At 72.6% G+C, this 57,671-nt stretch carries 32 protein-coding genes (1 of these 32 running past the window's edge); 15 read left to right on the forward strand and 17 right to left on the reverse strand.

Annotated elements, in window-relative coordinates; genetic code table 11:
- Positions 1-3,461, reverse strand: a 3,461-nt coding sequence (locus tag ACFU74_RS02825; RefSeq protein WP_380750724.1) for a CARDB domain-containing protein, incomplete at its 3' end; no start/stop codon positions are given.
- 228 nt (positions 3,462-3,689) lie between these two features.
- On the reverse strand, positions 3,690-4,865 hold the full coding sequence (gene wecB, locus ACFU74_RS02830; protein ID WP_380750727.1) for a non-hydrolyzing UDP-N-acetylglucosamine 2-epimerase: 1,176 nt from the start codon (positions 4,863-4,865) through the stop codon (positions 3,690-3,692).
- Between the two features lie 372 nt (positions 4,866-5,237).
- Between wecB and ACFU74_RS02835 the strand changes: the two genes are divergently transcribed.
- The 4 genes from ACFU74_RS02835 (at position 5,238) to ACFU74_RS02850 (ending at position 8,508) form a co-directional block, all read left to right on the forward strand.
- Entirely contained in the window at positions 5,238-5,435 is a 198-nt protein-coding gene (locus ACFU74_RS02835) for a hypothetical protein (RefSeq protein WP_380750730.1), read from the forward strand.
- Positions 5,436-5,519: 84 nt separating this feature from the next.
- Positions 5,520-6,125 (forward strand): archaeosortase/exosortase family protein, encoded by a 606-nt coding sequence (locus ACFU74_RS02840; protein WP_380750733.1) that lies wholly within the window; start codon positions 5,520-5,522, stop codon positions 6,123-6,125.
- Positions 6,122-7,561: a glycosyltransferase family 2 protein gene (locus ACFU74_RS02845; protein WP_380750736.1), complete on the forward strand. Its 1,440-nt coding sequence runs from the start codon at positions 6,122-6,124 to the stop codon at positions 7,559-7,561. Before ACFU74_RS02840 ends, ACFU74_RS02845 begins: the two co-directional genes overlap by 4 nt.
- 188 nt (positions 7,562-7,749) lie before the next feature.
- Positions 7,750-8,508 carry a choice-of-anchor P family protein gene (locus ACFU74_RS02850; RefSeq protein WP_380750739.1) on the forward strand — a complete coding sequence of 253 codons (759 nt, stop codon included), beginning with the start codon at positions 7,750-7,752 and terminating at the stop codon, positions 8,506-8,508.
- A gap of 580 nt (positions 8,509-9,088) precedes the next feature.
- On the opposite strand, the gene ACFU74_RS02855 is transcribed toward ACFU74_RS02850, so the two are convergent.
- The gene (locus ACFU74_RS02855; RefSeq protein WP_380750742.1) at positions 9,089-10,006 is read right to left on the reverse strand and encodes a LysR family transcriptional regulator; all 918 of its coding nucleotides are present in this window, start codon (positions 10,004-10,006) and stop codon (positions 9,089-9,091) included.
- A 112-nt stretch (positions 10,007-10,118) separates the two neighbouring features.
- Here ACFU74_RS02855 and ACFU74_RS02860 point away from each other — a divergent pair, with 112 nt between their 5' ends.
- The gene (locus tag ACFU74_RS02860) at positions 10,119-11,279 is read left to right on the forward strand and encodes an iron-containing alcohol dehydrogenase (RefSeq protein WP_380750745.1); all 1,161 of its coding nucleotides are present in this window, start codon (positions 10,119-10,121) and stop codon (positions 11,277-11,279) included.
- Positions 11,280-11,285: 6 nt separating this feature from the next.
- On the opposite strand, the gene ACFU74_RS02865 is transcribed toward ACFU74_RS02860, so the two are convergent.
- The 3 genes from ACFU74_RS02865 to ACFU74_RS02875 all read right to left on the reverse strand — a co-directional run bounded on the left by ACFU74_RS02865 (position 11,286) and on the right by ACFU74_RS02875 (position 18,555).
- Entirely contained in the window at positions 11,286-11,672 is a 387-nt protein-coding gene (locus ACFU74_RS02865) for a hypothetical protein (protein WP_380750748.1), read from the reverse strand.
- A 70-nt stretch (positions 11,673-11,742) separates the two neighbouring features.
- Complete coding sequence (locus ACFU74_RS02870; protein WP_380750751.1) at positions 11,743-15,606, reverse strand: tetratricopeptide repeat protein; 3,864 nt, start codon at positions 15,604-15,606, stop codon at positions 11,743-11,745.
- A gap of 201 nt (positions 15,607-15,807) precedes the next feature.
- On the reverse strand, positions 15,808-18,555 hold the full coding sequence (locus ACFU74_RS02875) for an ATP-binding protein (protein WP_380750754.1): 2,748 nt from the start codon (positions 18,553-18,555) through the stop codon (positions 15,808-15,810).
- Positions 18,556-18,810: 255 nt separating this feature from the next.
- Between ACFU74_RS02875 and ACFU74_RS02880 the strand changes: the two genes are divergently transcribed.
- On the forward strand, positions 18,811-19,113 hold the full coding sequence (locus tag ACFU74_RS02880; protein ID WP_380750757.1) for a hypothetical protein: 303 nt from the start codon (positions 18,811-18,813) through the stop codon (positions 19,111-19,113).
- A gap of 38 nt (positions 19,114-19,151) precedes the next feature.
- On the opposite strand, the gene ACFU74_RS02885 is transcribed toward ACFU74_RS02880, so the two are convergent.
- The 6 genes from ACFU74_RS02885 to ACFU74_RS02910 are packed head-to-tail and all read right to left on the reverse strand — an operon-like array spanning position 19,152 to position 31,355.
- Positions 19,152-21,746: a hypothetical protein gene (locus tag ACFU74_RS02885; RefSeq protein WP_380750760.1), complete on the reverse strand. Its 2,595-nt coding sequence runs from the start codon at positions 21,744-21,746 to the stop codon at positions 19,152-19,154.
- Entirely contained in the window at positions 21,739-23,232 is a 1,494-nt protein-coding gene (locus ACFU74_RS02890; protein ID WP_380750763.1) for a hypothetical protein, read from the reverse strand. The genes ACFU74_RS02885 and ACFU74_RS02890 overlap by 8 nt, the downstream gene beginning before the upstream one ends.
- Before the next feature lie 51 nt (positions 23,233-23,283).
- Positions 23,284-24,516 carry a TIGR02679 family protein gene (locus ACFU74_RS02895; RefSeq protein WP_380750765.1) on the reverse strand — a complete coding sequence of 411 codons (1,233 nt, stop codon included), beginning with the start codon at positions 24,514-24,516 and terminating at the stop codon, positions 23,284-23,286.
- The gene (locus tag ACFU74_RS02900; protein ID WP_380750768.1) at positions 24,513-28,598 is read right to left on the reverse strand and encodes a TIGR02680 family protein; all 4,086 of its coding nucleotides are present in this window, start codon (positions 28,596-28,598) and stop codon (positions 24,513-24,515) included. The genes ACFU74_RS02895 and ACFU74_RS02900 overlap by 4 nt, the downstream gene beginning before the upstream one ends.
- Before the next feature lie 16 nt (positions 28,599-28,614).
- Positions 28,615-29,829 (reverse strand): TIGR02678 family protein, encoded by a 1,215-nt coding sequence (locus tag ACFU74_RS02905; protein ID WP_380750771.1) that lies wholly within the window; start codon positions 29,827-29,829, stop codon positions 28,615-28,617.
- Positions 29,826-31,355: a TIGR02677 family protein gene (locus tag ACFU74_RS02910; RefSeq protein ID WP_380750859.1), complete on the reverse strand. Its 1,530-nt coding sequence runs from the start codon at positions 31,353-31,355 to the stop codon at positions 29,826-29,828. Before ACFU74_RS02910 ends, ACFU74_RS02905 begins: the two co-directional genes overlap by 4 nt.
- Positions 31,356-31,688: 333 nt before the next feature.
- Between ACFU74_RS02910 and ACFU74_RS02915 the strand changes: the two genes are divergently transcribed.
- From ACFU74_RS02915 to ACFU74_RS02940, 6 genes are all read left to right on the forward strand, one after another.
- Positions 31,689-33,731, forward strand: coding sequence for a hypothetical protein (locus ACFU74_RS02915; protein WP_380750774.1), 2,043 nt, complete (start codon positions 31,689-31,691; stop codon positions 33,729-33,731).
- Positions 33,728-34,705 carry a hypothetical protein gene (locus ACFU74_RS02920; RefSeq protein ID WP_380750777.1) on the forward strand — a complete coding sequence of 326 codons (978 nt, stop codon included), beginning with the start codon at positions 33,728-33,730 and terminating at the stop codon, positions 34,703-34,705. The genes ACFU74_RS02915 and ACFU74_RS02920 overlap by 4 nt, the downstream gene beginning before the upstream one ends.
- Positions 34,702-40,149 (forward strand): DEAD/DEAH box helicase, encoded by a 5,448-nt coding sequence (locus ACFU74_RS02925; protein WP_380750780.1) that lies wholly within the window; start codon positions 34,702-34,704, stop codon positions 40,147-40,149. Before ACFU74_RS02920 ends, ACFU74_RS02925 begins: the two co-directional genes overlap by 4 nt.
- 314 nt (positions 40,150-40,463) lie before the next feature.
- Positions 40,464-41,882, forward strand: a complete 1,419-nt coding sequence (locus ACFU74_RS02930; protein WP_380750783.1) for a hypothetical protein — start codon at positions 40,464-40,466, stop codon at positions 41,880-41,882.
- Entirely contained in the window at positions 41,879-42,808 is a 930-nt protein-coding gene (locus ACFU74_RS02935) for a hypothetical protein (protein ID WP_380750786.1), read from the forward strand. The genes ACFU74_RS02930 and ACFU74_RS02935 overlap by 4 nt, the downstream gene beginning before the upstream one ends.
- A complete protein-coding gene (locus tag ACFU74_RS02940; RefSeq protein WP_380750789.1) occupies positions 42,805-44,547 on the forward strand; it encodes an Hsp70 family protein in 1,743 nt (580 codons plus the stop codon). The genes ACFU74_RS02935 and ACFU74_RS02940 overlap by 4 nt, the downstream gene beginning before the upstream one ends.
- An 11-nt stretch (positions 44,548-44,558) precedes the next feature.
- Here the strand turns inward: ACFU74_RS02940 and ACFU74_RS02945 are convergent, their stop codons facing one another.
- The 4 genes from ACFU74_RS02945 to ACFU74_RS02960 all read right to left on the reverse strand — a co-directional run bounded on the left by ACFU74_RS02945 (position 44,559) and on the right by ACFU74_RS02960 (position 54,306).
- Positions 44,559-46,730: a UvrD-helicase domain-containing protein gene (locus ACFU74_RS02945; RefSeq protein WP_380750792.1), complete on the reverse strand. Its 2,172-nt coding sequence runs from the start codon at positions 46,728-46,730 to the stop codon at positions 44,559-44,561.
- A 454-nt stretch (positions 46,731-47,184) separates the two neighbouring features.
- Positions 47,185-51,660: a DUF5979 domain-containing protein gene (locus ACFU74_RS02950; protein ID WP_380750794.1), complete on the reverse strand. Its 4,476-nt coding sequence runs from the start codon at positions 51,658-51,660 to the stop codon at positions 47,185-47,187.
- A 518-nt stretch (positions 51,661-52,178) separates the two neighbouring features.
- On the reverse strand, positions 52,179-53,603 hold the full coding sequence (locus tag ACFU74_RS02955; RefSeq protein ID WP_380750797.1) for a GH1 family beta-glucosidase: 1,425 nt from the start codon (positions 53,601-53,603) through the stop codon (positions 52,179-52,181).
- 139 nt (positions 53,604-53,742) lie between these two features.
- Positions 53,743-54,306 (reverse strand): hypothetical protein, encoded by a 564-nt coding sequence (locus ACFU74_RS02960; RefSeq protein ID WP_380750800.1) that lies wholly within the window; start codon positions 54,304-54,306, stop codon positions 53,743-53,745.
- Between the two features lie 131 nt (positions 54,307-54,437).
- Between ACFU74_RS02960 and ACFU74_RS02965 the strand changes: the two genes are divergently transcribed.
- The 3 genes from ACFU74_RS02965 (at position 54,438) to ACFU74_RS02975 (ending at position 57,282) form a co-directional block, all read left to right on the forward strand.
- On the forward strand, positions 54,438-55,067 hold the full coding sequence (locus tag ACFU74_RS02965) for a TetR family transcriptional regulator (protein ID WP_380750803.1): 630 nt from the start codon (positions 54,438-54,440) through the stop codon (positions 55,065-55,067).
- Positions 55,068-55,186: 119 nt separating this feature from the next.
- Positions 55,187-55,381: a DUF1918 domain-containing protein gene (locus ACFU74_RS02970; protein ID WP_380750805.1), complete on the forward strand. Its 195-nt coding sequence runs from the start codon at positions 55,187-55,189 to the stop codon at positions 55,379-55,381.
- A 47-nt stretch (positions 55,382-55,428) separates the two neighbouring features.
- Entirely contained in the window at positions 55,429-57,282 is a 1,854-nt protein-coding gene (locus ACFU74_RS02975; protein ID WP_380750808.1) for a SpoIIE family protein phosphatase, read from the forward strand.
- Positions 57,283-57,285: 3 nt separating this feature from the next.
- Here the strand turns inward: ACFU74_RS02975 and ACFU74_RS02980 are convergent, their stop codons facing one another.
- Positions 57,286-57,671, reverse strand: the 3' portion of a protein-coding gene (locus ACFU74_RS02980; RefSeq protein WP_380750811.1) for a PIG-L deacetylase family protein. 358 nt of this gene lie beyond the right edge of the window; only the last 386 of its 744 coding nucleotides appear in the window; the start codon falls outside the window, past its right edge; it ends in the stop codon at positions 57,286-57,288.

Genomic DNA, 57,671 nt, shown 5'->3' on the forward strand with positions numbered 1-57,671 from the left:
AGGGACAGGCTCGCAGCCTGCGCGACCGGAACCGTCTCCTGCGCCGGCGGACTCTGAACCGGCTGACCCTGCGGGTCAAGACCGTTCGCCGTCGCCACGTTCGTGACACTGCCCGCCGCGGCGTCCGCAGCAGTCACCACGTAGCTACCGGTGCACGTCGTGCTCTGCCCGGCAGCAAGGGTCGTCGCCGCGCACGTCACCGGCGAAACCCGGTCATCGGCAACGGTCAGGCTGTTCACAACAGCAGTACCGGTGTTGGTGACCGTGTACGTGTAAGTGACCGTGTCACCCACATTCACCGGGCCCGGAGTGTTCGCCTGCTTCGTCAGGGACAGGCTCGCAGCCTGCGCGACCGGAACCGTCTCCTGCGCCGGCGGACTCTGAACCGGCTGACCCTGCGGGTCAAGACCGTTCGCCGTCGCGACGTTCGTGACACTGCCCGCCACCGCATCTGCGGTCGTCACCACGTAGCTGCCGGTGCACGTCGTGCTCTCACCGACGGCCAAGGTTGTCGCCGCGCAGGTGATCGGCGAGACCCGGTCATCGGCAACGGTCAGGCTGTTCACAACAGCAGTACCGGTGTTGGTGACCGTGTACGTGTAGGTGACCGTGTCACCCACGTTCACCGGACCCGCCGTACTCGCCTGCTTCACCAACGACAGGCTCGCCACCGACGCCACCAGAACCGTCTCCTGCGCCGGCGGACTCGCCACCGGCAGACCCTGCGGGTCAAAGCCGTTCGCCGTCGCCACGTTGAGAACCTGTCCCGCCACCGCGTCCACGGTCGTCACCACATAGCTTCCGGTGCACGTCGTGGACTGCCCGGCGGCCAGCGTCGTCGCCGAACAGGTCACCGGCGACACACGGTCATCGGTCACGATCAGGTTGTTCACGGTGGCCGTGCCGGTGTTGGTGACCGTGTAGGTATAGGTGATCGTGTCACCCACGTCGACCGGACCCGGCGTACTCGCCTTCTTCGTCAGGGACAGGGTGGCAACAGCCGTCACCTCGACCGTCTCCTGCGCGGGCGGGCTCGCCACGGGCTGACCCTGCGGGTCAAGCGCGTTCGCCGTCGCCACGTTGAGAACCTGTCCCACCACGGCGTCGGCGGCCGTCACCACGTAGCTACCGGTGCACGTCGTGCTCTCCCCGGAAGCCAGCGAAGTCACCGAACACGTCACCGGCGACACACGGTCATCGGTCACGGTCAGGCTGTTCACAGCAGCAGTACCCGTGTTCGCCACCGTGTACGTGTACGTGACCGTGTCGCCCACGTTCACCGGTCCCGGCGTGCTCGCCTGCTTCACCAACGACAGGCTCGCGACCTGCGCCACCACAACCGTCACCACAGCCGGCGGAGTCGTGAGCACCTCACCGGACGGATTCACCGCACCCGCCGTCGCGACGTTCGTCACGCTCCCCGCCACCGCGTCCGCCGCCGTCACCACATAGGTGCCGGTGCACATCGTGGACTCCCCGGGGAGGAGGGTCGTCGTCCCGCACATCAGCAGCGCGACGTGGTCATCGGTGAGGATCAGACCGCTCAGCGTCGTCGTACCCGTGTTGGCGATCGTGTACGTGTAGGTGACCGTATCCCCCACGTCCACCGGACCCGACGTGCTCGCCACCTTCGTCAGCGTCAGGCCCGACGTGGACTCCACCGGGACGCTGGCCTCGGCCGGAGGGGAGGTGACCGGGCTTCCGTTGGCGATTCCGGTCGCCACGGCGGTGTTGAAGACCTTGCCGATGTCGGCGTCCTCCTGAGTGACCACGTAGAGGCCGTGGCAGACGGTGCTGTCGCCGGGGCTGCCGGCCGGGGCCAGCGTGGTGGCGTCACAGGCGATGTCGGTGATCTTGTCGTCCATCACGCTGACGGCGTCCACCTGGACACCGCCGGTGTTGGTGACCACGTAGCTGTACGGCACGACGGACCCGACCGTGAACGGCCCCGGGGCGTCGGCCTGCTTGTTCAGGTTGATGCCCGGCGGCGCCACCACCGGCACGTTCTCCGTGGAGGGCGGCGACTCGATGGGCGCCCCGTCGGCGGTTCCGCCGGCCACCGCCGTGTTCACCACCTGGCCGGCCTGGGCGTCGGCGACGGTCACCTGGTAGGTGGCCGTGCAGGTGACGGTCTCACCCGGGTTCAGGGTGACCACCGGGCAGCTGACCGGCCCGACCTTGGGGTCGGTGACGCCCAGGTTGGTGATCGCGACGTTCCCGGAGTTGGTGACCACGAAGTCGTAGTCGAGTGACGTGCCGGCCGTGATGAGCCCGGGCAGCGGCTGGCGCACCTGCTTGACCAGGTTCAGGGCCGGCAGGGGCTGCTCCGTGGTGACCGTGACATTGCGGATCAGGTGCACGTCGGTGAACGCACCGGTCGATCCCGCGAAGCCGAACTTGTAGGTGGACGGCACCGGTTGGGGCGCCGGAGTGGACAGCACCTGGTGCATGCCGGTGCCGTCGTTGAAGTCGACGCTGACCGTCAGGACCGGCGACGGCGCGGGGGTCAGGTGCACGTTCACCTGACGGCGGGACGGCTCCAGCAGGGTCTCCGCCTGCGCCGGGGTCACCAGCGGCGGCAGCACCGTCAGCGGACCCTGCAACTGGCCCGGCAGGGTGGAGGGCCACGGGCCGGTGGTGGTGAAGTTGCTGGTGGTCGCGGTCAGGAAGCAGTAGCCGGTGGTGCCGTCACCGGGGCCGCGGACGGTGACCATGTTGCGGCCGGGCGCGGGGATGCGGAAGCCGGTCCCGGCCGGCGAACGGGTCGGACAGCCGTTGCCGCGGTGCTCCCAGTCGCCGAAGTAGTTGCCGAGGACGTCCAGGCCGACGCCCAGGTAGCCGCTGTCGACGCCGGGCAGGAAGGGGAGGCTCGCATTGTCGTCGGGCAGCTTCTGCGCGTACCCGAGGCTGCCGCCGAAGGCGCCCGGGTGGTCGAGCGAGGTGTCGCCGTTGACCAGGAAGAAGGAGATGCCGTCGGCCGGGGTGGCGGGCGTGGTGCTGCCGTACTGCCACTGGTCGAAGGTGACGTCCAGGCCGTTGCCGGCCGGCAGCGCCTGGTCGAAGAGGACCGCGCCGGCCTCGTCGAAGCCCGCGTCGGTGATCTGGAGGTATCCGTGCGGCGCGCCGTTCACCGGCGGCACCGGCCCGATCTCGATGAGCGGGCAGCCCGTGAGCGGGTGGTTGCCCGGCCCGGGCACGCCGACCGGCGCGCCGGTGAGGCAGGCGGTGCCGACGGCGGTGAAACGGGGGTCCGCGGTGGCCCCGGTGAACGTCTCCTGGAGCAGCGTCGTGCCGGCCAGGACCCGCTGACCGGTGCTGACCGGCGGGGGCGGGGGCGATGGTAAGGCCCGGGCCTGCAGTCCGGCGAGGCCGGCGCTGAGGACTCCCAGCACGGTTGCTGTCGTCACAAGGCGGGCCGCCCGCGCCAGAAGCCGGGACGGACCGCGAAGGTCTCTTGTCATGGAAACAATATGTGCACATAAAATTACTATCCGTCACCTCAGTGGACCTCCACCTGACCCATCAGGGGACACGACCGAGCCGACCTGGCTAACCGCCACCCGGACGCCGCGTCAGCCCCCGGGGCCGCAGAGAAGGCGACGGGGCGACGGCGCGCACCGTGCGGTACGGGACGTCGCCCCGTCAGGTCCTTCCCGCCGCCGCTGACGGAGCGGCAGATCGACCGGTTCTCAGAACCGCTGGGCCGTGGCCGTGAGCGTCTGGTCGGCGGTGTGGCCGGGCGCCGGCAGCTGGGGGCCGGGCGTGCGGCCGGGGACGGGGTAGCGATCGCGGATGGCGGCGACGATGTCGGCACTGGCACTGCCGTCCCCGTACGGGGAGGGGATGTGGGCGAGCCGGCCGGCGATCGCGGTGTCGGCGAGCATCTCGCGTAAGGCACGGGCGAGTTGGTGCCCGGGCTGGGCCAGGCGGGCGAAGCCGGCCCGGATCGCCTCGGGACGTTCGGTGGAGTTGCGGACCACGATCAGGGGGCGCTTGAGGACGGTGCACTCCTCCTGCACGCCGCCGGAGTCGGAGACGAGCAGGCGGCAGTGGCGGGCCAGGGCCAGGAAGGTGGCGTGGTCGAGCGGGGGGATCAGGCGCAGCCGGTTGACCGAGCGGCGCAGCCCGTACCGGTCGATGGCGGCCCGGGTGCGCGGGTGCAGGGGCATCAGGACGGGCGGGTCGACGGCGGCGAGCTGGTCGAGGAGCTGGGCCAGTCGCGCGGGGTCGTCGGTGTTCTCCGGGCGGTGGACGGTGGCGAGCACATAGGCGTCCCGGGTCACCCTGTGGCGGGCGAGGAGCCCCTGGGCGTCGGCGTCCGCGGGGAGGGTCTCCAGCGTCGCCTCGACGACGGTGTTCCCGGTGATGAGGACCCGTTCGGCCGCGATGCCCTCGCGCAGCAGGTGCGCGGCGGCCGTGGGGGTCGGGGCGCAGTGCAGGTCGGCGACGGGGGCGATGATGCGGCGGTTGGCCTCCTCCGGCATGTCGTTGTCGAACGAGCGCAGACCCGCCTCGACATGGACGACGGGGACGCCTGCGCAGTGCGCGGCCAGGGCGCCGGCGGCGGCGGTGTTGGTGTCCCCCTGGACGACGACGGCCGCCGGGGGGCGCTTGGTGAAGTGGTCGCTGAGGGTGGCGACCATGCGGCCGATCTGCTGGCCGCGGGCCTCGCCGCCGACCCCGTTGAGGAGGTGGTGGGGGCGGGGCAGGCCGTACTGCTCGAAGAAGCAGGTGGTGAGGCCGGCGTCCCAGTGCTGGCCGGTCCACACGATCCTCGCCTGCGGCCCCAGATGGCGGGCGACGCCGGCGAGCTTGACGATCTCCGGCCGGGTTCCGAAGACCAGGGCGATCTCGGCGGAAGGCATAGTTCTCCGAATGTGATATGGGCCAAGGGGGGGATTGATGCAGTATTGACACGGCACGGCCCCCGAATGCGGCGATTCCGCCCGGAATTCGGCAACGTCCCCCTGTCGGCCCAATGTTCACTCGGACCGGGCACCGGTCGAACGGTCCGCATTCGCTTCCGGCCGGCGCCGCCCGGAATTCCCCGGTACCGGCGCCGCGGGAATGCCGGCGGGTCGTCGCCGGCGCGTTCGGCGGGATGCGGCGTGCGGGTGGATTCCCCGCCGGGCGGCGCGTGGCGTCACCCTTCCGGTGGCGGCGGGCCAGCACCATCGGGAGTCCCGGCCGGCACCACCGAGCGGCGTCGGCCACCTGGTGGAGATGGAGGAATCCTCGTGTACGGACACATTCACGGCGGGATCCCGCCGGCGGCCGGAGTCGGCGGAGCACTGGCCGCCACCGGAACGCCCGGTCTCGGGCTCGCGGCGGCCGTCGCGGTGGTGATGGTGGTCACCGGCGTCGCGATGATCCGCCGCGGCCGACTGGCCGCGGACGCCCGGGAATCGGACCGCCAGGCGCGCGGCCAAGGGTGAACCGTTCCACGAGTGCGGGCCGCCGTAGAGAATCGTTTCTGCGCGGCGGCCCCGCTTCCTGCCCCTCGTCCCGGGAGTGCCGCTGTGACCACTGAGACCTCTTCGCTGACCGGGTCGTCGGCCTGGACGACGCGCCGACGCAGGCCCGTGGCGGGCCGCACCACGCTGCTGGGCCGGTTCTTCGGACCCGTGCTGCTCGGCACGAGCGGCATGCTCGTCGCCGGCGAGCACTTCTACCGCCACCAGGAGCTGACCTCGGCGGCGTGGCTGGTCGAGCACCTGCTGGGCCTGCGCACGCTGCTGCTGGCCGGGCCGAGCGCCCCCGTCCTCTACGCGGGCACCGAGGCCGGGCTGCACCGCGGGATCGCGCTGACCGCCGGTTGCAGCACCGCCATGCTCACGGCCCCGTTCGCACTGCTGACCGGCCTGCTGCTGCTCTTCAGCACCCGCCGCCCGGTGCGGCTGCTGCTGGCGTTCGCGGTGGCCGCCGCCATGCTGGTGGCCACCAACCTCGGCCGCCTCACCCTGATCGTCGCCATGCAGCACCACCACGGCCAGGCCGGCTTCGACTGGGCGCACGTCCTGCTCGGCTCGGTCCTGATGATGGCCGCCGCGCTCGCCGCGTTCCTGGTCTACCTGCGCATCATCGCCCGCAGGCCCGGCCGTGACGGCGAGGAGCGCGGACAGTGACCCTCCTCGACACCTCGGTCTCACTCTCCTTCGTCCTGGGCGTCAGCTTCCTGGCGTACGTCGCGGTCATCGTGCGCAACTACCTGCGCGCCCGCTCACTGCCGTCCGGCGACCCGACCGCCTTCGAGTGGCACTTCTTCATCCCCTGCCGGGACGAGGAGGCCGTCATCGGCACCACCCTCGACCACCTCGACCGCCACTTCCCGCAGGCCACCGTGTGGGTGGTCGACGACCACTCCACCGACGGCACCGCCGAACTGGTCCGGGCCAGGGCGCGGGCCGGCCGGCCGGTGCACCTGGTCTCCCGGCGGCTGCCCGAGGCGCGGACCGGCAAGGGCGACGCGCTCAACGCCGCCTACCGGGCCATGAACGCCGAGCTGTGGTCCGGGACCGACCCCGACCGGGTGATCGTCTGCGTCCTGGACGCCGACGGCCGCCCCGCCCCGAACACGTTCGAGGTCTGCGCCGGCGACGCCTACTTCGGCGATCCGCTGATCGGCGCCGTCCAGGTCGAGGTCCGGATGTCCAACCGCGACGTCGCCACCCCGCTGCCCGGACGCGGGCGGATCACCAACCGCTGCGCCCGGCTGCTGGCCCGCCTCCAGGACCTGGAGTTCCGCGGACCGATCTCGGCCATGCAGATCACCCGGCGCCGCACCGGCACCGTCAACGTCGGCGGCAACGGCCAGCTCACCCGGCTGGCGGCCCTGGACTCCATCGGGCTCGACAACGGACGGCCGTGGGGCAAGGCCCTGCTGGAGGACTTCGAGCTGGGCCTGCGGCTGATGCTGGCCGGCTGGCGCAACGGCTACACCACCGACGCCTGGGTCGACCAGGAGGCGCTGTGGAACATGCGGCAGCTGCTCACCCAGCGGGTGCGCTGGGCCCAGGGCTCCATGCAGTGCGCCCGCTACATGCGCTCGATCTGGGGCTCCCGCGAGTTCACCACGCTCGGGTTCCTGGAGGTCCTGTACTTCATGGCCCAGCCCTGGCTGCAGCTCGTCGGCCTGGTCGCCTACCTGGTGCCGATCCTCGCGTTCTCCTACAACGCCGCCACCTACCCGGAGTTCACGCTGGCCTTCCTCCAGCACGGCGGCGCACCGCTGCTGCTGATCTACCTGCTGATCGGGGTCGGCGAGTTCGCGCTCTGGGGGCCGCTGTACCGCCGACGGTGCGAGCCGGGCATCAGCCTGCACGCCGCCGTCGGCTACGGCCTCGCGCTCGCCCTCTACGCCGCCGCGACGTACGTCGTGGCGGTCCGCGCGTTCTGGCGCATCCTGCGGCGCAAGGACTCCTGGCACAAGACCGCCCGCACCGCGCTGCCGCCCCACGTCGATCCCATCGACCTCGTCGATCTCGGCGACCTCGGCGATCTCGGCGACCTCGGCGACCTCGGCGAGCCGGTCGGTTCCGGCGGCCGGAGCGCCGCTTTCTGAGGGTGCGTCGGCTCACCGGCGTCCACCGGTACCTGTCGGTGTCCGCCGATGGGCCGCTCGGGGGAAATCCAGGAAACGCCCTCACGAAACGTAAGAAAATAACACATATATGACATCGGGTGCGCACTCTGGTTGTGCCCCTCCGCCAACCCCCCTTCCGCAAGAAAGGCCCCCCTGTGAGAACACGCATGCGCACCCGTTTCCTGGCCGGGTCCGCGCTCGCCGCCGCCCTCCTGACCTCGGTGGCGGGCCCGGCGTACGCCGCGCTCACCTCCCCCGAGGCCTATGCCTACGTCGTCTCCGCCGACGCGTTCGGCAGCCTGGCCTCCGTACCGCCGACCCCCACCTCCACCTATCCGCCCGGCGGCACCACCACCCTGGCCGGCCTCTCCGCCGGCCCCTTCGCCACCAACGACACCCTGACGGCGACCACCGCGGGCGACCCGACCACGGGAACCTCCTCCGCGAGCGCCACCGTCGACAGCCTCGGCATCGACTTCGGCCCGCTCGGCAGCGCGGCCCTGACCGGCATCAACTCCACCTGCACCGCCACCCCCAGCGGCGCCACCGGGTCCGGAACCATCGCCAGCGGCACCGTCACCCTGCCGTTCCCGCTGCCCCCGGTCTCGCTTCAGGCCAACGCCCCCGCGAACACCACGGTCAGCATCCCCGGCATCGGCACGGCCGTCCTCAACGAGCAGACCACCGACGCCGACGGCGTGCTGTCCGTCAACGCCGTGCACTTCACCCTGCTGCCGGCCCTCAACGGCGCGAATCTGATCATCGGTCACGCCGAGTGCGGAGGCGCGTCCCCGGCCGTCCCCATTCCCATGATCAACGCCCAGGTCGCCTCCGCGACCGGTGCCACCGTGCTGGCCGCCGGTCTCGGCATCGTCTACCTGCGCCGCCGCAACAGCGGCAACGCGACCACCCCGGCCGCCGGCTGACCGGTCCCCGAGCGGCCCCCGGCCGGGCCCGGGGGCGGCCCCGACCCGATCCCCACCGGGGGTCGGGCGCCGCCCCCGGGCCGGGCCCTTTCCGGAGGGGAGAAACTGACGGCATTTCTCCACCCGGTCCACTGATCGGAAATCGCAGCGGCTTGGGAGCGAGCGGGTAGGCACTTTCGGCTGCGCTGTTCGCGGATCCCGGCCGGCACCGGATCGAATTCACCGGAGGAGGACGGAGAGGACATCACCGGACTCGCTGGCCGCAGCCGGTCGGTGAATTCGACGATCCGGCCAGGGCCGTCGCCAGGCGCTGGACGCCCTCGGACGGCCCGGCCCCGGCGGTCGGCGCGAGCGTGCTGTCGGTGCACATCGGCCAGTCGGGGCAGCCGAGGCCGGAGCCGGCGACCCGGACGCTGTGCGGCCCGAGCGTGCAGCGTCCCTACGACGGCCTCACGGACCGTTGTCCGAGGCCGTCCTCGGCATCACGACCGGCACCGACCCGGCGGCTCTCCTCCGTCCTGTCCGCCTGTCAGTCCTGCCCGCCTGCCCGCCTGTCCGTCCCGGAGCTCCCGCCCGACCGCTACGGGAGCAGTTCGCCGGCGCGGTCGGCGACCTCCTGGTGCAGGGCGTCGCGCACCGCCCGGACGGCCGGCCGGGTCACCGCCTCCCGCCGTACGGCCAGGGTGATCGGCAGCAGGATGTCGACCTCCTCGGCCAACAGCCTCCGCAGGCCCGCGCGTTCGGCGAGGAAGGCGGGCAGCACCCCGACACCGGCGCCGAGGCGGGTGGCCTCGACCTGGGCGAACACGTTCGTGGAGGAGAACGCGGTGGTGACGCCCGGCAGATGGCGTTCGATGTCGAGGTCGCCGACCTGGAGCATCGACTCGATGTAGAAGACCAGTGGATGCTCCCGCAACTCGCCGACCGTGCCGGGGGCCCCGCGCCGCGCCAGGTACTCCTCCCCCGCGTACAGCCCGAGGGCGTAGTCGGTGAGGTGCTCGGTGACCAGTCGGCTGCGCGGCGGTCTTCCGATCGTCACGGCGAGATCGAAACCGGCCGGGCGCAGCGGCAACTGCCGGGTCGCCGTGATGAGTTCGGCCTGCAAGCGGGGATGGCGCCGACGCACCCGGGTCAGCGCCGGGGTGGCGAAGACGGTGCCGAAGCCGTCCGGCGCGCTGACCCGGACGGTGCCGTGCAGGGAGGGCGCGTCCTGGCCGGAGACCGCGTCGACGGCGCGGGCGAGGGCGTCCTCGATCTCCTGGGCGCTCTCGCAGACGGCCTTCCCCGCGTCGGTGAGGGCCCAGCCCTCCGTGCCGCGTTCGAGAAGCCGTACGCCGAGGCCCTTCTCCAGTGCGGCGATGCGGCGGGAGACGGTGGTGTGGTCCACGCCGAGCGCGTCGGCGGCGCTCACCAGCCGCCCCGTGCGGGCGACCGCGAGCAGGTGGCGGAGGTCGTCCGCGCGGAGCCGGTCGCCGAGCGGGCGGGAACTGGGGGGCACCGGAACAGCGTATCTGCATTCGCGCACACCCCGTCTGCACGATTGGCGCTTGAACGCACACCCGCGCCGGCGCCAGAGTCGAAGCCCCATTCCCACCACCGAGGGGTTCCCCATGGTTGCCGGCCTCTCCCTGCCGCGGATCATGCGCATCGGCCGCGGCGCCGCCGCCGAACTGGGCGACGTCCTCCAGGAGCTGGGGCTGAGCCGCCCCCTCGTCGTCACCGACGCTTTCCTCGTCGCGAGCGGTGCGGCGGAGCGCCTGACGGCGACGCTGACCGGCGCCGGGCTGCACCCGCGGGTGTTCGCCGACACCGTGCCGGACCCGACCACCGACTCCCTCGTCCCGGGCATCGCGGCGCTGCACGAGCACGCGGCGGACTCGGTGATCGGGTTCGGCGGCGGCAGCCCGATGGACAGCGCCAAGGCCCTCGCCCTGCTGGGCGTGCAGGGCGGCCGGATGAGCGACTACAAGGCGCCGCGCGTCAACCACGGGCCCGCGCTGCCGGTGATCGCCGTCCCGACCACGGCCGGCAGCGGCTCGGAGGCGACCCGGTTCACCGTCATCACCGACAGCGCGACGGACGAGAAGATGCTCTGTCCCGGCCCGGCGTTCCTGCCGATCGCCGCCGTGGTCGACGTGGAGCTGACCATGTCGATGCCGCCCCGGCTGACCGCCGACACCGGCATCGACGCGCTCACCCACGCCGTCGAGGCCTACGTCAGCCGCCGGGCGAACCCCTTCTCCGACGGCCTCGCCCTCACCGCGATCGCCACCATCGGCCGCCACCTGCGCCGCGCCTACGCCAACGGCGCGGACGCCGAGGCGCGCGAGGCCATGATGCTCGCCGCGACCCAGGCCGGCATCGCCTTCTCCAACTCCAGCGTCGCCCTGGTGCACGGCATGAGCCGCCCGATCGGCGCCCACTTCCACGTCGCCCACGGCCTGTCGAACGCGATGCTGTTCCCCGCCGTGACCGCCTTCTCCGTCCACGCGGCCCCCGCCCGCTACGCCGACTGCGCCCGCGCCCTGGGCGCCGCGACCGCCGCCGACCCGGACGCCACCGCCGCCGACAAGCTCGTCGACGCCCTGCGCACCCTCTGCCACGACCTCCACGTCCCCACCCCCCGCGGCTACGGCATCCCCCAGGACACCTGGACCCGCCTCACCCCCCTCATGGCCACCCAGGCCCTCGCCTCCGGCTCCCCCGCCAACAACCCCGCCGTCCCCACCGCCGCCCAGATCGAGGACCTCTACGCCGGGATCTACGCCTGAGCCCGGTCAGTCGGTGGGCGTGGCCTCCTGGTTTGAGGCTGCCACGTTGAGGGTCTCCTCCACGACGATGGCGAGGATGCGCTGCCGCTCCCCGGGCGGGAGGGAGGCCAGGGTGGGGTCGGTCGACTCCAGTTGGACGCGGACGGTACGGGTGACCACCTCGGGACTCGGGTCGGGGGTCTGCTTCCGGAGGTCCTTGTAGACGCCCCAGGCCAGGGTGGCGGCGGCGACAACGAGGGATCCGAGCGCGATGGGGTCGAGGTAGCGGCCGGGACGGGTGGTTGCCCCGCGGGCGTGCAGGGCGGCCTCGACGTCGATCGGGAGGGAGGGCGTGCGGGGCGTGGTGAGGCGCTGCGCGGCGGCGCGGGCACCGGCCTCGATCGGGTCGGTCATGGGTGATCGCTCTCCTGTGGTGTCGGTGGGCGCAAGGGTGGGTCGGGTCGGGGTGGGTCGGGTCGGGGGGTCAGCTTCGGAGGTGGGCGCGCACGGCTGCGGGCAGCCGCCGGCCGGTGACCGACCGCCAGGCCCTCTCCAGCGCCGGCACGCCGTGGTCGCGGGTCAACAGCTTCAGGCTGTGGGCGGCCTGCCAGGCCAAGGGGTGCGGGAACTCCTCGAAGCAGGTCACGGCGCGGACCAGCCACTCCAGGGCCTCCCCCGGCTTCCCCTGCTCCTCCGCGAGCTGGCCGTACATCGTGCAGGTGCGCGCCGTCCCCGGGACGTCGCCGAGTTGCTCGCAGAGGGCCAGCTCACGGCGGTACCAGTCCTCGGCCTCGGTCAGCCGGCCACCGGTCTGCGCCGTCAGGCCGAGCTGGTGGTAGGTCACCGTCAGACCCGCGTGGTCGCCGATCTCCTCCCGGACCTCCCTGGAGCGCGTGTACCACTCCACGGCCTCCTCCAGCTCTCCCCGCTGGGTGGCGACGATCCCGAGCTGGTGGTGGCTGTCCGCCGTTCCGTGCGGGTCGCCCAACGCCTCACGGATCTCCAGGGCCTTGAGATGCCAGGCCTTGGCCTCCTCAAGGCGGTTCCTCATCGAGGCGATGACACCGAGTTGGTGGTGGACTCCGGCCGTGTTGGGCGGATGACCGAGCGACTCGGAGAGCAGCAGGGCCTGCCTGCACCACTCCTCGGCCTCCTCCAGCCATCCGAGGTCGGTGTCCATGGTGGCGTACTGGTGGCAGACGGACAGCAGTAGGGGCCAGTGCCCGAGTTCCTCGGCACGGCTCCTCGTCCGCCCGTACCATCCCCGGGCGTCCTCGAATCGCCCCTGCTGCTGGGCCACGGTGCCGAGGCTCAGGCAGCATTGGGCCTCCGCAAGCCGGTCGCCCCGCCCCTCGAATCCCGAAAGCGCCTTCAGGAACCACTCCTCGGCCTCCGTCATCCGGCCTCGCGCACTGGCGATCAAACCGAGTTGGTGGAGGCAGGAAGCGACCTGCGCGGCGTACCCGAGCCGACTGGAGGCTTCGAGGCAGCGGCGGTACCACCGCTCGGAGTCCGTCCACCGCGCCCGGGCCATCGCGAGGCTGCCCAGGTTCTGGTAGCACTGGGCGAGGGCGTGGAGCCGACCCGGGCCGGGCGGCAGTGCCTCGGCGGCGCGGTGGAACGTCCGGACGATCCGTTCGGCGTCGTCCGTCCGGCCCGTCTGTCGCAGGCGGCTCGCCTCCGTCGACACCAGGAAGGCCCACAGCACACCGGCCGGGCTGTCCAGCGGCGGCGGGCTGCCGTCGGCCCGTTCCAGGACGAGTCGCGCGTGGTCCACCCACCCACTCGCTTCCTCATAGAGGCCGCGCGCGTCCCAGTAGTCGTCCAACGGCCGGACGATCGCCAGCGCCTGCCCCCACAGGCCCCGTTCCAGGGCCTGGCCGAACAGGGTCGCCACTGTCCGTCGCTGGGCGCCCACGACGGCCATGGCGAGTGCCGCGTTCGTCCCCTCCGACTTCGCCCGGACGTACTCGCAGTAGCCGGCCTGCGTGTTGATCAGCGTCCGCAGCGCCGTCTCGTGCTGGGCGGCGTAGTCCGGCTCCTCCGCCCGCCATTGGGCGGAGAGGTGGGGCGGCAGCGCCGGGTGGATCAGGAACACGGCCCCGCTCGACGTCTCGGTGAGCAGCCCGATGCCCGCCGCCCGCCGCAGCAGGCGGCGCCAGTCCTCGTAGGAGCGGTCCTGGAAGCGGGCGGGAAGAGCGGGGTCCGCCGAGAAGATGTCGAGCACCTTGAGGTCGACCGAGCCGTGGAACAGGGCGACCGCCGACAGCGCCCGTCGGTCGGCGTCCGGCAGGTGGGCCAGCGAGTAGGCGATGCTGGCCGCGAGCGACGCCGCACGCGCCCCGCCCGCATCGCCGAGCAGCCTGGCCTCGCCCTCGACGAGCGCGGCCAGCACCTGGCCGGGGTCCCGCTCGTCGAGGTGCGGAAGGACCAGGCGCATGCTCAGCGGGTGGCCGCCCAGCCAGTTCATCAGTTCGCCGAACGCGCGCTGCTCCCGCCGTCGCCGCGCACCGGGGTAGGCGGCCAGGATTCGCTCGGCGTACTCGGAGGCCTCCCCGGGATCCAGGCCCGTGACGCCGATGCGGAGCGGCTGCGGGCCCAGCCAGTCCTCCGGGGTGCGGCTGGTGAGGACCACGGCGCTCGGCCCACCGCGCGCCACCCGTTCGAGGAACGCCCGCAGTTCGGCCAGCTCCGCCTCCGCCAGGACCGGAGTCGCTCCGCCGGGGTACGGCATCGAGTACACCGACTCGACGTTGTCCCAGATCAGCAGTGCTCGCCGGGTGGCCAGTTCGCGTTCGACGGCCTCCCGCCGCTCCTCGGGACCGAGGGGGTCGAACCGCTCGGCACCCAGCAGTTGCCGGCCGACGCGGTCGATCACGTTGGCCAGTCGGAAGGAGGACGCCCCGGGTTCGAACGAGTGCCAGACCACGGACCGCGCACCGTCCGCGCCACCGGTCTCGCCGTACCAGCGGCCGAAGGCCTTCGCCAGTTCGGTCTTGCCCGCACCTCCAGGGCCGTGCAGGACCACCACCCCCCGCAGACGGGCGCCCACGTCCAATCGGAACAGCAGGCCGTCCCGGCCGACGAACTCCCCGACGGACGCCAGGTCGTCCCGCGCCGCCGCGTCGGGACCGCCCCTGCCGTCGGGCCCGGAAGGACCCTGGCCGGGGTTCGCCGGGCGCGGGGCCGGATCCGCTCCTCCGGTGCCCCTCAGTCCGGGCAGGGCCACCTCGCTCCTGGTGTACAGCACCGGCACGACCCAGTCGGCCAGCGGCAGCGGTCCCTTCGGCGAAGGCCGGCCGTTGTGCACGGCCAGCCGCCGGCGCCCGGCCGCCACCGCCTCCGCCACCCGGTCACCGGCGAACAGTCGATCGTAGAAGGCCGTCATGAACTCGGCGGCCGCCACCGCGTAGACGCTGTACGCCATCGCGATCACGGCCGCGGCGCCCTCCTGGAGCAACCGGGTCGCCACTGCCGCCTCGACCTGCGAGGCCATCGCGGCCGACTGGCAGGCGTTCAGGACCACCAGGGGAACCCTGGCATCGGCCAGCACCCGGGCGACCCGCTCGGCCGACACCAGGTCCGGGCCGCCGCCCTCCTGCTCGAACACCAGCATGCCCCGGGGGCCCGGTCCGTCGAAGCGCAGCGGATCGAGCCTGACAACGGGCTGCTCGTCGGGGGCCTCCTCGCCGAACACCCCGTGCCCGTCGAAGTGCACGATCTGGAACGGCCTGCCCTCCGCCCGCGCCTCGGCCAGCACCTCGCCGAGCCGCGCCAGGGTCGGCGGGCGCAGCACGACGAGGTCCACCTCGCCCCGGACCGCCTCCAGCCGCCGCAACAGCGGGCGGGCGATCATCCGGAAGCCGACGTCCTCCGTGCCGTCCGGCCGGGCGATCACCATCAGGACCCGGAGCCGTGAGCCGCCGGCCTCGAAGACCTTCCCGAGCGCCGTAGTCGACAGACGACGGCTGACGGCGACGCCCTCCAGGACCAGTGGCGACGGGCGGGCCGGGTCGGCCATCAACTCCCAGGGCAGCCCGAGCAGCTCGGCGGATTCCGAGCGCAGCACGATCTCCAGCCGGTCGCCCCGGGCCCGCGCCCTCAGGTAGGCGTCCCGGCCCGGCCCCGCCCCGAACAGCGTCGCGAACACCGCCGCGCCCCAGGCAGGAAGACGGCGCTCCACCGCCCGGCCCCGGTCGCCGTACACTCCGAACGGCGCCTGCAGGTAGTCCTCCAGGTACCAGCGCAGCTCGTCCAGGTCCTCGCGGTCGAGGGGCCAGCGCAGCTCCGTCCCGTCCGTCGCTGGTCCCGGGAAGGCCTCCCCCGGCGGCCACTCCGTCACGGACATCCGCCCGTCCGCGCCCAGGTCAACCAACAACTGCTCGACCACAACCGCCCCCCAGCGATCCCGGACGGCGCCGGCTGTCCGTCCGCGGTGGACGACAGGCTAGCCGTACCGGGGGCGCGCGGGAGCGGCCTTGACCAAGTCCGGGGACAACGATCCGCCCATGGTGACGGGTGCCGACTCCCGACTGGTCCCGCGTGTGCGTCAGACGGCCGCGACGGCCTCCAGGAGGATCCCGGCGCGGGTGGTGAGGGCGTCGGCGCCGCAGTGGGCGGCCAGTTCCAGGCCGCGGGCCAGGGTGGTCCGGGCGGCCGGGGTGGGGCCCAGGGACTCGCCCAGGTCGACCAGCGCGAGGGCGAGTTCGTAGCGGGCGGGTGAGCGTTCCAGGTGGCGGACGGCCTGGGTGAGCAGGTCGGCCGCGCGCGGTCCCTCGTGCACTGCCGCGCAGAGCCGCAGGGTGCTGCCGATGGCCGAGTCCGTGCCGGTCGCCCGGGCCCGGCGGACGGCCTCCTCGGCGAGGTCGCGGGCGCGGTCCGGCTGGTCGGGGGCGATCGCGCGCGCCAGGTGGCCGAGCCACGGCGCCCACACGGTGTTGCGCCAGCCGCGCGCGTCCAGGGCCTCGCCGGCGGCGGTCAAGGTGGCGGTCGCGCCGGCCGTGTCGCCCCGGGCGAGCAGGAGCCGGCCGTACAGGGTGGGGGCGTCGGGCAGCACCATCACCGTCGGGTACGGCGGGCCGAAGGCGTGCTCGCGCGCCAGTTCCAGGGCCTCCGGCACCCGGCCGCGCGCGGCCAGGGTCTCGGCCAGCGCGCCGACCGCGTCCCAGTGCAACGGGACGCCCGGGCCGATCCGTTCGGCGATCCGCAGGGCCCGGCGCAGGTAGTCCTCCGCGTCCGCCAGGGCGCCGCAGCGGAACCGCAGCATGCCGGTCAGCAGGTAGGCGAAGCCGAGGTGGCCGCCGCTCCACCCGGCGACCTCGTAGGCGCGGACCGCCTCGGTGAACAGTTCCTCCGCCCGGTCGACGCGGTCGGCGTAGAGGTAGCTGATGCCGAGGATCCCGGGCAGTTCGAAGCCCCAGACGGTGTTGGTCCAGCCGAGGCTGGGGGGCAGCCGGCCGCCGGGCAACGCGGAGTCGGCCAGCGCGATCGCCTCCTCGCGGTCCGCGCCGCGCAGCGTGAGGTCCCAGCAGCGCAGCACGGCCACCGCGTGGGCCAGGCCGGTGTGTTCGAAGACGGCCTCCTCCGGCGACGTCCCGCCGCCCGCCACGAGGTCGCTGAACGCCAGGCCGACGGTCGCGAGCATCCGGTCGAACTCCGCCAGCCGGCGCGAGCGGCCCGGGCCGTCCGGGTCCTCCGACTGGAACGCGGCGAACATGAAGTGGGCGACCTCCAGGCGCAGGCGGCCCGGGCCGGGCGGGGTGCGGGCGGCCTCGTCGGCGCAGACCGCGGCGGCGTCGCCGAGCCGGTTGCTGTGGGCGAGGGCCTGGGCGAGCCGGAAGATCGCGTCGATCCGCCGCTCCGGGCCCAGCCCGTACGGGTCGGCGAGCGCCAGGCGGAGCTGGTTGACCGTGGTCGCCGGGTCGGTGAGCAGGGCCGAGCAGCCGAGTTCGTAGAGCACCTCGGCCCGGTCCCGGGCGGCGGGCGGTTCGCTGATGGCGCGGCGCAGGCAGCGCTGGGCCGCCTCGGGCGCGCCGATGGCCAGGTGCTCGCGGGCCGCCTGGCGCAGCTTGGCCACGATGGCGGGGTCCCCCTCGGGCAGGGTCTCCAGCAGGTGGCGGGAGGCCGTCAGCAGCCCGAGGCCGGCGTTCTCGGTCTCGACGGCGGCGACCCCGTGCATCCCGGTGCGGGTGGCGGAGGGCATCGACCGGTAGACGGAGGTGGCGATCAGCGGGTGGACGAACTCCAGCCGTCCGCCCGGGGTGGCGACCAGCACGCCGTGCCGGCACAGCTCGCGGACGGACTCGGCTGCGGTCTCCGGGCCCTGGGCGCAGATGACGGCGGCGAGGTCGGGGCGGATGTCGGTGCCCAGCATGGAGGCGGCCCAGGCGAACCGCACCGCGGTCGGGCCGATCCGGTCCAGCCAGTGCCGCAGCGTCATCCCCCGCGTTCCGGCGGCGAGTTCGCGCAGTTGGGCGGCGCTCTCCTCGATCGGGTCGAGCCGCTGGCCGGCCACCTCGCGCAGCAGCGCGGTGGTCTCGTACGGGTTGCCGGCGGTGACCGCCCAGACGTGGCGGCAGAAGGCGTCCTCCGCTCCCGTGCCCAGCGCGGCGCGGACCAGCCGCGCGACCGACGCCGGTCGCAGCGGGCGCAGTTCGTGCCGCCGGTCGGCCCGGCCGACGAGGCCGCGCTGGAGCGCCAGCGCGTCGTCGGGGAACTCGTCGCGGCACGCGAGCACCAGCAGGACGGGCAACTCCCGCGCGCCCACCGCGAAACTGGCCAGCCAGGCGAGCGACTCCGGGTCGGCCCAGTGCAGGTCGTCGACGATCACGGCCACCGGCGGCCGCCGCTGGACGAGGCCGGTGAGCACGAAGTCCAGTCCGTCCCGCACGCCTTGCGGGTCGAGCTGCCCTCCCGGCGGCTGCAGTCCCACCGCCGGACCGACGATGTCCTCCCAGGGCCCGAACACCCGCGCCCGCTCCGCGCCGGCCAACGCCGTCAGCACCGGCCGCACCAGCTGGCGCACCACCCGGAACGGCTCGTGGCGCTGCCGCTCCCCGCCCCGGGCGAACAGCACGGTGCACCCCGCGCGCTTCGCCTCCCGCCGCACCTCGGTCAGCACCGCGGTCTTGCCCAGCCCGGCCGCGCCGGTGTACACCAGCAGTTCGCCGTGCCCCGTCCCGCCGGGCCCGGTCAGTGCCCGGACCGCCTGCCTGGCCGACCGGATCTCGGCTTCCCGCTCGTGCAGCGGACCGCCGTCCCCACCGGCCACGCCGTCCCCGTCCCCGTCCCGGGCCACGGCCACCTCCAATTCGCCTTCCCAAGACCGTCGTTAACACCGCCGAGGCTACTGCCGAACGGCCGGATCCGGTGCGGGCTTGACAACCCGCCAGCCGCCGTACGCCGAACTCGCCCGGGATAACCCCCGCACGCCACGCTTGACAAGTCGCACCCGAACAGTTCGCCCGTATCGGCGACTTGTGCTCTAAACGCGGATCAATGCGGGCAACTCCCCTGCAAGTCCCGCACGGGACGGCAACGAAAGGCGGAGACCATGAGCATGATCCAGACGGGCACGCTCCAGCTCGACTCCACCAGCCGCTCGGCGCTCAGCGGCGGGGGCACCTCCACCTTCACCCAGGTCACCTTCCCCACCCCCTTCCCGACCGGCTCGGAGGTGCTCGTGGTGCCCTTCGTCCAGACCTTCAACGGCCCCGACACCCCCGGCCTCCGCATCGCCGACGTCACCACCACCGGCTTCAAGATCCGCATGAACGAGCTCGTCGGCCGCGGCTCCGCCCTCTCCGACGGCCCCCACACCCTCGAAACCGTCGCCTGGATCGCCAGCACCGTGTAGCCCGCCCCCGCCCACACCCACCCGCCGGTCGCGGAACCCTAGCGATCCGGGGTCCGGACGCCCGGCGGTGGGAGCGGGGTGAGGAGATCGAGTGCGTCCAGGAGTTCCCGGCCTATGGCGGTGAACTGGGACAGCGGACCCCGGGCGGTCGGCCGGCGGCCGCCGAACTCCGCATCGCTCGCCAGCGTGGCGGGCGAGACAGCGGGCGAGAGCCGGAAGTGCCGCCAAGCGGCCGACCGCCCCCGATACGTCACCTCGAAGAGGTCCGGCTTGCGCCAGGCCACGAAGGACCAACGGCCGTCGTCATGGCAGGCCCAGGCGCCGACCGGGCCGTCCAGGCCGGTGCGGCCGAGGGCGCCCAGGGCAGCCCTGCTGGGACTGGACCAGCTGCCTTGAACGGAGATCAAGTTCACGGCGTGCCGCCGTGCGACGGTGCCCGTCCGGGTGCCGAGCTCCCGGACAGCCGCGGCCACCGGGTCCTCCACGAGCTGGTTGGCGAGTTCCAGTACGCGGTACGGCTCCACCATGGCACCGAACCGTCCGGCCAGCTCCGGTGCGGTATAAGCCGCGATCCGCTCCTCCGTCGCGGCCAGGAGCAAGTTCGCCAGGGCCTCGGCCAGCCGCTTGTACCGGTGGCGCTCAGCCGCGTCGACGGCCTCGAACTCCAGCACGGCCAGCACCAGCGCCGCCAGCGAAGCGGCCGACTCGGCATCCTCCGAGGAGAGTCGGTACGGGTCGAGGCGCTCCAGCGGGGAGGTCGCGTCGGCCAGCAGGGTGTACCAGGACCGATCGCCTCCCGGCCACGCGCCCCCGGCGAGGAATTCGAGCAGCACCCGGACCAGCAGCAGCCGCGGGACGATCGGCAGATCCGGCCGCGCCCGCCGGAGCCGCGCGGCCAGCGCTCGACGGCGGGCCCGGAGTGCTTCCTCGCCGTCCTCGGACGGCCCGTCCGCCGGCTGCTCCTCGTTCTCGGCGGTGTCGGAGTCCAGGCCGGCCTCCTCCTCGGGCGTGAACACCTCGAACCAGGCGCGTTCGCCCTGGTCGTTCGCCGGTCCGTCCGCCGGTCGGTCCGGCTCGGGCGGCCCGTCGAGGGGCTCGGTGGTGGGCTGTCGCCCGAGGGCGAAGAGGGTCAGCGGGAGCCCGAGCTTCGGCTCGCCCGTCCCGGAGACGGAGGAGGCCGACGGCTCCGCACGGGTCGGGGATCCGCCGGAGGAGGGTTCGGGCTGGGTGTCGAGCAGGCTGCGGAGGAGTTCCTCCAGGAGCGCATGGTGACGGAAGAGGTCCACGGCCTGGAGCGGCGCGGCTTCCCTCCGCTCTGCCGCCGGCCGACGGACGGCTTGCGCGGGATCCGTCACGGGAACGAGATCCGGGCTGCCGAGGATGCCCACCCGGCTGCCCGGGTCGGCGTCCACCGGGAAGCGGTACTCCGTGGCCCCGGCCGGCACGGCGCCGAGGCCGGCCCACTCCTCGGGCGGCCGGCTGTAGGGGGAGAGCCGCAGCTCGATGTCCCGCTCGGCGGCCCGGGCCAGCCAGACGCGCAGGCCGCCCTGGTCACGGGCGGCGCCGAGGAGTCGGGGAGGGCTGCCGAGCGGCGCTGCCGAGGCAGCCCGCCGCGGCGGGGCCAGATTCTCGACGGACTCCGGAGCGACCGGCTCCCCCGGCGGTGCGAGCGAGTGCTCGACCGGTGCGATCACGCCGATCTCGCAGTTGCCGCCGTTCGGTACCGTGCGCAGCAGCGCGGCGGCGGAGAGGTTCGGGCTGCCCGTGAGCGCCCAGCGCTGCCCGTCGACCACCCACTCGATCAGCTTCCCGTGCCGGTACCGGTCGTCGTACTGGCTCCGGCGGGACTCGCGCCGCAGTTCGCCGCCGTGCTCCCGCAGGAGCGCGGCCACGGCCGGGCCGTCCAGCTCGGTGCCGTACTCCTGGTAGCAGACGGTCAGCCGGCGCGGCCTCAGCCGGGCGACGAGCCGGGTCAGCGCCCGGGCCCCCGGGTCGTGGAAAGGGGCGGAGACGGTCAGTTCCGCAACCGGCCCCTCAGGCAGCTGATCGATGATCGGCTGGTGCAGCGAGGAGACGAAGCGGCTCTGCGGCTCGACCTCCGGCGCGGCCGCGACACGGTGGTCCAGCAGGTCGGCGGTGCGGCTCAGAGCGTTGGCGATCGGTGGCATCATGGCGACCCGGCTGCGCGGGAGTCCGCGCAGCCAGGCGGCCAGGTCCGCGAAGAGCGCGGGGGTGCCGCGGACAGTCGAGCGGAGTACTGTCCACAGCTCGTGGTTGGTGCACCAGCCGGCCACGCTCGCGTTGCCCGAGCCGATGGCGACGGTGGCCCGCTCGGGCCCGGCCATCACGAAGAGCTTCGGGTGGAAGGCGGCGGGGGCAGCGGCGGGCCCGACGAGGTAGTCGCGGCCGGGCAGGCGGGCCGAGCGCGGATCGAGCACTAGGTGGTCGGCGTCCCCGAGGACCGTCAGACGGGCTCCGGCGGCCCGGGCCGGGCCGAGCGCGTACTTCTCCAGCAGGTGCAGGTCGACGGTGTAGCTGAGCAGCAGCAACTCGACGGCCTGGCAGTCGCGGTGGCTCTCCTCCTCGTGAATGAGCTCCAGCGGCGAAGCGATGGACGACGTGTCGTCAGGCATAGAGTTCCCGCCCGAGGTCGGTGACGCGCCAGCTCTGCGCATCGACGGTCAGAACGCCGCACCCTGCCAGCACGTAGGCCAGGCGGTTGAGACGGAGGATCACCCTTGAAGTCCCCTCGGGGCCCCGGGTGAAGAGGAAGGTGTCGCGCTGCTGGAGCTTGGTGGGCAGCTGGAGCCTCCCGTCGGACGTGGAGCGGGACTTGGCCAGCGCGACCCGGGCGGAGCGGCGCAGCAGGATGACCGCGAGCTCGCGGGCGCACTCAGCGAGAGAGAGGTCGCGCCGATCCGCCAGATAGGCGGCGAACCAGCGCGGATGGAGCTCCTGCTCGTACTCACCCGGCGGGCCGTTGAACGCCAGTGCGGTGTCCCCGGTGAGCTCCTCGGCCCAACGGGCCCCCTGGGCGAGCACCGCGAGCTCCTCCTCCGGCCGGATCTCGCGCCCGGCGATTCCGAAGCCGGCGCCGGCCGCCGGAGCGGGCAACGCGTCCCAGAACTCGCCGACCGTGCCCGGCGGCATGGCCCGCGCGAACCGGTCGGCCCACTCCGCCTGGTGCACGCCGGCCGAGGCCTGCCCGACCAGCCAGGACCAGAGCCTGCGCCAGGCCGTCACCGAGTAGTTCCGCAGCGCCAGGCCGCGCCAGTCGGCCGCGCAGACGTACCCGGCCAGCGCTCCCCCGTCGGCCATCCGGGGGTCGAGGGCCAGGAACTCGCCCACGGCCTCCTCGACGGGACGGTCCGACGGGTGACCGTCCAGGACCCGGGTGAGCAGCCGGACCGTCTCCCGGCGCTGGGACCCGGACTCGTCCGAGCCGTCCTCGGGCGCCAGGCACAGCAGCTCCGCCAGCCACCGTCCGTCCGGTTGCGCGCCGCCCTGGCAGACGCAGAGCTGCTCCACGTGGGGCTCGACGTCGGCCATCCGCAGCTCCGCCCCGCGGGCCAGCTCCAGCACCGGCCCGAGGCCCGCCCGGACGGCGCGCCGGTCCAGCCGTGGCCCGGGCCCGGGCCGACCCGCGGAGCCACGGACGCTCACCAGGATGCCGAGTTCGCGCTCGGACGTCTGGTAGGGCGGCAGGAAGCCCCAATTGCTACGGGTGTAGCCGCCGTTGGCGGGCCTGATGGCTGCTGCGAACTCCACGGTCGGGGCGGTGAAGAGCCCGCGCAGCCGGGCCTCGCCGTGGGCCTGCGGGAAGCCGTACAGGCCGTGGTCCTCCCGGTGCAGATGGGAGGCGGCAGCGAGGACCACCTCGCAGCGGCGCAGCAGTTCCTGGGTCCCGGCATTGCCGAGTCCCTGCGCTTCGGCCTCGGCGGCGACGAGGCCGTGCAGCGCGTAGTAGCGGGCGTGCGGGGTCACCGTGGTCACCCCGGGAACCAGACGGGCGACCTGCCGCAGTACGTACCGCTCCACCGACAAGGGGTACTTCCCGTCGATGAGCCGCAACCCGCTCTCCGACCAGGCCGCGCCGGCCCTGTGTGCCCGCTCCTGCACCGCCACCCCTCCCTGGCACGGCAGCGCTCGCCACCCCTCGCCGCGGTGATCCTATGTCCGCTTCGTGAGGTGATCTGCCAGGTCGTCGAGGAGAAGGTCGGCGACGACCTCCTCGACCACGGCGGTCCGCAGCCCGGCCATCGCTCCGGCGAGTGCCGTGTCCCACGGCGCGGGCGTGAGACGCCCCGGATCGGGGCCCGAGGGGACCCTTGTCGCCGCGGCCCGGTAGTCGTCGGCTCCCATGCGCCAGGGAACGGCCCCGGTCTTGGCGAGGACGTGGGCCGCTATGCGGATGCCCTCGCCGTCGAAGTCACCGTGGTAGCGCAGGGATGCGCCGTCGGCGGCGAGTCGGCGCAGCAGGTTGATCACGGCGGTGTTGGGCCACCCGGACGTGCAGACGAGCGGCGGGCAGCGGTGGCCGAAGCGCCGCAGGGCCAGGGCGAGCACGCTGGGGTTCTCGGTGATGTGCACCGGTCCTGCGGGTCCGGTGAAGCCACCGGGCGCGCGGAGTTGGGCGAGGGTGAGGCTGACGGGGTGGCCGGCGTCGGCGCAGATCCGGGAGATCCCGGCGACCGGGCCTTCGCCCGCGGGGCGCAGGCCGACGGCGAGCACGCCGGCGGACAACTCGTCGTCGGCCACGCCGGCCCGGCTCCAGAGCCCGCGTCGGCCCTCGGCGCTGTCCGGCATGCCGGTGCCGTACAGAACCGCCAGCGCACGCAGGACCAGGGAGGACACTCTGGTCCCGTCGTCGAGGGCGTGGGAGTCGCCGTCGAGGAGGCGGGCCGCGAGGACCGGCAGTGGCTCGCCACCGGCCGGGAGCGCCGCGAGGACGGTCAGTGCGGAGGCCAGCAGGCCCCGGGTCCGCTCGGGCGAGCCGTCCACGAGGCCGTTGGTCCGCAGGTGGCCGACCCACTCCAGCAGTACCGGCTGCGCGGTGACCACGCCGTGGCCGGCCAGCCACTCCCACAGGGCGTCGCGCTGGCCGGCCTTGCGTTCACGCTCGGCTGCCCGGTCGTGGACGGGTCCGAGGATCGCGGCCACGACGTCCCGGACGGGTCGGCCGCAGGCGTCCAGCACGGCGCCGTCGAGCGCGGCGAACGGGATCGTCGGTTCGGCGCCGGGAAGCCGGTCGAGCCCGAGGAGGTCGGCCAGTGCTTCCCGGCCGGGGTCGTCCAGCGGCCCGGACCGCACCCGGCTGACCGGGCGGCCGGTCGAGAGGCGGTCGTGGACGGCCGCCCAGAGGGGCCGCAGTTCGGGGAGGTCGAGGGGGTGGCGGTCCGTCATGTCGGTTCCTCCGTCTCCGCCTCGTCGGCCAGCAGGTCGGTGCCCGTCCAGGTGAAGCGGGCGCTGGTCACGGCGTCGTCGCCGTCGCCACCGGCGATCAACTGGTGGACGGCGATGCCGGAGAGCTCCCGGTAGGTGCACCACTCGTGGTCCGAGGTGAGCACCAGGTCGAGGTCGAGTGCCGCGAGGAGGGCGAAGACCTGACCGCGGTTGACGGTGTCGACGCCGACGAAGACCTCGTCCAGCAGGATCAGCCGCGGGGCGTCCGGCACCGCCTCGTAGTGGGCGGCGACGGCGGCGAAGAGCGGAAGATGGAGCGCGATGGCCTTCTCGCCCCCCGACAGGGCGCCGTGGAGCTTCTTGGTGAGCAATTGCCACCCTGCGCCGTTGGCACGGTCCAGCTTGACGACGAACTGGTGCCAGGCGGTGTAGTCGAGGACCTCGGCGAGCTGTTCCTCCCACGTGGCGGCGGTGTTCCGGGCCTTGGCCTCCTCGATGCGGCCCCGGAAGAAGGCGTGCAGGGCCTCGCGGTCGGCTTCGGTGATCCGGGCCGGGTCCTTGAGGAGCAGTTCACGGGCCGTCCGGGTGCCGGCGGGCAGGTCGGGGTGGACCTGCCACACCAGGCGGACGGCCACCCGCGAGGCGGTGCGGACCCGTTCGAGGTGGCCGTTCATCCGCTCGACTAGTTCGCCGGCCTGGCGGATGCGGGAGGCCAGGTGGCGGCGGGTATCGCCGGTGAGGGTCCGGTCGAACAGGCCGCGTTCGGCAGCGGTGATGTCGTCCTGGCTCCGGTCGCGGTCGGCGGTCAGGATGGTGAGGAGGCCCGCCGCACCGACCCGGATGCCCTCGATGGTGGCAGTGAGGACGTGGATGTCGTCCTCCGCTTCGAGTTCGAGGTCGGCTCGGCTGCTGAGGCTCTGTCGGGCTCGGTGGACGGCTTCGGCGAGACGGTTGAGCGCATCGCCGAGGTTCCTGGTGCCGTGCGGCAGGCCCGGCCATCCGGCGGCGGTCGTGCGCGCCGCTTCGAGGGTGGCGCGGGTGCCGTCCTCGGAGGTGAGGACCAGGTCGATGCCCGCGTCCTCGGGGAATCCGAGGACGCAGAGCCGTCGGAAGCCGCGTGCGGCCTCGTCGCGGGCCGCCACGGCGTCATCGCGCCGGGTCGCGTCCTGGGCCATGGTGGCACGCAGCGAGCCGATCCGGCCCTCAAGGGCGAGGAGCGCCCTGGTACCGGCCTCGGAATCGCGGCGGGTCCGGTCGAGCGACTTCCGGAAGTCGCCGATCCGGGAGGCCACTTGGCGGTAGTCCTCGCCGACGGTGGCCTCGACGGCCTGGAGCGCGGACCGGATCCCGCGGGCGGCCGCTTCGGCGGCCTCGGATTCGTCCACGCTCTCGGCGGCCGCGTCCCGGGAAGCCTCCGCGTGACTGCGGGCGGTGTCCCAGGCGTGCTGGGCAGCGACCCCGGCGAGGTGGGAGTCGAACCACACGTCGGCCTTGTCACGCAGCGCCTCGACGGCCTCGGCGGTCGTGTCCAGCGCGGATCGTTCGGCCGGCAGCGCGTGCTCGGCCGATGCGACGGCGAGTGCGCGCAGCGCGGCCGCAACCGTGTCCTCCTGCTCCGCGAGCTGTCGGACCGCCTCGCGGACGGCGTCCCCACGAGCGCCCGCCTCGGACTCGGACCGCTCCCAGCTCTGCCTGGCCCGCTCCACCGCCTGGTGGCCCGGCCGGGAGCGCAGGTCGGCACTCAGGCGCGTCCGGCGGTCGGCGAGGGCCCGCAGCCGCGTCTCGAAGCCGGTGACGGCGGCATCGGCTTCGGCCAGTTCGGTGGTGAGGCCGACGATACGCCGCTGCCTGGCACGTTCCCGGGCGGCGGCCCCGATGTGGCTGGACTCCTCCTTGCTCCAGGAGCCGACGGCTGTCGCCAGCCGCCAGCCTCCGTCCGCTGCGACGGCGGCCGGGTGGCCCGCGGGCAGCGTAGGGCCGTAGGCGATGCCGGCGAGCAGTCGCCGTACCCGGTCGGCCGGGACCGGGCCGTCGGATTCGGGGGCCAGGACGTCGAGCAGCGAGGAGCCGGGGGCCGGCACGGCCGATGCCGGGTCGGCCAGGGTGTCGTGGCCGACAACAGCGCCCCCTCCGTCCGGGGTCAGCCAGGCGTCCAGCAGGCCGGCCGCCTCCAGGGCCGCTTCGATGCCGGCCTGGTCGGCGGCCGGCACGTCCGGCCGGAACGCCAGCAGGCGCCACAGCGGCGCGCCCGGCCGGACCGAGCGGTCGGCGGTACGGGTGCGCGGCGGAGCCGGCGGGAGATCGACCGCGGCTGCGGTGCGCTCCAGCTCTTCGGCGAACCGGTCCCGCCGGGCGCGAGCGTCGTCCCGGCCGGCCCGTACGGTGGTCTCGTCGGCGGTGATGGAACTCTCCGCCGTCCGGGCGGCAGCCTCCACCAACACGAGGACCTCGGTCTCGGCGGCGGCTCGGGAGGCGAGTTCCTCCGCGTCGTCGATGCGCAGTTCGGTGCAGTCCGCCGTCGCCCACCGGCGGAGCAGGCCGGCCTGGGCGTCGACGGCGGTCTCATAGGCGCGCGCGTTCCCGTCGCGCCGGGCGGTCACCTCGGCCCACCGCTCGCGCGCCGTGTCGAGGTGGCGCTCCGCCGTCGTCCGGTCCGCGACGGAACGCTCATGGCGCTCCACGGCGGCGCGGACCTGCGCGATCTGTCCGTGCCGCGAGGTGACCGCACCACGCAGCAGGAGGCGCGCCGTACGCCCCTGCTCCCCCGTGTCCGCGGGCGCGCCCGGTACGGCGCCGAGTATCGCCTGCACTTCGGCGCAGAGGGACTCCATGGCGGCCCGTCGCGCCGCGCCGCGCGCGTCCTCCCGCGCGGCGCGGGCGTGCTCGGCCCGCTGCTCGCAGCGCAGCCGCGCCTCGTCGGCGCGTCCGGCGTCCTCGGCGGCAGCACGAACCTTCCGGTCTGCGGCGGCGCGGACGCGGTCGGCGGTCCCGGCGGCGTGGTCGGCCCTGCGCCGGAGCTGGTCGAGTTCCCTGCCCTGCCGGTAGACCTCGGAGTCGATCAATCCCTCGATGGCGCCTTCGGTCTCCTGCCTCCGGTGTTCGAGCTCCTCCTGCGCCGCCCGGCTCTCCTCGCGCCGGCGCAGGGCTTCGTCGTACTGCTCCTCGCTCTCCCGGGCAATGCGGGTCAGGTTGTCCATCTCGGTCGTCGCGGAGATGAGCGCCGCTGCTCCGGCACGCAGGACGCGCTGGGCGTAGCCGCGCTGCTGGTGCGCGACGGCGGTGGCCGCGGCCACTTCGTCGTCCAGCGCCTTCAGGTGTTCGCGCTGGCGGTCGAGGCGTTCGAACCCCTCGGCCAGTTCGGTGATCTCGCCCTGGCCGAGCGGGGGAAGCGCCCGGGAGAGCAGGGAGGACAACAGCGACGGGTCCAAGCGCTCGGAGAGCTTGGGGGTGCGGAGCTGGAGCAGGGCGGTGATCAGGGCGTCGTAGCGCTGCTCGTTCAGCCCCGGGAAGAGCGTGCTCCGGACCGTGCTGCGGTAGTCGCTCGGGGATCCGTGCAGCTCGCCCAGGCCGGTGAGCGCTTCGGCCAGGGCGGCGCGGGTGAGCGGCTGGCCCGCGTCGTTGGCCAGGGCGAGGCCGCCGGGGCGGTCGATCCGCGCACCGGTGGTGAAGTAGTCGGCGCCGACCCCGGTGGTGTGCATGCTGGCCTGGAGTCTGGCACCGCAGGTGAACCAGCCGGGACCGCCGTCGTCACGGACGAACTCCAGCCACACGTATCCGACCCGGGTCTTGCCCGAGGTGCCCTCGCCCATCAGGTTCCAGTGCATGGTGCGCTCGGAACCGCCGAAGGTGGACAGCCGGTTGGGCCGCAGGCTGGCGTCGAGCAGGAACGGCAGGAGCACCTCCAGCGCCTTGGACTTGCCGGTGCCGTTCTGACCCCGCAGGAGGAGTCGGCCCTCGTGGAAGGTGAAGGTCTCGTCGTAGTAGCGCCAGACGTTGAGGATGCCCGCTCTGGACGGCCGCCACCGGGTCGCCCCGCCCGCTGTCCGGGACGTGGGGGGCTGCGGAGGTCGTGTCGCGGTCATCGGAAGTCTTTCCTGGTCAGGTTGCGGGGCCGTCGGCCACGTTGGTGCGGTACCGGAACGCAGCCGGCCGGGGCACCGTACGGCCGCCGGTCCGGCGGGCGAGGCCGAAGTCGCCGAGGACGCGGACGGCGTCGGCCGAGAGGCGCTGGGCGCCGTCCTCCGACTGGTAGCTCTTCGCCCACTGGGGGAAGCGCCGCAGGAGTTCGCCCGCCTCGGCGGCGAGCTGTTCCGGTGTGAGCCCGCCCGGAGCGGCGGTCAGCGGTTCCAGCAGGAGCAGGGCGGCTACGCGGGCCGTCGCGGAGTCGTCGGGGAAGCGGCCGTCGGTGGCGATCCCGTCCGGGTCGACGAGCAGCAGACCGTCGGCCCGTTCCTCCAGGACGAAGCCCCCCTGCTCGGCGGCGCGCCGGACGATCTGGCGCCCGGTCGGCGAGGTGAGGTAGGCCAGTTCGTCGGCGCCCAGCTCGTCGTGGTGGAGGACGGGATCGTCGAGGAGCCGGCGCAGGACCGAGTGCCGCAGCCGGAGGTTGCGCTGCGCGTCGGAGGCGTCCGCACCACCGTACCGGCTCTCGCGCACGGTGCCCCGCAGGAGTTCCTCGAAGCGCAGTGGCACGTCCTCCGCCGGGACGGCCAGTCGGGACGGCCCGACGGGCGCCGCGAGCAGGCGCATCAGGACGGTGGCGTCCACCCGGTAGAGGACCTTGGCCTTCGCCGAGTCGACGAAGCTCTCCGTGGCGCCGTCCACGGTGAGGAGCGCGCCGTGGGCCTCCAGCAGTTTGAGGACGTCGACGAAGGCCATCCGCTCGGGCCTGCTCGCCGTGTCGAAGGGCGGCAGTGCCTCGTCGGTGGCACAGGCCTGGACGACGCGGTCGGCGAGCAGGCCTACCGTCGTCACCGGGGCCGGGAGCAGCTCGGCTGCGACGACGCACAGCAGGGTGTAGCGGCGGCGGTCGAACGGGGCCCTGCCGGAGCGCTGCCGGCGGGCGGGGCGCGAGGCGTCTGGGACGGTCCGGATCTTGAGCAGGCGCGAGTAGCCAAGGCGCGGCTCCACTACCAGCTGCCAACCGCAGTGGTAGTCGAACCACTTCGCCAACGGGCCCTGGCGGCGGCGGATCACCTCGAAGGCCGATGGGTCGCCGCGCTCCGTGATCAGCGGGCGGCCGAGGAGCAGTCGGATGCCCCGGGCGACGTCCTGGCGCTCGGCCAGGACCAGCTGGTTGGCGAGGGAGCTCACGGCGTCTCACGCCCGACGGACTCCCGCGCGACGGACTCCTGCACGCGGCCCGGGCCCCGGATGTCCACCAGGTAGTCCGGCCCTTCCAGCCGCCCCCGGGCCGTGCGGAGAACGGCCCGCCCGGCATCGGGCAGGGGCTGGAGGACGACCTCGACCCGGCCGTCGGAGGTGACCGCCCGGCGGACCCCGCCGCCGTCCGGTCGCGCCGCCAGCGCCCGGCCGAGGAGGTCCAGCAGCCGCTCGAAGACGGCGTGGTCCAGTGTGCCGAAACCGGAGAGCCGCACGGGGCCGTCGGTGCCCAGGACGTCCCAGGCCGCTTCGAGTTCGGCGCGCTCCTTGCGGGCCCGCTCGGCCCGGGCGGCCTTGATGCCGCCGACATCGCGCACCCTGCCGGTACGGGTGAACCGCTCGGTGCGACCGCTGGTGCGCAGCAGGGCCGACACCGCCACCGGCGGGGCCTCGGCCCAACTGCTCGACGAGGGCACCAGCTCGGGGTCGGGGTGTGCGATATGGGCGTGGCGCGCCGGGCCGAGACCGAAGGCGGCCGACCAGAGCCGGTGCAGGTCGTCCTCGGTCGGCGCCGCGGCGAACCAGCGGGCCAGCTCCCGGAAGTCCTGGACGGCGCTGGAGGAGCGGCGCCGTGACTCGGTGATCCGGTCGAGGACCTGCAGGAGCGTCACGATCGCGCGCCGCGCCACGTCGTGCAGCTGCTCCACCCGCGGCCGCGCACCGTCCGCCGGCCGGAACCAGGACTGGAGCCCCTCCCAGCGCGCCCGGCGCCGCTCCAGCCAGGCCGACTCGGTCCCGCCGTCGGCGGCCGGCGGCAACTCGGCCCCCCGCAGGGCACGTTCGTGCAACAGTCTCACGCCGCGCTGCTCGACCCGCTGCACGGCGGAGGCGACCGTCCGTCCCCGCTGGTCGAGGTTGACGAGGAACTCCTGGAGGTAGGCCACCGTCGAGGCCTTCACCTCCCGGAACGTCGCCAGATCCGCGCCCTCGGCACGGAGCAGGCGCTGCAACTCGCCGTTGAACGCCTTCGTGTTCGCCAGCAGAGCCTCCAGGTGGCCCTCCAGTTCCTGCAGCGTGCTGAAGACCCGCCGGTCCGAGGACGCGGAGTCCCCCAGCAGGACGTAGAGCTCGTCGAGCCGGTCCGTGATCGCCTCCAGCACCGCGGTCTGGAGCGCCCCGGTCGACGCCAGCACGGACACGGCATGCTCCACCCCGGCAAACGCCGCCTCGCCACGCCGGGTCAGCGAGTACTGGAGGTTGCGGCGCTCGTACTCCTCGGCAGTGCGGTAGTTCTCCGCGTGGTTCTGCACCACGTCCAGCAGCTGCCACTCCCGCAGTCGGCGCAGCGCCTCCTGCAACTCGTCGTCCTGGATCGCGTCGAGCCACCCGACCGTCCTCAGACGGCCGCGGACGTCGTCCAGCCCGAGTGCGGTCTCCAACCGCTCATTGGCCGCCCCGAACGCTTGCAGGATCGCCCCGTAGAGCTCGGCCCTGTCCCCCGTCGTGAACCGGAACATCTCCGGCGGCACCCTGCGCAACACGCCCCTCCTCCCCTGTGGCGGCCACTACAGTACGCGGCCACGCCAGCAGGGCTGACCGGACCGCCCCTGGCCATCATGCGGACGGTCCGGCACGGCAGCCCCCGCGACCGGCCCGAAGCCGCCCTCGCGAGCCCCGCCCTCTCCCGGCGCCTGGACGGCACCCGGCAACGACTGAGCCTTTCAGGCGTCCCATATCCGGACATCACCTGTCCCGAGCCCGGGAACACCGCAGGACCTCCGCGCGGTAGGGTTGACGAGATCTAGCACTGACTGAAAGTCAGCAACACGGACACACTTCGCGAGGACAGTTTGGACCTCCCCTACCGGGCGTGGCAGCAGGCGCTGGAGGACGAGTTCTTCAGCCCGGCGCAGGCCGACCGCCCCACCCTGTTCTACGTCGATGACAACGTGGAGCGGGGGCTGCGGGAACGCCATCGCATCGGCGTGCCGCTGGCCGAGTGTGTGGGGAGTCTCCTCAACCGCGGCACGGACCGGCCCTACGCCCCCATGGATACCTATCGCTGGCGGATGTGGAAGGAGGACAAGGCCGCAATACCCGCGTTCCTTCCGCTACTGGCTGCCTCCGTGCTCGCGGCAACGAAGATGGTGAACGACGGCAACCACCGGGCGAGCGCCTACCACGTCCGCTTCTCCGAGCTGCTCACCGGCCGCGAGGACCTTCTCGGCAGCGACGAGTTCGAAGTGGTGTCAAGGATGTGGCAGGCCCTCGCGGACTGGCAGCACCGCCAGGGAACGACGCGGGGTGCCTGCACCATCCCCGCTGCCGCTGACCTGCCGCGCAACCAGTCGAGGATCGGCTTCCCGCTGTCCCAGGCGCTGCTGAACGGCGGTGACCGGCAAGCCCTTCCGGAACTGTTCGCAAAGCTGCGCAGCCACAACTCCCGTGCCTGGCCGCTGGGCGGGGAGACACTTCTGGCCACCCTGGAGCAATGGGGCTGGGACAGCAGATTCTCGGCCGGCTTCCGGCGGGCGAAGAAGGTCCCCGACTTCCGTCCGCACATCGCCCGGCTGCTGGGCAACCTCGCCGTCTCCTGGGACAGCTCGGCGGCCAAGGCGACCCGGGGCAGCGGGCGGAACGAGTTGCTCGTGAAGTTTGAGGCCGGACGGCTCTCCTGGCTCGCCCGCGTCCCGGACGCGGAAGTACGGCATGCAAGCCACTCTGGCGGAGTGGTCCTGGAACGCCTCGGTGACACCGCCTATTGCTCGGTCGACGGTCTGGGAGTACCGGACGCGAGGAGCCTGACCTGCTGGCTGGATGTCGGCTTCGGCGAGATGGGGCTGACCAGGGCTCCGACACCGGTGCTAGCACTCGGGCGTGACGATGTCCTGGACACCTGGGTGAGCGCCAGCACCTTCGTCCCGGGCGAGGAGTACATAGTGCTGGCGGCACCCGATGTGCAGTCGGACGTGCGGCGCCTCCTGGACCGGGCTGCATTTCCGGGTTGTTCCAGGGAAGGAGCGCGGCTGCACTGGGTTCCCAATGGCTGGGCGCTCCACACGGGAGTGGTCTTCGACGACGCGGTGACGTTGCGCCAGGCGCTCGGCGAGATCCAGGGAGTCATCGCGTCGCTTCGACCCGCCCAAGAGCTTGAGCTGCGGCTGGTCGGCGGCCTGCGACTCGCCCCAGCACTGGAGCGGCAGCTCTACCTCGTTGGGGGCGAGCCCGCCGTAGTCGTCCCGGACGGCGCGTCGGAGTTGCTCCTCGTCAATGGCGAGGAACGCCCGGAGCTGCGCGGTGCGAGGGCCCGTGGTGGTCCGGTGCCGCTGACGGGGCTCGGGCTCCATGCGAGCGTTCACACGGTCTCGCTCGGTGCCAGCACTATCCGGTTCACCACGGCCGAAGGGCTCCAGGTCCCTGCGGCGGTGGAGCACAGGTGCGGATTCGAGGTGTCCGGCTTCAAGGCGTCCGCGTATCCGGCGGTGCACGGGCGCGGGTCGACGCTGTCCGGCGCGGACTGTGCCGCACACCGGGCCTCCGCTGTTCCCGAGGTGCTCCTCAGCCGCCGAGGTGCCGAGGCACTGCTGTTCGCCGCCTCCGACGGAAGGCTCTGGCACATCGCCTCCCCCGGACCGCCCGGCTGGCTGGCCGAGCGGCTGCCGCACGCGTCGGCGCCCTACCTGTTCGAGGTCGAGCTGCACTCCGTGGGCGGTTGGCTTCTGGAACGCCGGACCGGGCGCTGGCGCGGACGTGCCACCGACCCCGGCACTCCGGATCCCGCCTCGTCGCCGAACGCCGGCGCCTGGGCGGAAGCGGTCCTAGCGGCGCGGAACTGCACGACGGACCCGAGATGGGCCGCATATGTGCGTGCGGCGGAGGAGACGGCCCGGTGAGCACGGAGACGATCGGCGACCTGTTGCTGCGCTGGCTGAGCGAGCGGCAGGGCGGTTCGGTGACGGCGCTTCGCGAGGGGGTCCGCAACACGGCACGGGCCTACGGCATCAGCGCCGCCGAGTACTCGGACTGGGACTGGGTGCGCCACCTGTCCGCCCTCGGATTCCTGGACGCGGACTTCCGGACCGACCGGTGGTCCGCTGCCCCGCTGGTCCTCACCCGCCTGCCGTTCTCCGACGGCCTCGCGCTCATCACCGGAGCACGGTCGGCCGCAGTGCGCAGGACCCTCGACTCCGCCGCCGCGGACTGGCTGGAGCTGCTGGAGATCCCCGATGAGACCCGTCAAGGCGCTGTCCCGCTACCAGCCACGCTCATGGTCCAGTACGACGACGTCGCGCGGCTGGGCGAGCTGGCGGCCCGCATCGGGGCCGCCTACGTCCCCTGTGCGGCGCTCCAACTGGGCGCGCTCCTGCCGCGCGCCCAGGCGGAGGCCGAAGCGGCTCCTCCGGGCGGCGCCGGGCTGGACACGGTAGAACGCTACGACCTCACCGCGCAGCGGTTCGTCCCGACCAGGTCACACTCCGAGGACGGGCTGTACCGCTGGCGCGGCGCCGACCGCACCCTGTTGGTGCGGCTGCTGCGCGATGGCCGTTTCACCCGGACGGAGCGCGAGACGGGCATCTACCTCGAACTCGCCCGCATCAACGAGAACGCCGTGCGGTGGCGCGCTGAGACGGCCACGGGGCGCGCCCGCCTCGGACGGCTGTTCGTGGACCGCAATGCCCCGCTGCCACCCCTCCATGCCCGGGCCGCCGTGCTGTGCACGGGCCTGCCGCCGATCAGGGGGAACAAGGGCCAGACACTGGCCTATGACAACGTCCCGCTCGTCCTGGCCGAGGCCTTGGCCGCCTCACTGCTGCAGGACCTGCAGATCCTGCCGCCGCTGGCGGCCACACCAGGGAGGACAACGTGAGCGCCGACGAGGGTACTCCGACCGGGAACGCGGCAGCCGGAGACGTCATCGGTACCTTCGATGGTCTCCGTCAGGCGCTGTTCCGCTACTACGACACCCCGTTCGGTGTCGACGACCTCTCGGTGATGAAGGAGCGCAGCCTGCTGCTGGACCGCGACAACGGTGCCTGGCGCGAGCCGCTGATCGAGCTGCGCCCCCGGTACGCGGCCAGCGGGATGACCGTCCAGGAGTCGTTCACCGCCGCAGCCGCGCACCCGGACGCCGCCGGCTTCGCCCAGTTCGCGCTGCCCGACGGCGTCTCTAGCCTCTACCTCCACCAGCACGAGGCTCTGCTGGCGGCCTGCCGGGACGGAAAGGACTTCGTCGTCACAGCCGGTACCGGCTCGGGCAAGACCGAGGCGTTCCTGCTGCCGCTACTGGCCGACCTCGTCGCTGAATCCGCCACCTGGACCGGTACCCGTGCCGTTCAGCGTTCGTGGTGGCAGGGCGAGGAGGGGTTCCGGGCGAGCCGCACCGGGGAGAACGGCCACCCCGCGGCGGTCCGGGCCCTGATCCTCTACCCCACCAACGCCCTCGCCGACGACCAGATGGTGCGGCTCCGCAAAGCACTGGACGGCGAGGGCGCCCGGAGATGGCTCGACGACCGCCGGAACGGCCACCGCTTCTACTTCGGCCGCTACACCGGGGCCACGCCCGTGCGGGGCAGCAGCGGTTCCGAGCCAGCCGTGGCCAGGCTGCGCGACTACCTACGGGCCCTCCACGCGCGCGAGCAGCGTGCAGAGAACCGCCACCTCGCCTTCATCCCGCGTCTGGGCGGAGCAGAGATGCAGAGCCGCTGGGACATGCAGGCCGCACCGCCGGACATCCTGGTCACCAACTACTCCATGCTCAACATCATGCTGCTGCGGCCTCCGGAGGCTGGCATGTTCGCGGCCACCCGCCGGTGGCTGGAGAGCACCCCGGGGGCCCGGTTCACGCTCGTCCTCGACGAGCTCCATATGTACCGCGGCACAGCAGGCACCGAAGTGGCCTACCTGCTCCGCAATCTGCGGCACAGGCTCGGACTGGACTCCGCCCCGGAGAAGTTCCGGGTGCTGGCGGCCTCCGCGTCGCTGGAGGAGGGACGCGACGACGCGTTCCTTGAGGACTTCTTCGCGCTGCCCAAGTCCCGGGCCCGGATCATCCCCGGCACCGCCGTGCTGCCGAAGCGCGCCAGCACCGACCTGACCGCCCACGCTCAGCTCCTCGCGGCGGCCACGGACGGCGGGCTGAGCCGGGAGCAGGCCCGCGGCCTGGCCGAGGCCACCGGCCTCGGCGGGGCGGTCCCCCACGTGCTCTCCCCCGGCGGGAAGCCCCGGACGCTGCGGATCTCCGCACTCGCCGAACAGCTCTTCCCTGCTGTCCCTGCCCCGGAACAACGCGAGGCGGCCCTGCACGGAGCACTGCGGGTCCTGGGCGCTGCCGATGACCCCGACCTGCCCAAGCTGCGGGCCCACCTCTTCTTCCGCAACATCAGCGGCGTCTGGGCCTGCTCGGACCCTCAGTGCCCGGACATCCCGGTGGAGGCGGACGGGGACCGCCGGGTCGGCCGCCTGTTCGCCGAACCGGCCTCCCGCTGCAGCTGCGGCGCGCGGGTGCTGGAACTGCTGTACTGCCAGACCTGCGGCGACCTGATGCTCGGCGGGTACGCCAGCCCTGGCGACACCCGGAAGCGAAGGTTCACCGGCGCTCTGCACACCGACTTCCCCGAACTCGACCTGCTGCCTGACGAGGCGAACGGCGTACCGACGGCGGCGAACTACATCGTGTACTGGCCTAGGCCCAAGGCCCTCGGCCTGGACAAGCCCGGCTGGTCGGCGGGGCTGTCCGACAACCGGGGCAGCGTGGGCTTCGAGTTCCGGCGCAGCGCGTACCAGCCCGCCACTGGGCGTCTCCGCAACAAAGACGTCGAGTACAGCGGCTGGTCGTTCCACATCACCGTCCCGGAGAGCAAGGACTCGAAGGAGCCCGCACACGACCCCGCGCAGCTGCGGCCCTTCCCGACCCGCTGCCCCGCATGCGGTGACGACTGGGAGATCCGGCGGGACCGCGACGGCCGCCACATCCCGCTGGAGGATCCCGCCAGGCTTCGCAGTGCCCCGGTACGCCGGATGCGCACCGGCTTCGACAAGATCAACCAAGTGCTCGCCACCGAGGCCCTCGGTCACCTCCCGGAGGACGAGCGCAAGGCGATCGCCTTCTCCGACAGCCGTGACGACGCGTCCGATCTCGCCAGCGGCCTCGCGCTCCGGCACTACCAGGACCTGCTGCGGCTGCTCACTGCCAAGGCCGTCCGGGAGCAGGGCGACCCGTTCGCGGACCTGCAGCTGGTCAAAAGCCACTACGCGGGCGAGCCGACCGACCGCGAGGCGGTCAAGACCGCCGTGATCCGGCTCCGGGACCGGAACCCGTCCGACTGGGGCAAGCTGAAGTCCATCCTCACGGACGACATCGACGCCGAGCCGGACTTGCTGCCCGATCTCGAGCGACGCTTCGCCAACCTCCCGTCGCTCGACTCCCTCCCGGGCGACCTCGAAGGACTCCTCACCGGCTACGGAACGAATCCCGGCGGCCCGGCCGCGTCGTTGCAGCAGACCTCCGCAGGGCAGCGCTGGACCGCTCTCTTCAACTGGAAGCGCGACCGGGAGTCAACTGCCGGGACGCAGGCCCAGGAGGAACTGCTGGATCGGATACGCAAGCGGCTGCGCACCGAGTTCCTCCTCGGGCTGTTCTCCAGCGCGGGGCGCGATTTCGAGTCCCTCGGCCTGGGATGGCTCTGCCTCCAGGACGACCGCGCACCGGTCGAGGCAGCCGTCGGCGGGGACGACGGACTGGCCCGGGCAAGCCTGCGGATCCTCGGCCAGATGCGCCGCTTCCACCAGCTGCGTGCCGGGCTGCAGAATCCGCCGGCTCCGCTGAAGCACTTCTGGCAGGAGGTCGCGCGGCGCGACGGAACCTGCCTGGACACAGTCATGGACCGCGTGCTCGGAGTCTGGAGGGACGCCGTGGTGGAGTACGTGATCAACCCTGAGAAGGTCGCGCTGCGCACCGGCACCGGCAGGGCCTGGACATGCACCAGCTGCCGCCGCCCGCACCTCCACCCGGGGGCGGGGCTGTGCACCAAGTGCCGCGCCGAACTCCCTGCGAAGCCAAGAGAGTTCGATGGAGCGCTTGCCGACGACTACTACGCTTGGAAGGCCGAGCACGGGACCGGCGGCTTCCCGCTGCGCACCGCGGAACTCACCGGGCAGACCGACCGGCTGGAGGCCCAGCGGCGCCAGAGCATCTTCCAGGGCGTCTTCCTCGGCGAGCATGATGTCAAGGAGGCCGACGGGCTCGAACTCCTGTCGGTGACCACCACCATGGAGGCCGGCGTCGATGTCGGACCGCTGAACACGGTCATCCTCGCCAATATGCCGCCGACCCGCTTCAACTACCAGCAGCGTGTGGGCCGGGCGGGCCGACGGCACAGTCCGGTCGCGATCGCCCTCACGGTCTGCCGTGGACGCAGCCACGACGAACACTACTTCGCCCGCCCCGAAGCCATCACCAACAGCCCCACACCGCGGCCCTACCTCGCCCTCGGCATGCCAGCGATCTTCAAGCGCGTGCTTCTCGGCGAAGTCCTTCGCCAGGCTTTCGAGGCGCTGTCCGACGCCGCTGACAACACCCCGTCGCTGACGAACAACGTCCACGGCCGGTTCGGCCTCTCGGCCGACTGGGCGGACCACCGCAGTGCCGTCAGGCACTGGACAACCGGGCACCCCGACCGGATCCGGGCGGCCGCGGCCGCACTGCAGGCCCGAACTCCCGAGCCGGTCTCCTCGATCGACCCGGTGGCATGCGTCGCTGGCCTACTGGACCAGGTCGACGCCATCGCCGCGGAACGGGTCGGCCACGCCGAGCTGAGCCAGCGGCTCGCCGAGGCCGGACTGCTGCCGATGTTCGGGTTCCCGACCAGGGCACGCCTGCTGTACTGCAGCTTCCCCGACAAGCCCTTCCCGTGGCCGCCCGCCGATTCTGTAAACCGTGATCTCGCGGTGGCTCTGAGCAAGTTCGCGCCTGGCAGCGAGACCCCGCGCGACGGCCGTCTGCTCCGCTCGAACGGCGTTGTGTCGCTCAGCCCGGGTCTGCGCCGCGTCCACGCCGCCGAGGATCCGTTCGGCCCGGAACAGCTGGTGGCGATGTGCCGGATCTGTGCCAGCGTCGATCCGGTACCAGACGGCGCCGAACCGCCGGACCGCTGCCCAGCCTGCGGCGCGGAGGGCAAAAACTACCGGGCCGTCCCCTTCCGGGAGCCGGGCGGCTTCCGCGCGGCGCCCGACCCGCGGGACTATGACGGCACACGCGACTGGGGAAGCGGCTCGACCAGCACGCGCACCGCCGCCGATCTGGAGAACACCGCTCCCCGGGTGCCCCGGTCGGCGGACGACTGGCTCGTCGTGCACTGCGGCAGCGGCGACCGCTACATGGTGAACAGCAACGGCGGCAAGCTGTTCCGCTTCCGCAAGGACAGCGGAAAATGGAAGGGTTACTGGCACGTCGAGAACCCGCGGGCCGACGCGGACCTGCAGACCGCCCTGGGCGCCACCCAGCACACCGACATGCTCTTCCTCGGTGCGAAGGCGGCCGTGGACGAGCAGCGGGGGCTGCGGTTCGACATCTCGCGCTCCGTGCAGCCGGACGGCTTCGCCGAGGCTTACCACGGCCGCCGCGCCGCCTGGTACTCTCTCGCCGCCCTGCTGCGGCGGGCCGCCGCACCGTACCTCGATATTCAACCCGACGAACTGCTCAGCGGCATCCACGGGTCCCCGGCCCCGGTGGCGGCACCGGTCATGGCCTACCTCGCCGACAGTCTCGACAACGGCGCGGGTTTCAGCACCTACCTGGGATCACCCGGCCAGATCGACGGATTCCTCGACGCAGTGGACGACTACCTCGTCCAGTTCGGGGAGGACAGCCGACACGCTGAGGCCTGCAGCAGCTCCTGCTATTCGTGCCTTCGGGACTACATGAACATGCGCCTTCACCCCCTGCTGGACTGGCGTCTCGCCCGGGACCTCGTCGGTGCCCTGCGCGGCCGGAGCCTGCGGCCGGAGTCGTCCCGGTACGACGAGCTCCTGCGCGGCTGGGCGAAGGAGGACTCCGCCGTCCGGCTGGAGGAGACCGGCGGCGGCCTGGTCTGTGTCCACACCTCGGACTTCACCGGCGAGCCGATAGCCGTCGCGGTCAAGCATCCGCTGGAGTCCTCCGGCGGTGCCTGCGAGGCGCCGCGGTTGCAGCAGTTGCGGAAGGAGGTGTCCGCGGCGGGCATCTCGGAGCGGCTCGCGTTCGTCGACGGGTACTGCCTGGACCGGACCCCCGCGGCCGTGATCGACGAGGTCCACAGGTTCGCGGCGGAGTGATGGCGGAGAGCAGCAGTGCCATATCAGGCGGCGCCACCGCCGGCCCCGCCGACGAGCTGGAGGCACTCCGCCGCCGTGAGCTGGAACGGCGCAGGGCGCTCGCCGAGGCACGCGCGCGTGGCGAGCGGCCTCCACTGCGCGCAGGCGGCGTCCCTCTGGCGGCGGCAGCCGCACGGGACACCCGGTCGGCGGAAGGTCCGGTCACCGTCCCGGTACCAGTGGTTCCTGAGGGATTCGCCGACGCCGGGGCGTGGTCAGAGGCCCTGGCCTTCGCCCGGCGCGTCCTCGACGGGGCGGCGCCAGGGGCAGGGCCGGTGCTCACCCTGACGGCACACCAGCTGGCTGCGGAGGTCGTCCACGCCGCTTCGGCTCTGGAACCGGTCGGCGGTGTCTCGGTGCTCGCCGAGGCGGGCAGCCACGGCATCCCCGTCCTGGGCCAACTCGGTGCCATCCGGGCACGTGCCCTGATGGCACACACGCCCCGGGCCGTGCTTGGGGCCGCCGGAGGCGCTTGGCAGGTCTACCAGGACGAGCAGTCGATCAACGAGTTCCACGTCCCGGCGAACCGGCAGAAGGCGCTGCTCTCGGTCCTGCCGCTCAGCCTCCTGGACGACTTCGTCGACGAGGGGTGGATCACCGCAATCCCCGAACCGGACGGTTCCTCCCGGACTGTCTACCTCCGGGCACGGCTTGCGCCGGACACCCTCTCCGATGACGAGCTCTCCCAACTGGACTGGCCCTTGGAGCGTGAACGGCGGGCCGCCGACTCGGTCGAAGGGCCCGGGGACGACTGGCCCCGCTCCTGGCACCTGCTGCACCGGCTTCGGCAGGCCGATGCCTGGGCCGTGGAGGAGGAGTGGGTCGGCCTCCCGCCGGACGTGCGGAAGCTCCTCGACGGACTCTGCGAGGTGCGCCGGACGGGCCAGGTGAGTGAGGACCTCGCCGCCGACCGCTCGCTCTGGCTGCTCCTCGAGCGCTTGGCTCCTGGCAGCCGCAGCGGCTCGCGGCAGTTCACCGGCTGGCTCGGTGTCAGGAGGATGCTGCGGGCCGTCCGCCACGCCCAGCACGCCGGACTCCGCGGTGAGACGGAGCGTGCGGAGCAGATGCGGGCGGCTGCGCGGGAGTGCGCCGACCGGCTGGACCACGGTCCCCAGACTGTCCGATGGGAAGCGAGGAACGTGCGCGCCTACCTCCTGGCCGCTTCCGATCCCGGCAAGGCACTCCGCTGTCTGGCACTCGACGCGGAATCCCGGCCACCCCGGTTCCAGGAGCTGGGCGAGTCCACCGCTCACTCGCTGCAGCGCAACCGCCGATTCCTTGAAGGCCGCCCGGCCTCCGGGCGCAACGGGCCGCTGAACCCCTATCTCGTGCTGGGTGTCGAGGACGCCTCGCCGGACTGGAAGCAGTCCTGGCGCACGCTCCGCCGCGAACTCGACGAGTCGGGGAAAGTGGCCGTCAACCAGGCCAAGGACGCCATCGAGGCCGCACAGCGCGGCAACCTGGAGCTGGCACGGTTCGCGCTCCCCCTCGCCCCGCACCGCTGGCTGGTGCCACCGGGGACCAGCCAGCGGCTCGACCTGCCCCCCGAACCGATGCCACGGCGGACCGAGCCGCCGTCAGAGACCGACCGGGCCTGGGCGCGCCAGGCCGCCGCTCGCGAGATAGTCGACTCCGCCGTGGACCGCCTGTCCCGGCCTTCCGGACCCCGGCCAGCAGAGAGCAGCCAACCATGAACAAGCAGCAGCCCCTGCGCAGCGCTGGCCTCCGGAGCGAGGCAGCGGCTCGCTCCGGAGGCGCCCGGCGGACCCGCAGGGGCCAACTGCCGGAGATCGCCCCGGGCACCTTCGACGCGGCCGAGCTGCTGGCGTCCGTCACGACGTCCCTGCGTCCCGTGATCGACGCTCAGCTCGAGCAGATCGCCGCTGCCCTCACCGCGTCAGTGTCCTCCGCCGAAGGCAGCGACGTGGCGGCCGCGATCCGCGCCGAGCTCACACGCCGGCTCGTTCCCCAGTTCACCGAGGCGGTCCGCAGTGCGGTCGTGGAGGGAATGCGCACCCGTCAGATGCATCTGGCCCAACTCGCAGTCATCGACCGTGTCGCGTACCAGGCTCCGACCCTGACGTCGCTACAGAAGAGGATCGACCATGAGATCACGAAAGTGGGCCTGATCCGTGTCATCGATCCTGGCGACCTGTCCCTCTTCAGCCTGGCGAACCCGGGCCAAAGACGTCCGGAGAACAGCGAGACCCCGGCATTCTCCGTGGTCTCTCCCGCCTACACCGACCGGGAATCGGGCCGCCTCGTGGAAGCCGGCTGGCTGCGCATCGAGGATGACCACACACCTGAGGACCTGCCGAAGAGCTTGACACCTCGCCAGAAGCGGCAGCAGCGTTCAAAGGGGGAGCTGCCCCCGAACCGCCAGGCCGCTCCGGCAAAGACACAAGCAGCGCCCAAGAAGCCGCACCGCAAGGGGCCGTCCAGGCGCGCTGGCGCCGTCCCACCCGACGTCGAGAGTGCTTCCGGAGCCGCGCCAGCACCGAACCGCCACCGGGAGGGGCGTGTACCGAACACGCCGCCCTTGCCCGGAGACCACCATGCCTCCCGGCGCGGCGTTACCGGGAATCAGCGGACCGGACGGCATCAGAAGGGCACCCGATGAGCTTCGGCATCGACTTCGGCACCAGCAACTCGGTCGTCGCCCGCTGGAACGGGCTGGCTACCGAGGTCGTCCCGGTCGACGGCGGGAACCTACCCGCGAACTGGCAGCAGCCGGAGTTCGGGCAGCTGTTCCCCTCTGTCCTCTCCGTCCGCGACCTCCATCGCACTCTCTGCTTCGGATGGGCGGCGAAGACCGGCACCAGCGACCCGCTCGATGCCGTCAAGCGGATGCTCGGCACGCGTTCCAGTGCGAAGCGGTCCTCGGATGCCGGCGAGGATGCACTTCCCCACCTGGAAGAACACCGGGTGTGGATCGGCGGCGAACTCTTCCGGAGCACAACGGCCGCGGCCGCGCTCTTCAGCCACATACGGGAAGGGGCGGCCCGTGAGCTACTCGAGCTGACCGAGGCCGTCGTCACCGTCCCCGCCAATGCGACCGGCGGCGCCCGCTACCGCACGCGTGCCGCTGCCGCACTCGGCGGCGTCAAGGTCAAGGCACTGATCAACGAACCGACGGCGGCGGCGATCTCGTACGCCTACGACTACCCCGTTCCGGGCCGATTCCTGGTCTTCGACTGGGGCGGCGGCACCATAGACGTCACCGTGCTCGAGTACGCGGAGGGGCTGTTCGAGGAGCAGACGTCACGTGGCATCACCGCCCTCGGCGGGCTGGAGTTCGACGAACAGCTCGCCAAGCTGATTCTGCGCAAACTCGGAACCGCCCCGGAGCGGCTCAGCATGGCACAGCGTCGGCAGTGGCGTCGGCACGTCGAGCTCACCAAGATCGAACTCTCCCACCTGCCGCCGGACGGCTACGCCCTCTTCGAGGCCCCGCCCGGCGAGCGGTCCGGCCGCGGTGCCCACGACACGAAGATCACGGTCGAGGAGTACACAGCCGAGATCTCCCCGCTGGTCGAGCGGGCGCTGAAGCCGGTCGAGCAGGCTCTCAACGACCTGGCCATCAGCTCGACGGACATCGATTCCGTCCTGCTCATCGGCGGAACGTCCCAGATCCCGCTGGTCCGCGAGACACTCGGCCGGGTCCTTGGCCACGACCGGATCGTCGATCCGCGGCTGTGCCGACCCATGACGGCCGTTGCGCGGGGCGCGGCCATCTACGCGGCCTCGCTCGACGGTGAACTCGACGAACTCAGCGACTTCTCCCTGGTCAGCAACTACGACCTCGGAGCCGCTTTCAATGCCGGGCGGGAGCGCGGCCTAAGGTCGATCATCCGTCGCAACGCCACGCTCCCCGCCGAGGGAACCTCTGCCTTCCAGCCGTCCGCGCCCGGGGCCACTTCCGTGCACGTCGAGATCGTCGAGGGCGAGTACGGGCACTCGGCCGACAGCGACCGGGCGTTCCCGCTCGCCGCGTTCGACATCCCGCTGCCGCAGGCGGAACACGACCCCGCCCGCAACCGAATCACCATCCGCTTCCGCTACAACGAGAGCGGGATCCTCCGCTTCACCGCGACCCATGCCATTACCGGGGTCCTCCTGGCCGAACGCGAGATCGACTCCTTCGGCCCCGACGGCACCCCACTGCAGGAAGGCCTGGCGGACGAGCTCACCAGACTGCTCGGACACATCTCACGGCCGTTCCCCGAGGCGCCGGAGGCTGCTGCACCAGCGCCGGCCGCACCCGAGGAGGCGCCGCGGACCAGAGCCGTGGCTGACCGGGCACCGGTCTCCGATGCGTCGGTGACCGTCAACGGGGAGGCACAGCTCCTGGCTCCGTAGCCGCCGGCCACTCAGACCTCTTCCTCCCCGCGCACAAGATCCGCGAGGAACGGGCTGGGAGCGCCGCTCCAGCTGACCGCCATGGCATCCCGCGCCCGGGTGCACGCGACGAACAGCAGACAGCGCTCGGCGAGGAGGTCGGTCGTGTGCTGGAGGGGGTCGACGGATTCCGGAGTGACCGCCGACAGCAACGGCAGCGCCGAGTCCGACGCGCCGAGCACGGCGACGCAGCGGAACTCCAGCCCCTTCATGGCGTGCATGGTGGCCACGCGCACGCCAGCATCGTCGGCGCCGGGACCGTCCTTCAGCAGCACGGCGTCAATTCCCGCTGCCCTCAGACGGGAAACCACCTCGACCCCGAGCTGCCGGAACCTCGTGCACACGGCGATCTCCGACGAGGGGACATCAGCGGCCAGCCACTGCTGGACGCGGTCAACCAAGGCGGCCAGCTCCGCCTCCTCCGAGACGTAGCCGTGGGCGGTCGGGCTGGCTCCGTGGAGAAGCGAGGTGTAGTCGGCGAGGCCTCCGTCGGGCTGGTCGCCCGAAAGGTCGTCCAGTGGCCGCTCGGACAGCACCGATCCGGACCAGCGGAGGATCTCCTCGGTGTTCCGGTAGTTGAGCCGCAGCCGGAAGCTCCGCCCCGCGACTGGGATACCGAGTGCCGCGAAGGACACCTTGGAGTCATAGATTCGCTGGTGGGGATCGCCGGTCAGGAAGATGTCGTCCGGCCCGTCGGCGACCGCCGCGCGCAGGAGGCGCCACTGGGCAGGGTGGAGGTCCTGGGCCTCGTCGACCACGATGTGGCGGTACCGGAGCATACCGGACCCCGCCGCCCGCAGCACCCGGGCCGCCTCCGCGCACAGGCGCAACTGGGTGCTGCGGCCCTCCGCGTCGAGCTGACGGGTGAACTCCTCCACCGCCTGCCAGAGCAGTGGGCGCTTCGCCGTTGGCAGCTGGCCGCCCCGCCCCTTGCGCTCCGCAGCGCTGTACTGCTCCTCGCTGAGCAGGTCCTGGGCGAGGATGACGTGGCGGTACTCCTGCATCAGGAACTCACCGGACCAGGGCAGGCCGAGCGCCTTGGCGACCGCCCGCCACCGGTTGCGCTCGTCACCGTCGTCAAGAGCGCGCGGAACACGGCCGGAATGCTCGCGCAGGACCTTGAACGCCAGGGAGTTGACGGTCCCGGTCTCGACGCGGGCAAGTGCCGCCGGGTCCTCGAGCAGCCGTGACAGATTCTCCCGAAGGATCGCGGCGAGCGCGTTCGTGTAGGTGGTCAGCAGGACATCGGGCTGGCTGCCCGCCCGCGGCCGGCTCAGCAGGTGCTTCACACGATGAAGCGCGACGACCGTCTTGCCCGTTCCGGGGCCGCCGGAGACCTGGGCCGGACCGGCGTAGGAGTCGCGGTACGCAACCCGCCTCTGCCGGGGGTGCAGGAACACACGCCAAGCAGCGAACGGCTGGGAGAGCATGTGCTCAAGATCGTCCGGTCGGGCCACCACAACGATGCGGCTGGCGGTGTTCGAGATGGCGGTGGAAACGTCGCGCGAGTCCAGTGGCCCGGGGTCGGCCGGGCGTCGCTGCGAGACGATGTCGTTCCATACCTCCTCTGGGGAGATTCCTTCAGCGAGGTACTGCAGCACCTCGCACTGGTCCTCAGGGAACACCGGCACGAAGGCGTCAAGCTGAGCCTGATCCGTGAGCGAGCGCACCGCCGGAAGAAGAGCGCTGTCGATACCCAGGTCACGCAGCACCGTGTCCGAGTAGGCGTCGAAGAGTCGATGCGGCGCGTCGGCGGCCACCCGCTCCAGAAGCGGTGTGATCTGTTCAATGGCCTCGACGTTCCGCACCTCCAGCCCCCGGGTCGCCGAGTTCACGCTGAAGATCCGCTTCGCGGCCCACTCATACGCCTTGTCGTGCTGCAACACGTTCACCAGTAGGAACGTCGTTCCCCCATCGTCCGGTGCAAGTACAACGCCTCGCCAGAACCCGGTGATGCGAATGGTCCGAAGCCGGGGATCCCTCGCGTTCTCGACAGACTCCAGGTGCAGGCCCTTGTCCTGGTGGAGCTCCGCGGCGCTCAGCTGCTGAAACTTGACTACCGCCTTCCGCACCCCGGAGCGGACGTGCTTCTCCAACTGCTCGTACTGCTCCCAGAAGGAGACGGAAAGTGCGAGTTGCAGCATCAGGCGGCCTCCATCAAACAGTACGGCGGCGATCAACATACCCGGTCGGAGATGGCCCAGAAGTTGGGGCGATCGGGTATCGCGACGGACTCTCCACAGCACATCACCGGCCAGCCCACATCACGCTGCGGAAGTCACTCGGCACCGTGTCCCCGCATCTCTCTCTGACTGGCGATCAGGTCGCGGTACCAGGTGTAGGAGGCCTTCGGGGTGCGGCGTTGGGTGGTGAGGTCGACGTGAAGGCGGTTGCTGTGGTCCTTGTCGGAGCCGATACTGTCCGGCCTCGTGCGCGGCCTGCCACAGGTCGGCCTCAACACGAGGATCCTGTGCGTGACTGCTTCAGACGGGGGCGAACCTGGCGCGATGCCCGGGTGGGACGACCAACGCGGCGACGGCGAAGGACGGCGCCCGCCCCGGGGCGGGGCGGGCGCCGTGGTCTACAGGTAGACCGTCGTCAGCGGCGTCGCCTGCTGACGGACAGGACCAGGGCCGTTCCGGCGAGCAGGACCAGTGTCGCGTATCCGAGCACGGGCGCGATGGCCGCGCCGGAGTCCGCGAGCGCGTGACCGGGGTGGGGCGGGACTGGGTGGCTCGGACCGGGGTGGGTTGGGCCGGGGTGGCTCGGACTCGGCGACGGCGACGGGCTCGGTGGCGGCGACGACGAGGGGCTGGGCGACGGGCTCGGGCTCGGTGACGTCGGAGATGCCGACGGGCTGGGCGACGGCGACGGACTCGGCAGCGTCGGAGATGCCGACGGACTCGGCGATGGCGACGGGCTAGGTGACGGCGACGGACTCGGCGACGGGCTGGGCGACGACGAGGGGCTGGGCGACGGGCTCGGGCTCGGGCTCGGGCTGGGCGGCTCCACGGCCACCTGGGCGGTGGAGCCGGGCGAGGTCGCGGCCGCACCGTCGGGGGCGTGGCCCGTGGCGGTCGCGGTGTTCTCGATCCGCTGCTCCCACAGGTCGGCCTCGGTGACGGTGTAGGTGGCGGTGCAGGTCGCCGTCCCACCGGGGAGCAGTCGGGCGGTGTCGGCCGCCGGGCACACGGGTGTCGGCGCGGTGCCGTGGCCGTTGAACGCGGTTTCGGTCACGGTCACATCGGTGAGGGCCACGTTGCCGGTGTTGGTGACGGTGAAGGTGTAGTGGACGGTGTCGCCCGCCCGGTGGACGGTCGCCGGGGACGCGGTCTTCACCAGGGTCAGGGCCGGGGTGATCTGGGCGGGGTGGACGATGACGGTGGCATCGTCGGACACGGTTTGGCCGCCGGGGCCGGTGGCGCTCGCGGTGGCGGTGTTGGTGATCGATCCGGCGGTCACGTCCTGCGCGGTGACGGTGTAGGTGGCCGTGCAGGCGATGGCGACGCCTGGGGCGAGGGAGGCCGCCTCGGGCGGGCAGGTGATGGTCGGCGGGGTGCCGTGGCCGCTGAACGCGGTCTCCTGGACGCCGAGTCCGGTGAGGGTGACGTTGCCGGTGTTGGTGGCGAGGAACTGGTAGGTCACCGTGCTGCCTTCGACCGGCGGCGTCTCGGCGGAGCCCGCGGTCTTGGTCAGGCTGAGCGCGGGCGCGGCGGATGCGGTGACGGTGGCGCGGACCTCGGCGGAGACGGGGCTTTCGAAGCCGACGGGCGCCCGGCCGGCGGCGGTCGCGGTGTTGGTGATCGTGCCGACGTCGATGTCGGCCTGGGTGGTGGTGTAGACGGCGGTGCAGACCACGGAGTCGCCCGGTGCCAGGGTGAGCGCGGCGGCCGGGCAGTCGACCAGGGGCGCGCCGCCGGAGCCGGTGAACGCCGTCTCGTTGATGTGCACGTCGGTGAGCGTGACGCCGCCGGTGTTGGTGACGGTGAAGGAGTAGGACAGGGCGGTGCCCGCCCGGTCGACGGTGGTCGGGGAGACGCTCTTGGCGAGCAGGATGCCTGGCGCGGTGACGGTGCCCACGGTGGCGGTGGCCTCATTGCTCACCGGGTCGGGCCCGGTGGCCGCGGTGGCCGTCGCGGTGGCGGTGTTGGTGATCGATCCGGCGGTCACGTCCTGCGCGGTGACGGTGTAGGTGGCCGTACAGGTGGTGGCGGCGGCGGGGGCGAGGTCGGTGCTCTGGCAGACGGGGGCGGGTTTGGTGCCGCTGCCGGTGAAGACGCTCTCGTCAATCCTCAGACCGGTGACCGGGACGGTGCCGGTGTTGGCCACCTCGTACGTGTAGGTGACGGTGTCCCCGGTGGTCGCGGTGGCCCGGTCGACCTCCTTGGTGAGGCTCAGGACGGCGTTGTCGCCCAGCGGAGTGGAGCTGATGACCTGTTGGTCTGCCTGCGGCCCCAGGCTGTCGATGACGGTGGGGTTGATCACCGTCGGACCGGTGTAGTGCAGGCCGCCGGGCGGGGTCGGCGGCGGGTCCTCGGTGATGGTGCACTGCTGGCCGTCGTAGAAGGTGAGCGGTGCGGCGGTGGCGCCGCTCGCTCCGGCCGGAACGGTGACCGGCCAGGTCTGCGGTGCCTGGGTGCCGCAGGTGACCGTTCCGGTGAAGGTGAGCGGGGCGGGCAGGCCACCGGCGGGCAGGCCGGTGAGCTGCTTGACGACGGTGATGGTGGAGGCCGTGTTGAAGACCTGGAGCGAGACGGTGCTCTCGTTCGAGGCGGGGATGGCGTCGAGGAACGCGTCGGGACCGGTGGAGGACTGACCGGTCGCGGTGTTGGGGTAGGTGCCGGGGATCGGTCCGGCGGTGCCGGTGACGGTGATGGTGACGAAGTCCCGTCCGGCGCCGATCTGCGGGATCGTGGACGTCACGGTGCGGGTCACCGGGTCGAACGTCACCGGGCCGCACACCGAGGCGGGCGAGTTCGCCACGCAGGTCGCCGAGCCGTGGACGAAGGCGGTGGCCGGGGGCAGCGGGTCGGAGAACTCCACCGTCCTCGCCGTCTGCGGCGATCCGTTGGAGACCTTGATGGTGTAGGTGACGGCCTCTCCGGCCTGCACCGCGGCCGGCTCCACCGCCTTGTTGACGGCGATGTCCGCGCACGGGGCCGTCGCCGTGGTGCCGGCGGAGCTGCTTCCGGTGTTGACCATCGTCGTCGGGACGAAGAAGTTCGCGTTGTTGCCGACGATCGTGGCGGTGTTCGGGCAGGCCGCCAGCGGGGTCGGGTCGGCCGGGTCGATGGTCAGGACGACGGTCAGCTTGGCGCCGGGCGGGAACGCGCCCAGCTCACCGGAGTAGGCCGGCTGGCTGTCGCCGATCGTCCCGTCCTGGATGAACGACGGGCAGGACGCGCCGCCGGTGCCGTCGCAGGACACGATGTGCACGGCGTACGAGCGGAAGAGGGTCGTCGGCGAGCTGAGGTACTCCCGGATCGTGGACCCGTCCGCGGGGTTCGGCCCCTTGTTCTCGTACGTGACCGTGTACGTGTTGGGCATGCCCGGCAGGATCACCGTGTTGGCCTGCGTCTTGGTGACGGAGATCTCCGTCTGCGGGCAGGGCTCGGGCGTCAGCCCGGTCGCGCTGGTGTACGCCGTGCTGTCGCCGGTGTTGACCAGCGGCCTGGCGGTGAACAGTTGTGCGGTGTTGCCGATGATGTCGACCGTCGGATTCCTGCTGCACGTGGTGGGCGCGCCCGTCGGGTCGACCGTCATGACGACGGTCAGCGCGGCGCCGGGCGGGAACGCGCCCAGCTCGCCGGAGTAGACCATCGTGTTGTTGCCGGCCGTGGTGTCCTGGATGAACGACGGGCAGCTCACCCCGCCGGTGCCGTCACAGGACACGATGTGCACGGCGTAGGAGGTGAAGATCCGCTGCGTCGATTCCAGGTAGTCGCGGATGGTCGAGCCGTCCGCCGCGTTCGGGCCGTTGTTCCGGTAGGTGACCGTGTACGTGTTGGGCATGCCCGGCAGGATCTGCGTGTTGCTCTGCGTCTTGGTGACGGAGATGTCCGTCTGCGGGCACCGGCTCGGGGTGAGGCCGGTGGCCGAGACGAACGCCTGGCTGGACAGGGTGTTGGTCACACCGTTCGGCGTGAAGAAGTTGGCGGTGTTGCCGACGATGTCGGCGGTCGGCGCCGACGAGCACTCCGGCTCCGGACCGGACGGGTCCACCGTCATCACCACCGTCAGCGTCGCACCCGGCGGGAACGCCCCGGCCGGACCGGAGAAGATCATGGTGTTGTTGGTGGCCGTGGTGTCCATGATGAACGACGGGCAGCTCGCACCGCCGGTGCCGTCGCAGGACACGATGTGCACGGCGTACGACGTGTACAGCGACCTCGACGCGCTCATGTAGTCGCGGATCGTCGCACCGTCCGCCCAGCCGCTGCCCTCGTTGCTGAAGGTCACCGTGTAGGTGTTGGGCTGGCCCGGCAGGATCGTGGTCGACGACTGGGACTTGGTGACCCGCAGGCTCATCTGGTTGCTGACCGTCGTGCTGACCGAGCTGTCGTTGGAGCTCGGGTCCGTGTCCGTGGCCCCCGGCGGCGGGTCGATGTGGGAGGACGCCGTCACCGACGATGACGAGGGAGCCCCGAAGCGGCCGGTCACGGTCAGCGTCAGCACCCCGAGGTGCGGCAGGCTCACCGCCGTGCCCGAGACCTGGCTGTCCGACACGGTCAGCGAGGCGGGGCAGGCGGCGCCGGCGGCGGCCGAGCAGGTCGCCGCCACGTTCGTCGCGCCGGCCGGCAGCGTCACGGTGAACGGCGCTCCGTCGGCCGCGGTCAGCGCGTTGTTGCTCATGGTCACCGTGTAGGTGAACCCCTGGCCCGCGGACCCGCTGGTCGGCCCGGCGACGTTGGTCGTCACGTCGACCTCGACGGCCCGCTTCGCCCGCGGTGCCATCGGCGCGGGCGAAGCGGCCCGGGCAGCCGCGGCCGTCCGGCCGTCGGCCGGGCCCGGATCGGCCACGACCGCCGGCGGTACGGCGAGCACCACCGTTCCCCAGGTCAGCAGTGCGGCCACGAAGGACGCGCACCGTCTCCGCCGGTATCCCGACCACGTCCGAACCATGGCGATCCAGCCCTCCGTGCCGGCCGATCGGACCGGGCGGCCCCTGGAGCGTCGATCGGTCGATGAGTACGCAACGGCCCCACGTTCGCCCGCGGCCGCCGACACGCCCGACAGAGCGACGCGGACAAGCCGGTAAATCAGTCATATGAACCACCCGGAAGCCGGGGCTCGCCACCCGGTAGGGCGACCCGTCAGGCCCTCTCGGCGCGGATCGCCCTCTTCGCGCGCCGGACCGTGCGACACGCCGCGAACCCGCATCCCGACAAACCGATCAGCTGACCAAGACGATGAACACCGACCACGACTGGATCACCGCACCCGTCACCCCGGACCTCCTTCGCGGGTTCCTCGGCCTGGAACCGACCGCCCACGGCCAGCTGCCGCACCGGCGACCGCTCGCACCCCCACCCCACCCCCACCTGAGCCCGCCCCGCCCACCCCGTTGCGCTCCGGCCTTCACATGGGCACCCTCACCCTCGTTCGCCAGAGCCGTCGCCGACTACCCCGAGTGGCCGGTGGTGCAGTGAAGTCGGGGGCACTCCCGGCTTACTGTCGCCCGCTCCACTCCGCTCTCGGTGGGTGGCGATGAGGTCGCGGTACCAGGCGTAGGAGGCTCGGGGGGTCCGCTTCTGCGTGGCGAAGTCGACGTGGACGAGGCCGAAGCGTTGGTGGTAGCCCTCGGCCCATTCGTAGTTGTCGAGCAGGGACCAGGTGTAGTAGCCGCGGACGTCGGCGCCTTCGGTGATGGCGGTGGCCAGGGCGTCGAGGTGGGTGGCGAGGTAGGTGATGCGGGTGGGGTCGTCGGTGGGTTCGGGGGTGGAGCAGCCGTTCTCGGTGATGGTGATCGGGGGGAGGGTGTCGGGGTAGATGTCGCGGAGGTGGAGGAGGAGTTCGTGGAGGCCCTCGGGGAGGACGGGCCAGCCGAAGGCGGTGTGGGCGGGGGCTTCGGGGATGTCGAGGAGGGTGAAGGGGAGGGCGGGGTCGGTGGGGGCGCCGACCCGGGTGGGGTTGTAGTAGTTGACGCCGAGGCCGGTGAGGGGGGTGGCGGTGATGAGGTCGAGGTCGCCGGGGTGGACGGCGCCGTGGAGGTCGGGGCCGGTGCCGAAGGCGGTGAGGTCGGGGTAGCGGCCGAGGAGGAGGGGGTCGGTGAACAGGCGGTTGTGGAGGGCGTCGTAGGCCTGGGCGGCGGCGAGGTCGGCGGGGTCGGTGGAGGCGGGCCGGACGGGGGTGAGGTTGTTGGCGATCAGGACGTCGTGGCCGCGTTCGTGGAGGAGGGTGGCGGCCAGGCCGTGGGCGAGGAGTTGGTGGTGGGCGGCGGGGAGGGCGTCGAGCATCAGGGTGCGGCCGGGGGCGTGGATGCCGAGGGCGTAGCCGTAGACCATGTGCACGAAGGGCTCGTTGAGGGTGATCCAGGCGGGGACGCGGTCGCCGAGGCGGTCGAGGACGGTGGCGGTGTAGTCGGCGAAGCGGTGGGCGGTGTCGCGGTTCAGCCAGCCGCCGGTGTCTTCGAGGGCCTGCGGCAGGTCCCAGTGGAAGAGGGTCGGGAGCGGGGTGATGCCGGCGGCGAGGAGGGCGTCGACGAGGCGGTCGTAGAAGGCGAGGCCGGCCGGGTTCGCCGGGCCGGTGCCGGTGGGGTGGATGCGGGGCCAGGCGATGGAGAAGCGGTAGCCGTCCACGCCGAGGCCCCGGAGCAGCGCGATGTCCTCGGGCCAGCGGTGGTAGTGGTCGCAGGCCACGGCGCCGGTGTGGCCGTCGCGGACGGCGCCGGGGCGGGCGGCGAAGGTGTCCCAGACGGACGGGCCGCGGCCGTCCTCGTCGACGGCTCCCTCGATCTGGTGGGCGGCGGTGGAGACGCCCCAGCGGAATCCCGCCGGGAGGTCGAAACGGTCCGGCATCGCTGCAGTCCCCCTCGGCACAGGAATGTGAGGACTGCTCATGTTAATGGTCGGCGGCCCGGATGCCAGCGGATCCGCAGGATCGGCGGGATCCGCAGGACCGGCGGAGGCACCGGGCCGCCGAGGGGTGGGACGGGAGTCAGGCGAGGGTGGTGCCGCGGGTACGGGCGAGGGACTCCAGGCCGTAGCGGGTGACGTGTTCGGGGTTGGCCAGGTCGATGGTGCGGGTGCCCTCGGCGGCGAGGCGGGCGTTGACCTCGTCCAGGTGCTGCTGGACGAGGTGCTTCTCGGCGTCGGTGGTGCGGCCCTTGTGGGGGCGGCCGGCGTGTTCGAGGGTCGCGTAGTTGACCCGCTCCCGGGCGGACGCCGCGCCCGCGGGGGCGGTCTGGGCCGGGACGGCGCGGACGGCCCGTTCGGCGCCGCGCAGCACCTCGGCCATCGGGGTGGCCGTGGCGAGGCGGTCGAAGGCCTCGGCGGTCATGACGACGGTGTCCGGCTCGTCGCCGTTGGGGTAGTGCAGCTCCACCGTCACCAGGTCGAGCGCCAGGCCCGTGACGCCGGCCAGCTCCCCCGGGAGCGCCTCGATCTCGACCGGGCCGTCCACCAGGTCGGGGTGTTCGCGGACGACGATCCGCACCAGGTCGTCGTCGTTCTCCGCGTGCTTGCCGGTCAGGTCCGAGAACCTGATGATCTTCTGGCCCATGTCTTCCTCTCCCTGCCCCTGTCGATCAGCGCAGAGCCTAGCGGGGGCCGGGACGGCGGGCGGCGCGATCGGCCGGCCGGGATTGGCCCGCTGAACAGCGGATGGGGCACAGTGGCCACATGAACGGCCCCATGAGCGCGGACACGAGGAGCCGCCCGGTCACCGGGCGGCGGCAGCCGGTGCAGCAGCGCAGCCAGGAGCGCTACGAGCGGATCCTGGACGCCTGCGCCGCACTGCTCGACGAGGCCGGGGCGGCGGCGCTCACCACCAAGGAGGTGGCCCAGCGCGCGGAGGTGCCGATCGGCACGCTCTACCAGTTCTTCGCGGGCAAGGAGGACCTGCTCGCAGCACTCGCCTGCCGCAACCTCGGCCACTATCTGTACCGGCTCGACGACCGGCTGCGCTCCGAGGCCCCCGTCGGCCCGGACGGGTTCACCGATCTCGCGGTGGAGGAGTTCGTCGCGATGAAGCGCACCGTCCCCGGCTTCGGGCAGGTGGACTTCGGCGGCCGGGTGGTCTTCGGGGACAGCGAGGTGGACAACAACACGGCGGTCGCGCTGCGGCTCCAGGCGCTCGGCGGCGAACTCTTCGCGGCGGCCGACCCGGCGGCCCTCACGCTCAGCCTGCGGGTGGCCCTGGAGGCGGCGGACGCGGTGCTCAAGCTCGCCTTCCGCGACGACCCGCAGGGCGATCCGGTGATGATCGCCGAGTGCAAGCGGCTGGTCCGCTGCTACCTCGTCGAGCAGCTCGGCCGGCGCTGAACCAGGAGCCACGAGCCGTTGCGGGCCGGGCGTGCGGGCAGCACAGTGGAGACAGAGGAAGGCGGCGACGGCCGGCCCGACGGTCCCCGCCGTCCGCACAAACCCCGAGGAGCAAGACCATGCACGCAGCGGTAGGTGACCAGCTCCACATCCACAGCCGGGCGGTGGGCATGGTCGACCAGAAGGGCGAGATCGTCGAGGTGCGCGGTCCGGACGGCCAGCCGCCGTACGTGGTCCGCTTCGACGACGGTCACACCGGCCTGATCTACCCGGGTCCGGACTGCAACATCGAACCCCGCGAGGCGATCCACTGACGCCACCGGCCACCGCCCCGTGCCCGTCCGGCCCGGGGCGGTGAGTCGTGCCGCCCGCCGCGGACCTGCCGGGGCCGCTGGCCGCGCTGGCACCGCTGCTGGAGCAGTACGGCTACCCGGTGGTCGCCCTGTTCGTGCTGCTCGACAACTGCGGGATCCCGGCGCCCGGGCAGACCGTCCTGGTGCTGGCCGCGGTCTTCGCGGGCACCGGCCACCTGGACTTCGCCGCCGTGGTGGCGACCGCCTTCGCGGCGGCGGTGGCCGGCAACACCCTGGGCCACCTGATCGGCGCCACCGGCGGCCGTGCCTTCGTGCACCGCTGGGGGCGGTACGTGCTGCTCACGCCGGAGCGGACGGCCCGCGCGGAGGTGTTCTTCGCCCGGCACGGCGGCAAGGTGGTGACGCTCGCCCGGTTCGTCGACGGGCTGCGGCAGACCAACGGCATCGTCGCCGGGACCACCGGGATGCCGTGGCCCCGCTTCCAGGTGTTCAACGTGCTCGGCGCCGCGCTCTGGGTGGGCGTGTGGGCGAGCGTGGGGTACCTGGCCGGCGCCCACGTCGGCACGGTCTGGCGGACGGCGGTGCGCTACCAGCTGTGGCTGCTGGTAGCGCTCGGCGCCGTCGCCGTGCTGTTCGCGGTCCGCCACCTGCTGCACCGCGGCCTGCTGGACCGCGGCCTGCTGCACCGGCGACGGCGGGGAGGTGGACGGGCGCGGTTGCGGGGGCCGCACCGGCCGGTGAGCCTGGAAACGATCACCTGGGAGGCGAGGATGGCCGATGTCAGGACTGGCCCGGGCCCCGGGTCCGGGGAGGTGCACCGGGCGCCCGCCGACCGGACCGTCGTCCTGGCCGTGCTCGCCGCCACCCTGGTGGTCCTGGGCGCGCAGGCGGCGGGCGGCACCAACGCCCGGCTGGTGCTGCTGCTGGTGTTCGTCCCCGCCCTGCTGGCCGGTCTGGGCACGCTCGCCCAGACCGTCGGTGCGGCGGTCTGGGTCACCACCGTCATCATCGTCAGCTCGGTGTTCTTCCCACCGGAGTCGATCAACGGCCGGGCGCTGACGGTGGCCACCGTCGTCGGTGCCTCCGCCGTCGCCGTGCTGCTCTGCGCCCGCCGGATCCGGCGCGAACGCGAGCTCCACCGGATGCGGCAGAGCGCCGTCGCCCTCCAGCGCCAACTCCTGCGCCCGCTGCCCGCGCTGACCTCCGACGTGCTGCTGCACGGCCGCTACCGGCCGATCGAGGAGGACGCCATGGTCGGCGGCGACCTCTACGACATCGCCGAGACGCCGTACGGCACCCGGGTCGTCATCGGCGACGTCCAGGGCAAGGGCCTGCCCGCGATCGGCACCGGCTTCGCCGTGCTCGGCGCCTTCCGCGAGGCGGCCTTCCGCGAGCCCGCGCTCACCGACGTCGCGCTCGCCCTGGAGAACGCGGTCACCCGGCACAACGCGTACGCGGCGCAGAGCGGCGAGGCCGAGCGCTTCGTCACCGCGACCGTGCTCTGCCTGGACCGCGGCCACGGCCTCGGCGTGCAGGCCGTCAACTGCGGCCACCTCGCCCCGTACCTGCTCGCCGGCGGGCGCGCGGAGGCCGTGCCGCTGGCGGCCGGCGTGCCGCTCGGGCTCGCCGACCTCGCCGGGGAGGTGCGGACCGTCCAGTGGTTCGACCTCCCCGCCGACGGGACGCTGCTGATGTTCACCGACGGGGTCACCGAGGCGGCGGACCGTGACGGCGTCTTCTACCCGGTCGAGCAGCGGTTGCGCACCCTGCTCGACCGCACCCCGGACCGGCTCCCGGAGGCCGTCGACGAGGACGTCACCCGCCACAGCCGCGGCCGCCGGCGCGACGACCTCACAGTCCTCGCCCTGCGCCGCAACCCCTCCGCCGACTCGGCTCGCTAAGACCTACCTCAGCGGGAAGACCTCGAAGGCGACGGCGAAGCGCGTCCCGAGCCGGGTGCCCGCTCCGCGGCCGGCGCCCTCCAGGAAGCCGCGGGCGTCCGACATCCCGCCGCCGAGGCCGGCCAGGTACGCCTTGTGGGCCTCCAGCGAGGCGACGCCGCGGTCGAAGTGCTCGGTGGTGTCCACCGCGTGGGCCGACTCGGGCGAGGACGCCGCCCAGATCTGCCGGACGCCGTTCCACGGCTCGTGGCCCTCGTCGACCAGCTCGCGGAAGACCCAGCGGTTGCCCGCGTCCCGCACCGCGTCCAGGGTGGCCCGGCCGACGGCAATGTGGTCGGCCTGGTTGAGGAAGACCCCGCCCCAGGTGTCGCGGAAGTTGCTGGTGATCA

The organism is Kitasatospora sp. NPDC057500 (assembly GCF_042802195.1).
In the GTDB taxonomy this organism is placed as follows: domain Bacteria; phylum Actinomycetota; class Actinomycetes; order Streptomycetales; family Streptomycetaceae; genus Kitasatospora.

Coding starts and splice junctions, on each gene's coding strand:
- ACFU74_RS02965 (WP_380750803.1), top strand. CDS start 54,438: ATGAGCGCGGACACGAGGAGCCGCCCGGTCACCGGGCGGCGGCAGCCG.
- ACFU74_RS02900 (WP_380750768.1), bottom strand. CDS start 28,598: ATGACCGCGACACGACCTCCGCAGCCCCCCACGTCCCGGACAGCGGGC.
- ACFU74_RS02955 (WP_380750797.1), bottom strand. CDS start 53,603: ATGCCGGACCGTTTCGACCTCCCGGCGGGATTCCGCTGGGGCGTCTCC.
- ACFU74_RS02860 (WP_380750745.1), top strand. CDS start 10,119: ATGGTTGCCGGCCTCTCCCTGCCGCGGATCATGCGCATCGGCCGCGGC.
- ACFU74_RS02940 (WP_380750789.1), top strand. CDS start 42,805: ATGAGCTTCGGCATCGACTTCGGCACCAGCAACTCGGTCGTCGCCCGC.
- ACFU74_RS02960 (WP_380750800.1), bottom strand. CDS start 54,306: ATGGGCCAGAAGATCATCAGGTTCTCGGACCTGACCGGCAAGCACGCG.
- ACFU74_RS02880 (WP_380750757.1), top strand. CDS start 18,811: ATGAGCATGATCCAGACGGGCACGCTCCAGCTCGACTCCACCAGCCGC.
- ACFU74_RS02885 (WP_380750760.1), bottom strand. CDS start 21,746: ATGCCTGACGACACGTCGTCCATCGCTTCGCCGCTGGAGCTCATTCAC.
- ACFU74_RS02870 (WP_380750751.1), bottom strand. CDS start 15,606: ATGTCCGTGACGGAGTGGCCGCCGGGGGAGGCCTTCCCGGGACCAGCG.
- ACFU74_RS02970 (WP_380750805.1), top strand. CDS start 55,187: ATGCACGCAGCGGTAGGTGACCAGCTCCACATCCACAGCCGGGCGGTG.
- ACFU74_RS02935 (WP_380750786.1), top strand. CDS start 41,879: ATGAACAAGCAGCAGCCCCTGCGCAGCGCTGGCCTCCGGAGCGAGGCA.
- ACFU74_RS02865 (WP_380750748.1), bottom strand. CDS start 11,672: ATGACCGACCCGATCGAGGCCGGTGCCCGCGCCGCCGCGCAGCGCCTC.
- ACFU74_RS02895 (WP_380750765.1), bottom strand. CDS start 24,516: ATGACGGACCGCCACCCCCTCGACCTCCCCGAACTGCGGCCCCTCTGG.
- ACFU74_RS02945 (WP_380750792.1), bottom strand. CDS start 46,730: ATGCTGCAACTCGCACTTTCCGTCTCCTTCTGGGAGCAGTACGAGCAG.
- ACFU74_RS02850 (WP_380750739.1), top strand. CDS start 7,750: ATGCGCACCCGTTTCCTGGCCGGGTCCGCGCTCGCCGCCGCCCTCCTG.
- ACFU74_RS02910 (WP_380750859.1), bottom strand. CDS start 31,355: ATGTTCCGGTTCACGACGGGGGACAGGGCCGAGCTCTACGGGGCGATC.
- wecB (WP_380750727.1), bottom strand. CDS start 4,865: ATGCCTTCCGCCGAGATCGCCCTGGTCTTCGGAACCCGGCCGGAGATC.